The organism is Flavobacteriales bacterium (assembly GCA_016716605.1).
GTDB lineage: Bacteria > Bacteroidota > Bacteroidia > Flavobacteriales_F > PHOS-HE28 > PHOS-HE28.
In genome coordinates this window covers 2,133,850-2,191,520 of sequence record JADJWA010000001.1, presented here as the reverse complement: position 1 = coordinate 2,191,520, position 57,671 = coordinate 2,133,850, and the positions used below count along the sequence as shown (strand labels likewise).

The 57,671-nt window shown below is 62.2% G+C and carries 44 protein-coding genes and 1 pseudogene (2 of these 45 only partly in view); 24 read left to right on the top strand and 21 right to left on the bottom strand.

Going from position 1 to position 57,671, the window contains the following annotated elements:
• The 3 genes in view from IPM12_08745 to IPM12_08735 are tightly spaced (at most 47 nt apart) and all read left to right on the top strand, a layout consistent with a single transcriptional unit that may run on beyond the window.
• A protein-coding gene (locus IPM12_08745) for a tail fiber domain-containing protein (GenBank protein MBK9147891.1) crosses the window boundary here: on the top strand, positions 1–800 show its 3' portion. The gene continues 1,504 nt to the left of window position 1, outside the view; the window shows 800 of its 2,304 coding nt (coding positions 1,505–2,304); its start codon lies off the left edge, out of view; the stop codon is at positions 798–800.
• Positions 797–2,317, top strand: coding sequence for a T9SS type A sorting domain-containing protein (locus IPM12_08740; protein MBK9147890.1), 1,521 nt, complete (start codon positions 797–799; stop codon positions 2,315–2,317). Before IPM12_08745 ends, IPM12_08740 begins: the two co-directional genes overlap by 4 nt.
• Positions 2,318–2,364: 47 nt before the next feature.
• Entirely contained in the window at positions 2,365–2,856 is a 492-nt protein-coding gene (locus IPM12_08735; GenBank protein MBK9147889.1) for a heme-binding domain-containing protein, read from the top strand.
• Here IPM12_08735 and rimO read toward each other — a convergent pair.
• The 3 genes from rimO to truA all read right to left on the bottom strand — a co-directional run bounded on the left by rimO (position 2,850) and on the right by truA (position 6,836).
• Positions 2,850–4,163, bottom strand: coding sequence for a 30S ribosomal protein S12 methylthiotransferase RimO (gene rimO / locus IPM12_08730; protein MBK9147888.1), 1,314 nt, complete (start codon positions 4,161–4,163; stop codon positions 2,850–2,852). The two genes, IPM12_08735 and rimO, sit on opposite strands and share 7 nt — an antisense overlap.
• Positions 4,164–4,290: 127 nt before the next feature.
• On the bottom strand, positions 4,291–6,057 hold the full coding sequence (locus IPM12_08725) for an ABC transporter ATP-binding protein (GenBank protein MBK9147887.1): 1,767 nt from the start codon (positions 6,055–6,057) through the stop codon (positions 4,291–4,293).
• Positions 6,054–6,836: a tRNA pseudouridine(38-40) synthase TruA gene (gene truA / locus IPM12_08720; GenBank protein MBK9147886.1), complete on the bottom strand. Its 783-nt coding sequence runs from the start codon at positions 6,834–6,836 to the stop codon at positions 6,054–6,056. The genes IPM12_08725 and truA overlap by 4 nt, the downstream gene beginning before the upstream one ends.
• Positions 6,837–6,872: 36 nt before the next feature.
• Between truA and IPM12_08715 the strand changes: the two genes are divergently transcribed.
• Positions 6,873–7,376 carry a metallophosphoesterase family protein gene (locus IPM12_08715; protein MBK9147885.1) on the top strand — a complete coding sequence of 168 codons (504 nt, stop codon included), beginning with the start codon at positions 6,873–6,875 and terminating at the stop codon, positions 7,374–7,376.
• Between the two features lie 3 nt (positions 7,377–7,379).
• Here the strand turns inward: IPM12_08715 and IPM12_08710 are convergent, their stop codons facing one another.
• Genes IPM12_08710 through IPM12_08700 form a run of 3 tightly spaced genes read right to left on the bottom strand, consistent with a single transcriptional unit; the run spans position 7,380 to position 12,205 of the window.
• Positions 7,380–9,998: a PKD domain-containing protein gene (locus tag IPM12_08710; GenBank protein MBK9147884.1), complete on the bottom strand. Its 2,619-nt coding sequence runs from the start codon at positions 9,996–9,998 to the stop codon at positions 7,380–7,382.
• Positions 9,999–10,019: 21 nt separating this feature from the next.
• Entirely contained in the window at positions 10,020–11,849 is a 1,830-nt protein-coding gene (locus IPM12_08705) for a gliding motility-associated C-terminal domain-containing protein (protein MBK9147883.1), read from the bottom strand.
• A 38-nt stretch (positions 11,850–11,887) separates the two neighbouring features.
• On the bottom strand, positions 11,888–12,205 hold the full coding sequence (locus IPM12_08700; GenBank protein MBK9147882.1) for a hypothetical protein: 318 nt from the start codon (positions 12,203–12,205) through the stop codon (positions 11,888–11,890).
• On the opposite strand from IPM12_08700, the gene IPM12_08695 reads away from it, so the two are divergent.
• Entirely contained in the window at positions 12,204–14,915 is a 2,712-nt protein-coding gene (locus IPM12_08695) for a PD-(D/E)XK nuclease family protein (GenBank protein ID MBK9147881.1), read from the top strand. The genes IPM12_08700 and IPM12_08695 overlap by 2 nt on opposite strands.
• A 66-nt stretch (positions 14,916–14,981) precedes the next feature.
• Here IPM12_08695 and IPM12_08690 read toward each other — a convergent pair whose 3' ends face one another.
• On the bottom strand, positions 14,982–15,734 hold the full coding sequence (locus IPM12_08690) for a T9SS type A sorting domain-containing protein (GenBank protein ID MBK9147880.1): 753 nt from the start codon (positions 15,732–15,734) through the stop codon (positions 14,982–14,984).
• 268 nt (positions 15,735–16,002) lie between these two features.
• Positions 16,003–16,692 carry a response regulator transcription factor gene (locus IPM12_08685; protein MBK9147879.1) on the bottom strand — a complete coding sequence of 230 codons (690 nt, stop codon included), beginning with the start codon at positions 16,690–16,692 and terminating at the stop codon, positions 16,003–16,005.
• Positions 16,693–16,742: 50 nt separating this feature from the next.
• On the opposite strand from IPM12_08685, the gene IPM12_08680 reads away from it, so the two are divergent.
• The 8 genes from IPM12_08680 to IPM12_08645 are packed head-to-tail and all read left to right on the top strand — an operon-like array spanning position 16,743 to position 24,280.
• On the top strand, positions 16,743–17,162 hold the full coding sequence (locus IPM12_08680) for a hotdog fold thioesterase (GenBank protein ID MBK9147878.1): 420 nt from the start codon (positions 16,743–16,745) through the stop codon (positions 17,160–17,162).
• Positions 17,159–18,232, top strand: coding sequence for a chorismate-binding protein (locus IPM12_08675; GenBank protein MBK9147877.1), 1,074 nt, complete (start codon positions 17,159–17,161; stop codon positions 18,230–18,232). The genes IPM12_08680 and IPM12_08675 overlap by 4 nt, the downstream gene beginning before the upstream one ends.
• Positions 18,233–18,242: 10 nt before the next feature.
• Positions 18,243–19,961 (top strand): 2-succinyl-5-enolpyruvyl-6-hydroxy-3-cyclohexene-1-carboxylic-acid synthase, encoded by a 1,719-nt coding sequence (menD, locus tag IPM12_08670; protein ID MBK9147876.1) that lies wholly within the window; start codon positions 18,243–18,245, stop codon positions 19,959–19,961.
• Positions 19,962–20,882, top strand: coding sequence for a 1,4-dihydroxy-2-naphthoate polyprenyltransferase (locus tag IPM12_08665; GenBank protein MBK9147875.1), 921 nt, complete (start codon positions 19,962–19,964; stop codon positions 20,880–20,882).
• Positions 20,879–21,931 carry an o-succinylbenzoate synthase gene (locus IPM12_08660; GenBank protein ID MBK9147874.1) on the top strand — a complete coding sequence of 351 codons (1,053 nt, stop codon included), beginning with the start codon at positions 20,879–20,881 and terminating at the stop codon, positions 21,929–21,931. Before IPM12_08665 ends, IPM12_08660 begins: the two co-directional genes overlap by 4 nt.
• Positions 21,931–23,028 (top strand): AMP-binding protein, encoded by a 1,098-nt coding sequence (locus IPM12_08655; GenBank protein MBK9147873.1) that lies wholly within the window; start codon positions 21,931–21,933, stop codon positions 23,026–23,028. The genes IPM12_08660 and IPM12_08655 overlap by 1 nt, the downstream gene beginning before the upstream one ends.
• Before the next feature lie 29 nt (positions 23,029–23,057).
• Positions 23,058–23,354 (top strand): antibiotic biosynthesis monooxygenase, encoded by a 297-nt coding sequence (locus IPM12_08650; protein MBK9147872.1) that lies wholly within the window; start codon positions 23,058–23,060, stop codon positions 23,352–23,354.
• Positions 23,355–23,404: 50 nt separating this feature from the next.
• A complete protein-coding gene (locus IPM12_08645; GenBank protein ID MBK9147871.1) occupies positions 23,405–24,280 on the top strand; it encodes a tetratricopeptide repeat protein in 876 nt (291 codons plus the stop codon).
• Between the two features lie 70 nt (positions 24,281–24,350).
• Here IPM12_08645 and IPM12_08640 read toward each other — a convergent pair whose 3' ends face one another.
• Positions 24,351–24,824 carry an SRPBCC domain-containing protein gene (locus tag IPM12_08640; GenBank protein MBK9147870.1) on the bottom strand — a complete coding sequence of 158 codons (474 nt, stop codon included), beginning with the start codon at positions 24,822–24,824 and terminating at the stop codon, positions 24,351–24,353.
• 213 nt (positions 24,825–25,037) lie between these two features.
• On the opposite strand from IPM12_08640, the gene IPM12_08635 reads away from it, so the two are divergent.
• The 5 genes from IPM12_08635 to IPM12_08615 all read left to right on the top strand — a co-directional run bounded on the left by IPM12_08635 (position 25,038) and on the right by IPM12_08615 (position 29,244).
• A complete protein-coding gene (locus tag IPM12_08635; GenBank protein MBK9147869.1) occupies positions 25,038–26,087 on the top strand; it encodes a glycosyltransferase family 4 protein in 1,050 nt (349 codons plus the stop codon).
• A 306-nt stretch (positions 26,088–26,393) separates the two neighbouring features.
• Positions 26,394–26,537 (top strand): hypothetical protein, encoded by a 144-nt coding sequence (locus IPM12_08630; GenBank protein ID MBK9147868.1) that lies wholly within the window; start codon positions 26,394–26,396, stop codon positions 26,535–26,537.
• A gap of 176 nt (positions 26,538–26,713) precedes the next feature.
• On the top strand, positions 26,714–27,349 hold the full coding sequence (gene nth, locus IPM12_08625; protein MBK9147867.1) for an endonuclease III: 636 nt from the start codon (positions 26,714–26,716) through the stop codon (positions 27,347–27,349).
• Between the two features lie 12 nt (positions 27,350–27,361).
• Positions 27,362–28,237, top strand: coding sequence for a lysophospholipid acyltransferase family protein (locus tag IPM12_08620; protein MBK9147866.1), 876 nt, complete (start codon positions 27,362–27,364; stop codon positions 28,235–28,237).
• Between the two features lie 80 nt (positions 28,238–28,317).
• Entirely contained in the window at positions 28,318–29,244 is a 927-nt protein-coding gene (locus IPM12_08615) for a fatty acid desaturase (GenBank protein MBK9147865.1), read from the top strand.
• Positions 29,245–29,598: 354 nt separating this feature from the next.
• Here IPM12_08615 and IPM12_08610 read toward each other — a convergent pair whose 3' ends face one another.
• Positions 29,599–30,210: a sigma-70 family RNA polymerase sigma factor gene (locus tag IPM12_08610; protein ID MBK9147864.1), complete on the bottom strand. Its 612-nt coding sequence runs from the start codon at positions 30,208–30,210 to the stop codon at positions 29,599–29,601.
• Between the two features lie 301 nt (positions 30,211–30,511).
• Between IPM12_08610 and uvrA the strand changes: the two genes are divergently transcribed.
• A complete protein-coding gene (gene uvrA, locus IPM12_08605) occupies positions 30,512–33,301 on the top strand; it encodes an excinuclease ABC subunit UvrA (GenBank protein ID MBK9147863.1) in 2,790 nt (929 codons plus the stop codon).
• On the opposite strand, the gene IPM12_08600 is transcribed toward uvrA, so the two are convergent.
• The 5 genes from IPM12_08600 to IPM12_08580 all read right to left on the bottom strand — a co-directional run bounded on the left by IPM12_08600 (position 33,298) and on the right by IPM12_08580 (position 48,247).
• Positions 33,298–36,735, bottom strand: a complete 3,438-nt coding sequence (locus IPM12_08600; protein ID MBK9147862.1) for a gliding motility-associated C-terminal domain-containing protein — start codon at positions 36,733–36,735, stop codon at positions 33,298–33,300. The genes uvrA and IPM12_08600 overlap by 4 nt on opposite strands.
• A 37-nt stretch (positions 36,736–36,772) precedes the next feature.
• A complete protein-coding gene (locus IPM12_08595; GenBank protein ID MBK9147861.1) occupies positions 36,773–40,141 on the bottom strand; it encodes a gliding motility-associated C-terminal domain-containing protein in 3,369 nt (1,122 codons plus the stop codon).
• A 22-nt stretch (positions 40,142–40,163) separates the two neighbouring features.
• Complete coding sequence (locus IPM12_08590; protein ID MBK9147860.1) at positions 40,164–44,330, bottom strand: PKD domain-containing protein; 4,167 nt, start codon at positions 44,328–44,330, stop codon at positions 40,164–40,166.
• A gap of 254 nt (positions 44,331–44,584) precedes the next feature.
• Positions 44,585–47,230: a tail fiber domain-containing protein gene (locus tag IPM12_08585; GenBank protein MBK9147859.1), complete on the bottom strand. Its 2,646-nt coding sequence runs from the start codon at positions 47,228–47,230 to the stop codon at positions 44,585–44,587.
• 3 nt (positions 47,231–47,233) lie between these two features.
• On the bottom strand, positions 47,234–48,247 hold the full coding sequence (locus IPM12_08580; protein ID MBK9147858.1) for a hypothetical protein: 1,014 nt from the start codon (positions 48,245–48,247) through the stop codon (positions 47,234–47,236).
• A gap of 453 nt (positions 48,248–48,700) precedes the next feature.
• On the opposite strand from IPM12_08580, the gene IPM12_08575 reads away from it, so the two are divergent.
• A complete protein-coding gene (locus IPM12_08575) occupies positions 48,701–49,102 on the top strand; it encodes a hypothetical protein (protein ID MBK9147857.1) in 402 nt (133 codons plus the stop codon).
• Here the strand turns inward: IPM12_08575 and IPM12_08570 are convergent.
• The 3 genes and pseudogenes from IPM12_08570 to IPM12_08560 form a co-directional block, all read right to left on the bottom strand.
• Positions 49,099–49,476: a hypothetical protein gene (locus tag IPM12_08570; GenBank protein ID MBK9147856.1), complete on the bottom strand. Its 378-nt coding sequence runs from the start codon at positions 49,474–49,476 to the stop codon at positions 49,099–49,101. The two genes, IPM12_08575 and IPM12_08570, sit on opposite strands and share 4 nt — an antisense overlap.
• A 25-nt stretch (positions 49,477–49,501) precedes the next feature.
• On the bottom strand, positions 49,502–50,284 hold the full coding sequence (gene lpxA, locus IPM12_08565; GenBank protein MBK9147855.1) for an acyl-ACP--UDP-N-acetylglucosamine O-acyltransferase: 783 nt from the start codon (positions 50,282–50,284) through the stop codon (positions 49,502–49,504).
• Positions 50,281–51,722, bottom strand: a pseudogene (locus IPM12_08560) (bifunctional UDP-3-O-[3-hydroxymyristoyl] N-acetylglucosamine deacetylase/3-hydroxyacyl-ACP dehydratase). The gene lpxA and the pseudogene IPM12_08560 overlap by 4 nt, the downstream one beginning before the upstream one ends.
• Positions 51,723–51,896: 174 nt before the next feature.
• On the opposite strand from IPM12_08560, the gene IPM12_08555 reads away from it, so the two are divergent.
• Both IPM12_08555 and IPM12_08550 read left to right on the top strand, forming a co-directional pair.
• Positions 51,897–53,162, top strand: coding sequence for a DEAD/DEAH box helicase (locus tag IPM12_08555; protein ID MBK9147854.1), 1,266 nt, complete (start codon positions 51,897–51,899; stop codon positions 53,160–53,162).
• Positions 53,159–53,725 carry a DbpA RNA binding domain-containing protein gene (locus IPM12_08550; protein MBK9147853.1) on the top strand — a complete coding sequence of 189 codons (567 nt, stop codon included), beginning with the start codon at positions 53,159–53,161 and terminating at the stop codon, positions 53,723–53,725. Before IPM12_08555 ends, IPM12_08550 begins: the two co-directional genes overlap by 4 nt.
• 61 nt (positions 53,726–53,786) lie before the next feature.
• Here IPM12_08550 and gap read toward each other — a convergent pair whose 3' ends face one another.
• The 3 genes from gap to IPM12_08535 all read right to left on the bottom strand — a co-directional run bounded on the left by gap (position 53,787) and on the right by IPM12_08535 (position 56,524).
• Entirely contained in the window at positions 53,787–54,791 is a 1,005-nt protein-coding gene (gap, locus tag IPM12_08545) for a type I glyceraldehyde-3-phosphate dehydrogenase (GenBank protein ID MBK9147852.1), read from the bottom strand.
• A 90-nt stretch (positions 54,792–54,881) separates the two neighbouring features.
• Positions 54,882–55,772 carry a lipoyl synthase gene (gene lipA, locus IPM12_08540; protein MBK9147851.1) on the bottom strand — a complete coding sequence of 297 codons (891 nt, stop codon included), beginning with the start codon at positions 55,770–55,772 and terminating at the stop codon, positions 54,882–54,884.
• A complete protein-coding gene (locus IPM12_08535) occupies positions 55,769–56,524 on the bottom strand; it encodes a hypothetical protein (protein MBK9147850.1) in 756 nt (251 codons plus the stop codon). Before IPM12_08535 ends, lipA begins: the two co-directional genes overlap by 4 nt.
• Before the next feature lie 64 nt (positions 56,525–56,588).
• On the opposite strand from IPM12_08535, the gene IPM12_08530 reads away from it, so the two are divergent.
• Positions 56,589–56,996: an OsmC family protein gene (locus tag IPM12_08530; GenBank protein ID MBK9147849.1), complete on the top strand. Its 408-nt coding sequence runs from the start codon at positions 56,589–56,591 to the stop codon at positions 56,994–56,996.
• 337 nt (positions 56,997–57,333) lie between these two features.
• Positions 57,334–57,671 carry the beginning of a uracil-DNA glycosylase gene (ung, locus tag IPM12_08525; GenBank protein ID MBK9147848.1) on the top strand. 361 nt of this gene lie beyond the right edge of the window, so the window shows 338 of its 699 coding nt (coding positions 1–338); its start codon is at positions 57,334–57,336; the stop codon falls past the right edge of the window.

Genomic DNA, 57,671 nt, shown 5'->3' with positions numbered 1-57,671 from the left:
TGGTGGGCTCGGGCGAGGTCGGCATCGGGACCGCTGCACCGACCGAACGCCTGGAGGTGGCCGGTCGAATGCTGCTCAGCAACGGCTTCAGCGCCGATAATGCCGCCCTGCTCTACCGCAGCAACACGGACTACCTGTTCCTGGGCCCACAGAGCGGCAGCAGCGCGAACGGTGCGGCCATCGCGCTCTACGGCAGCACCAATGCAGCAGGCGGCAATACGAACGGCATGGATGTGAACGTGCCGAATGGACGGGTTCGGTTCAACCACACGAACGGCGGGTTCGAGTTCCGCACCAACAGCACCAGTGGCTACACTGCCGCCATGGAATTGAACGACGTGGGCTTCCTGATCGGCCACAATTCCACCAGCCGCTTCATCAGTCTCTCGACCGGTGTTGGCGAACGCGTGCGCATCACCAATGCGGGAAGCAACCTCACTGCAGGCGGCAGCTGGGGCGTGCTCTCGGACCGCAGGGTGAAGTCCGACATCAGCACCCTCCAATACGGCCTGAAGGAAGTGATGGCCATGCAGCCGGTGCGCTACTTCCACCACGATACGAAAGGCTTCGAGCTCGACCCGCGCGGCAAGAGCGCCGAAGGCAAGCTGGACATCGGCTTCATTGCGCAGGACCTGCATGCCGTGGTGCCTGAAGTGGTGGTGAAACCGGCCGATGACACCACGAGCCTCTGGGCGGTGACCTACGAAAGACTGGTGCCGGTGCTGGTGAAGGCGATCCAGGAGCAGCAGGCGCAGATCGAAGCCCTTCGTACAGAATTGGAAGAAATGAAGCGCAAATGATGAAGCGCTCCCTGGCCTTCGCGTGCATGGCGCTAGCGCACTCCGTGAACGCCCAGCTCTTCACCGCCGCGAACGTGCCCATCACCGTCAGTGGCGGCACCGAGGTCACTGTGGAAGGCGGATTGCAGCTCAACGCCTCCTCGACGATCACCAATCAGGGCGAGCTGCGCGTGCAAGGCGACTGGACCAACAGCAGCGGCGGAACCGGGCTTACGCCAACGAGCAATGGCAACGTGCGGCTCTATGGCGGCACGCAGAACATCGGTGGCAGCAGCGTGACGGATTTCCGCAGGCTGATCCTCACCGGCGGCAACAAGCAACTCCTTCAAGATGCCGTGGTGGGCCTGCCCGGCCAGATGGACGGTACCGTGCAGATCGGCGCGCTGCTCTCGCTCGAAGGCAGGACCTTCACGGTGTTCAACCCTGCTGCGAACGCCGTGACCCATGCGGGAGGCTGGGTTGCCAGCGAGAGCCTGGCGAGCCGCTTCCAATGGGCATTGGGGAACGATGTGAACGAGCACCGTGTGCTGTTCGGCGAACCACTGGGGCCTGCGTTTCCCTTCGCGTTCACGCCGACTGCGGCTTATCCCGATGGAACCTTGCTGAGCGTGGCCACCTACCGTAGTGCGCCGGACAACACGCCCTACCCCATCACCGCCAACCAGCAGGTCACCAATATGGCTGGAGCGATGGTGGCCGACAACAGCCCGAATACGGCCGATCGCTTCTGGTTAGTGGACCTGCCCAACGGGAGTTCCACGGGCACCCTGCTCCTAAGCTTCGCGCCAGCAGAGGATCCGCAATTCGGACCGGGCAGTTGCCGCGCGCAACGCTGGCTGCAAAGCGGCACCACCTGGCAGTACCCGCCTCTTCCTGGCCAGAGCAACCCGGCGGTGCGCGAGGTGCTCGTGCCCAATGTGCCTTTTTCAGAAACCATTGCACCGGCGAACGAGCACATCTGGGCGCTGGCCTACGACAACTCGCCGCTGCCCATCGAGCTCATCCGCTTCACGGCCGAACCCACGCCAGAGCGCCATGTGCGATGCTCCTGGACCACCGCCATCGAACTGAACAACGACTACTTCACCATCGAGCGCAGCCGCGATGGCATCAGCTTCGAGGCCATCGGCACACTGCCCGGCGCTGGCAACAGCGTAGTGCGGCGCGACTACGAATGGCCCGACCGCACGCCCTTCACCGGCCTGAGCTATTACCGCCTGCGCCAAACCGACGACGATGGCAGCAGCTCCCTTAGCCAGGTGGTGCCGGTGTGGTTCGACGCGCAAGGCCCGGTGATCGCGGTTTTCCCGAATCCCAACAACGGCACCTTCATCATTGCGCGCGGCGATGCGGAAGATGAGCTGCCCTTCGAGCTGCTCGATGCTAGCGGCCGTGCGGTGCGCCAATGGCTGATGCCGCGAGGCGTGGAGCGCGAGAGCATCACCATCGCGGAAGCGAGCGGCCTGTACATGCTGCGCTGGAATGGCGGGCAGATGCGTGTGAGCATCGGACGGTAATCCTGGTCGCTCCTATTCATCCTGACGGATCTGGCTACTTTTCCGCCATGCGTCGGTTCCTCCTGCTACTCCTCGCCCTATTCGCACTCGCCCAATTCATCCGCCCGGACACCACAGCGCCAACCACCGACCCCGCGCTCGACCTGATCACCATCACGCAGCCCAGTGCTGAAGTGGCCGCGCTGCTTCGCACAGCCTGCTACGATTGCCACAGCAATAAGACGAAGTACCCATGGTACGTGAACATCACGCCGGTGAATTGGTGGTTGCAGCAGCATGTGAACGAAGGGCGAGGCGAAGGCAACTTGTCCCAGTGGGGAGCGCTGCCAGAGGGCAAACGCGCGCACTTCGTGGATGAGGCTGCAGAACTGATCGAAGAGGGTGAGATGCCCTTGCCCTCCTACACGTGGGCGCATGACGACGCCCGCCTCGATCAGCGGCAGCGCAAGCTGTTGGCCGAATTCTTCCAATCCCTGCCTGAAGCCGCAATCGAATGGCGCAGGGGCAAGCGGAAGCCCGAAGCAGGAGAGGCTCACTGAACCACCTCGGCCCGCAGATCGTGCTCATTCGCCCCGGTGATCCGCACATCCGCGAAGTCACCCACGCGCAGGTAATTGTCCTTCGTGGGGATGAGCACCTCATTGTCCACTTCGGGTGAATCGAACTCGGTGCGGGCGATGAAGTGGCCGCCTTCGGCCTTATCCACCAGCACGCGGAAGGTCCTGCCCACCTTGGCTTGATTCAACTCAAGGCTGATTCCGCCTTGGAGCTCCATGATCTCCTGGGCACGCTGTTCCTTCACCTCCTTGGGCACATCGTCCTCGAAGGTGTGCGCGTGCGTGTCCTCCTCGTGGCTGTAGGTGAAGGCGCCGAGGCGATCGAAGCGCATGCGTTCGATCCATTGGAGGTTGTCGTCGTGATCGGCTTTTGTCTCGCCGGGGAAGCCCGCGATGAGCGTGGTGCGGATGGCGATGCCGGGCACCTTCTCCCGAATGGAATTGACGAGCGCCTCAGTCTTCTCCTGCGTGATGCCGCGCCGCATGCGGGTGAGCATGCGCGTGCTGCCATGCTGCAGCGGCATATCCAGGTAGTTGCACACGTTGCTGCGGTCGCGCATCACATCGAGCACATCCATCGGGAAGCCCGAAGGGAAGGCGTAATGCAGGCGGATCCAGTCGATGCCTTCCACGTCGCTGAGGCGGGCCACCAGCTCATCGAGGTTGCGCTTCCTGTAGAGGTCGAGCCCGTAATAGGTGAGGTCCTGCGCGATGAGGATAAGCTCCTTCACCCCTTGTTTGGCCAGATTGCCCGCGTTGGTCACGAGCTGCTCCATGGGCGTGCTCACGTGCTTGCCGCGCATGAGCGGGATGGCGCAGAAGGAGCACTTGCGGTCGCAGCCTTCGCTGATCTTGAAGTAGGCGAAGTGGGCCGGCGTGGTGAGGAGCCGCTCCCCCACCAGCTCGTGCTTGTAATCGGCCTTCAGGGTCTTCAGCAGGCGGGGCAGGTCGCGGGTGCCGAACCAGGCATCCACCTGAGGGATGCCCTCCTTCAATTCCGTTCCATAGCGCTGGCTGAGGCAACCGGTCACATACACCTTCTCCACCAATCCTTCGTCCTTGGCCTTGGCGTAGCTCAGGATGGTATCGATGCTCTCCTGCTTGGCGTTCTCGATGAAGCCGCAGGTGTTGATCACCACCACGTTGTGATCGCCGGCATCGCTCTCATGGTCCACGGCGATGCCGTTGGCCTTGAGCTGCGCCATCATCACCTCGCTGTCGAAGGTGTTCTTCGAGCAGCCTAGGGTGACCACGTTGACCTTGGTGCGCTTGAGGGTCTTCGCCTTCATGGATGGGGGCTCGTCGCGGGCGATGGCGGGGCCTTCATCGGGGTGGCGAAGCTAGGTGCACGCCGCGTGTGCATCCGGCAAAGCGCGCATGCCACGAGAACCGAACGGAAGGCACAAGCCCATTCGATCACCGGAACTGGAGTTCATAGAGCTTGCGGTATGATCCCGCCTGCGCGAGAAGCTCCTGATGGGTGCCCTGCTCGATGATGCGGCCCTTGTCGAGCACCAGGATGCGGTCAGCGTGCTGCACCGTGCTGAGGCGGTGGGCGATCACGATGCTGGTGCGTCCGCTGGTGATGCGCTCGGTGGCCTGCTGGATCAATTGCTCGCTGACGCTATCGACGCTGCTGGTGGCTTCATCGAGCACGAGCACAGCGGGCTTGTGAACGGCCGCGCGGATGAAGGCGAGCAATTGGCGCTGACCGGTGCTGAGGATGCCGCCGCGCTCGCCCACTTCGGTGTCATACCCCTTGGGCAACTTCAGGATGAAGTCGTGGGCGCCCACTTCCTGCGCGGCAGCGACCACTTCCGCGCGGGTGATCGCGGGGTCATTGAGCGTGATGTTGTTGTGGATGGTGTCGCTGAAGAGGAAGACGTCCTGCAGCACCACGCTGATGGCGCGCCGCAGTTCGCTCAGCTTGTAGTCGCGGATATCGGTGCCATCGAGATGCACGGCGCCCCTTTGGTAATCGTAGGCGCGGCTCAGCACGTTCACCATGCTGCTCTTGCCACTGCCCGTGGCGCCCACGAGCGCGATCATCTGGCCTGCCTTCGCCTCGAAGCTGATGTCGCGCAGCGCCCAATTCTCCTCCTCCGCAGTGGCCTCATCGGTGTAGGCGAACCACATCCCGTCGAAGCGGATCTCGCCGCGCAGGCCATCGGCGCTCAAGGTCCCTTCGTCGGAGAGTCCGGCATCGGTATCGAGCACCTTCATCACGCGCTCGCTGCCCACCATGCCCATCTGCAGCACATTGAAGCGGTCGGCCAGCTGGCGGATGGGCCGGAAGAGCATGTTGATGAAGAGGATGTAGGCGAACACATCGCCCAGGGTGGCGAAGCCGGCCAGCACATCCTTCACGCCCCACCATACGAGGAAGCCGAGCGAGATGGCGCTGAGGATCTCGACCACCGGGAAGAAGATGCTGTAGGCGAGCACGCTGCGGATGTGCGCCGCGCGGTGCTCCTTGTTGATGGCCTTGAACTTCTGGTACTCCTGCTGCTCCCGCCCGAAGACCTGCACCACGGCCATGCCCTGGATATGCTCCTGCACGAAGGTGTTGAGCCTTGCCACCTGCGTGCGCACGTCCTGGAAGCTCTTCTGGATGCTGTTCTTGAAGATGTTGGTGCTCCAGAGCAGCAAGGGGATGGGCACCATGCTGAGCAGCGCGAGCTTCCAGTTCACCACGAACATCACGGCCACCACCACCACGAGCTTGAGGATGTCGCCCATGATCATGAGCAGGCCCTGCGAGAAGATGTCGTCGATGGTCTCGATGTCGCTGATCACGCGCGTCACCAGCTGGCCGATAGGCGTGCGGTCGAACCAGCGCAGCTTATTCCCGATGATGCGGGTATAGAGCCGCTGCCGAAGGTCGAAGGTGACGGCCTGCCCCAGCCAGGCGGTCCAATAGGCCTGGTAGAACTGCACGATGGTCTCGATCACGAGCAGGGCCATCACCACGAGGGTCACGATCCACAACCCGCGCGCATCGCCGGTAAGGGCGTAGTCATCGATCATGTCGCCCATGAGCAGCGGGCGCACCACGCCGAGCACCGCCAGGAAGATGGTGAGCGCGAACGTGGTCCAGAACAGTGCGCGGTAAGGCTTCGTGAACGCGAATACGCGCCCGAAGAGCTTGCGGTCGAATGCTTTGCCTTGCGCGGTGGAGCTCATCCCTGAAGTGGGCCGCGAAGATGGTTCGGCAGGAAGGGATACACGACATGCTCCAGGTAAAGTCCGCAGGCCGGTGCGCTCCTTCCCGCCGCATGGCGGTCCCTGGCGGCGAGCACCTCGGCCATGTGGCCGGCTGGCTGCTGTCCCTTGCCAATGCGCATGCCCATGCCCACGATGGCGCGCACCATGTTACGCAGGAAGCGATCGGCCTTGATCCGGAACACGTACCCGTTCGGCGTTTCGGCCCACACCGCTTCGCGCACTTCGCAGATGCTGGTCTTCACATCGGTGCCCACCTTCTGGAAGCTGCTGAAGTCGTGCGTGCCGATGAGCGCCTCGCACCCTTCGTTCATCGCTGCCACATCGAGCGCGGGCCTCAACTGGTGCGAACGGTCCGTGAGGAAAGGATCCTTCTCCCGGTGGATGCGGTAGCAGTAGCCGCGCTCGGTGGCGCTGAAGCGGGCATGCGCATCATCGGGCACCACGATCACGCGCTTCACCGCGATGTCGTCGGGCAGCAAACTGTTCAAGCTGTACATGAAGCGATCATCCAGCGGCGCATCGCTGGGCCCATCGAAATGCAGGAAGAACTGCGTGGCATGCACGCCGGTGTCGGTGCGACCGCAACCGATCGCATTCACCTTGTGCCGATGCAACGCGAATTGCAGTGCGCGCTCCACCTCGGCCTGCACGCTGGGCGCATCGGGCTGCCGCTGCCAGCCGCGATAGGCCGTGCCGCAGAAGGCGATCTCGAGGAAGTAGCGCGGGAGGATCTCCATGCGGGCGGCGAAGGTACCGGGCCATTACTTCGCCCCATGACCCGCATCGGCCTCCTATCCGACACCCATGGCTGGCTGGACCCGCGCGTTCAGGAGCATTTCAAGGAGTGCGATGAGATCTGGCACGCCGGCGATATCGGCGATCTGAGCGTGACCGATGAACTTGCGCAATGGAAGCCCTTGCGCGCCGTCTGGGGCAACATCGACGACGCCAAGGCGCGCAAGGCCTTCCCCGAGCACCAACGCTTCACCCTCGGCGGCGTTCGGGTGTGGATGACGCACATCGGCGGTCGACCTCCGCGCTACGATCGCGCGGTGATCGATGAACTGCGCCGCGACCCGCCGGACCTCTTCATCTGCGGGCATTCGCACATCCTGCTCGTGCAATTCGACCCTAAGCTGAATTGCCTCTGCTTGAACCCCGGCGCCGCAGGCCGGCATGGATGGCATACCATGCGCACGGCCATGCGCTTCACCCTCGAAGACGGGAAACCGAAGGACCTGGAAGTGATCGAATTGGGGAAGCGCGGCGCAACTTAAAGGTCACCGCAGCATGCTGAAGTGCCCACGGTACTCCTTCGCGTAGGCGCCCCACTCCTTCACGCGCGCCCAGTACACGAATACGCTCGAACTGTACCCGGAGCCATCCCAGCCCTGCTCGGGATCATCGGTGCGGAACACCTCATTGCCCCAGCGGTCCCAGATGGCGAGCTCATACTCGCGCGCGCCCACTACGCTCGGTCGCCAGGCTTCGTTCTTGCCATCGCCATCGGGTGTGAAGGCGGTGGGGGCATAGAAGAAGTGGCCGCTCACGATCACAACGCGCGTCGTGCTATCCGTGCAGCCATTCTCCGTGGTCACGACCTGCGTGATGGTGTATTGCCCTGGGTCGGCGAACGAGTAAGCGAAGGCTGAGTCCGCCACTTCTTCTCCGGCAAAGGTGTAGAGCCACTCTGCAGCAAGCGAGCTGTAATCAGTGATCTCGATGCGCGGATCCATGATGCTCACTTCATCGGGCAGCGCCGTGAAGGCCGCCACAGGCTCGGGGAATACCTCTACGGCGCCGGGCTTGTTGCGTGTAACGGTGGCCACGCAGCCGGTGCTGGTGCTGGCCGTGAGCGAGACCGAATAGCGCCCGGGATCCTGATAGATGTGCATGAGGGCTTCAGCCGTGGCGGTCGTTCCATCGCCGAGGTTCCACAGCAATGTGTAAGGTGTAGCGGCGGTGACCAATGCGTTGAACGGGAACTCTGCACCTACGCAAGCCAATGAGCCATTGGTGAAATCGACCGTGGGCATCGGGAACACCGTCACCGAATCGGTGTAGCTCGCGGTGCAGCCGAATTCGGTCATCGTTAGCGTCACGGGGAAGGTGCCCACCTCCGGGAAGATGCCCTGCACGTTGAGGCTCGTTGATGTGTTCGGGAATCCGTTCAATCCAAGATCCCAAACAACCGTTGCGCCGCCCTGCGAGCCGCTTGCATTCAGCAACGCAACCTCGCCAGGGCAACGGATCGGCGGACGCAGGAAGAAGACCGGCGGCGGCACGTGGGCATCGAAGACCCGCGTGGCGGTATCGGCGCAAACGGGTCCATTCTGCGCGATCAGCGTCACGGTGTGGTAGCCCGGCACCCCGTAGATCCACGATGGCGATTCCTGGGAGCTGACATCCGCCGAAGTCCCTGGCTCACCGAAATCCCATTGATAGGTCGCAGCGTCAACGCTTTCATTGCTGAAGGTGAAGCCGAGCGTGTCGCAGAAGCTGTCCTGGTCGGCGAAAGTCGCCGTGGGCTGCGGATGCACATTCACATTCGCGCTGAAGGTGCCGCTGCACCCGAATTCGCTCACGTTGACGGTTACCAGCTGGGTGCCGATCGGCTCGAACACCACCACCGGAGCCGGGCCCTGGGCGGTCTGCGGCGAAGCACCGGGCCCGAATGTCCATTCGATCGTGGGTGCGTTGCCGATGTTGCCGCTGATCAGGAACTCGAGCTCCTGAGTCCCGCACAGGGGCGGCGGAACGCTGAAGCTGGGCTGCAGCGAGGGCGCCACCACGTAATCAGCAACCGTGGTATCCGCGCATGGCGCTCCGGGGTTGGCGATCAGGGTAACGGTGTAGGTGCCTGGACCGGGGTAGGTGTAGCTGGGTTCCTGCGCGGCGCTCACATCAAGGGTGGTGCCCGGATCGCCGAAGTCCCATTGCCAGAATTGCCCACCGATGCTCTGGTTGGTGAAGTCCTGGGTGAGCGAGCAAGCCTGCCCGGGGCCCTGCGAAGCGATCACCGCGCTCACGGCGGCATTGCAGGCCACCACCCGGAACATGAAATCGCGCCTCGTGGTGCCGAGGAGGTTGCCGTTGCGGTATTCGCTCACGCAAACGCCGATGGTGAATGTGCCTTGCAGCGTGGGATGCACGGTGAGCTGACCCGATGCGGCATCGATGGCGATGGGCGGGGCGCTGTTGATCGGATTCGCCGCGGAATAGCCCGCAGCCCAGTTCACCGGAACATAGGGCGGCGGCTCCGCCAACGGCGCCGGGTTGATCGCATCGGCGCCTTGGAAGGGCGCGCATAGCTCGTACACCAGCTGATCGCCATCGGGATCGGTGGCGCTGTGATCGAAGCTCATGTCCTGATCAAGGCACAAAGCGATGGGCGGATAGTCGTTGAAGCGCGGGGAGCTGTTCACGCTGTTCGGCGGACCTGGGATCGTGATGGTGCAGGTAAGGCCTTGCTGGCCGGTGAGGTTCTGCATGGCCGGCGTCCTGCAGCAGCGTTGATAGCTGATCACGTAGCCGCCGGGCGTGGGCGGAAGGTTGAACGTGGTCACATAAACCGTGGTGCGCACGCAGACGCTGGGCGGAGCGCTGAGGCAAGGGTCGTTGATCGTGACCGGAACCACCGTTTCGCCCGGGTTCGGGATGCTCACGCTGTTCACGAAGGCGCCGTTGGCCGTGAACACCGCCATCTGGGCGCTGGCATCGAAGCCCGTATTGTTGGTGTTGTCCGGGCCGCAATCGCGGTAAAGCCTGAGGGTCACTTGGTACTGGTTACCACCGAGGTGGTCGTAGTACATGTCGCCCCCGATGATATGGGTGCACCAAGCCACCGCCGTGAATGCCAGCCCTGCGGCAATTGCGGCGATGCGTTGGAGGGCGGCCATCGGCTGGAGTTCAGCTCCCCGTCAGCGAAGGATCGTCACATGGCCGCTGTATTCGCGGTCGTCGCTGAGGTGAAGGACGTAGTAATAGGTGCCATCGGGCACGCCATCGCCGCGCCACGTGTTCTTGTAGTTGAGCGTCTCGTACACCTTGTTGCCCCAGCGCCCATAGATGGTGAGCTCGTTGGGGTAGTACTGCACGTTGCTGATCTCGAAGAACTCATTGGTTCCATCCCCGTTCGGGCTGAACACATTGGGTATGGTGATCGGGCCGCCGAGGATCTCATACAGCATGCTCGCCTGATCGCTGCAACCATCGGCTGTGGTAATGGTGAGCACCACTTCATAGGTGCCAGGCCAGCCGCCATCCCAGTTGGCAACGGGAGCTGATGGCGCGAAAGCACTGCCCTGCATGCTCCAATTCCAATCGGTTATCACGCCGCCATTGGGCGAACTGGTATCGGTGAACACCACCGACGTCCCGATCTGCTGCGGCGGCAAGGGATCGGCGAGGAAACTGGCGTCAGGAAGCCCATAATTGACCACGTACTCCGTGTAGAAGCCGGAACACCCATTCTGAGAGACCAATAGGCTTACCTCGTGCGTGCCCGGTCCGGGGAATTGCACGGTAACAATGCTGTCGGTACTGGTCTGAGGAGCACTGCCGGCGCCGAGTTGCCACAGGATGCTCGCTCCGGCATTGAAATCCCCTTCTGCGACCAGCGTGACAGGATCATTCCCGCAGAAAGGCGGCGGGGGGATGATCACGGGAGAAGGTGCCAGATAGAGCTGGTAGTTGACCACGATGGTATCCGCACAGGTGGTGCCCGGATTCGCGATCAAGGTTACCGGGTATGTTCCCGGCTCGCTGTAGCTCCAGAACGGGTTCTGCTCCGTGCTCGTATCGAGGTCACTGTTGGGGTCGCCGAAGTCCCATTGGAATTCATTGGCCCCCACGCTATTGTTCACGAACTGCACAGCCAGGCTCTGGCAGAACTCCGTCTGCTCTTGGATCGCAGAGACCACGGTGGCATCGCAGGCCACCACCTTGAAGAGGAAATCGCGGCGTGTTTCACCGAGCAACTCGCCGTTCCTGAACTCCTGCACCCGCACGCCCACATTGAAGACGCCCTGCAGAGTGGGTGTCAGCGTGAGCAAGCCGGTCACGGGATCGATGCTGATGGCGGGATCTGAATCAATCTGGTAGCTCTCACTGTAACCAGCCCCCCAAGGCACCGGATCGTATGGCGGCGGCGCGGGCGGATTGGGTTGCGCCACACCGGCACTTGCCCCATTCAAGGGGTTGGCCAAGGAATAAACGAGCGAATCACCATCGGGATCGCTCGCGCTGTGATCGAAGGCGAGCGGCAGATCCAGGCACAAAGCCACCGGGGGCAGCTCATTGAATCGCGGCGAACTGTTCACTGGCACACTCGATCCTGGAATACGCGTGGTCACGGTGATGCCCAAGTCCTCTGGAGCGATCAGGTTCTCGATGATGCCCGTGCGGCAGCACCGTTGATAGGTGAGGATATACCCGTTCTCCGTGAGCGGCAGCACGAAAGTGCCTGTGTAAGACGTGGTTTCGATGCACACGTTGGGAGGTAGCGTCAGGCAGGGAGATTCCAGCACCACGGGCACAACGGAGGCCCCGGGGAAGGAGAGCTGCTGCACCTGGAGCAAGGAGTAATTCACCCCATCGAAGACCCCGATCGCGGCCAGCGCATCGAAATCCACCGTTGCATCGCAATTGCGATAGAGCTTCAAGGTCACATTGTAGAGCCCGCCGCCAAGGTGATCGTAGTACAACTCACCGCCAATGATATGGGTTGCGCGGGCGGAGGTGGCCGTCATCAGGGTGATGACCAAAGCCCCAAGGATTCGATTCATGCTCATTCGACCGATTCGATGTCGCCGGGGTTGCCTGCCAGCGGTTGATTCGTGGTGAAGGTAGCGGACGCCGCCCAAATGGCCGCCCATGCCTCCTCATCCAGCACGGCGTACCGGCCGTCATCGCAATCCAGCATCTGGGCGATCCGGACCTGCTCCGGATACTTTGCATCGGTGACCCTGTGCCTGACCAATCTGCGCCCGATACGCTGCACTTCAGCGAATGAGGCTGGGCCGTCGATACGGTAGTAATGGTCGCTGCCCTGCAAGCGCCGGTATGCCGGGAAGGCAATCGGGCCGGATCTATCTTCCGCCGCCATGGGTCATTTCCTGGAACAGGTGGCGGATAAGCTCCTTGAGCGCCACGCACCCGGCCTGGACCGCGTCCTGGTGGTGGTGCCGAGCCGAAGGGCCGCCCTGCACCTGCGAAAGTACCTGGCCGAACGATCCGGCAAAGCGCTCTGGAGCCCGGAAATCCTCGACCCTGGGGCCTTCATGGAGCGCGTGGCCGGGATGCGGAGAGGCAGCCAGCCTGACCTCGTGATCGAATTGCACCGATGCCATCAAGCGCAGCATGGATCCGCAGCGGAATCCCTTGCTGAATTCCTGGAGTTCGCCCCGGCGACGTTGCGCGATATCAGCGACGTGGACAACCACTTGCTCAATCTGGACGACCTCTACCGCGATCTGCGCCACTACCATGAGATCGAAGAATGGAGCTTCCGGGCAGAAAAGGAACTCAGCACCACGCAATCTGCCGCCATCAGACGCTGGCAGGAGACCGCCGATTTGCATCGGCGCTTCACCGAAGCCATGATCGCACGCGGCGTGGGCACCCCAGGAGCCATTGCCCGGCAAGCCACGCGATTGGCCTCCAACGCGGACTGGCTGCCGCCGTGGTCCGCTGTTTGGGCTGTTGGCCTCAATGCCCTGGAACCAGCGCTGGTCAAGGTACTCCAAGCACTTAAGGAGCGCAGCTTGCTGCATGTTTGCTGGGACGCCGATGGCTATTACCTCAACCAGCCCGAGAACGAAGCGGGCCGTTTCATCCGCGAGGGCATGCGTCATCTAGGGACTGGGGAGGTGGCCACCGCTGATGGCATCGGCCAACGCACACGCCGGATCGACCTGATCTCCCTGCCCGACCGCATGGCGGTATGCCGTTTCGCAGCGCAGTGGGCGCTTGACCTCAGGCCCGATGCGCGATCCGAATCCGCCATCGTGCTGGCCGACGAGCAATTGCTGCAGCCTCTGCTCAATGCCCTGCCCGACGAAATAGGGCATTTGAATGTCTCCATGGGCTTGCCCGTCCAGGACCTTCCAGTGCATGGCCTGGTGAATCACTTCATCCGCCTGCGCTCCGGGACACCGGATCGGCTGGAGGTCAAAGGCGTCTGCACCCTGCTCAGCCATCCGCTGCTCCATGGCGGCGATAGCTCCGTCAACCTCGTGCAGCATTTCATGCGGAGCAGGTCAACGCAGGTATCCGTTGCTGACGCGGTTGCTGCGTTCGCAGCAGCCGGGCTGCCACCGGAAGCGTGTCGCGCGCTCCTATGCCCGGCCAACGACCCCGACCGGCTGCTCCAATCCTTGTACGAATGGGTTCTTGCGATTCAACCCGGAAATGACCTGGTGCGTGAGCAGGTTTACCAATTGACCTTGCTCGACCGCGACCTGCGGCAAGCGCTTGCGCGCGGCGGTGGGCCTCGTCTTGATCCTCGCGACCTCGCACTGGTCCGAGACCGGCTCATGGGGCAGGCACGCATCAACTTGTTCGGTGAGCCCCTGCAAGGCTTGCAAGTGCTCGGGATGCTCGAAACGCGAGCCCTTTGCTTCAGGCAAGCGCTCATCCTCGGTGCATCGGAGGGCATTCTCATCGGTCGAGATGAGCCATCGAGCTGGATCCCATTCGATGTTCGACGGCATCATGGCCTCCCGCTCCGGGCGGATGCCGATGCCGTGGCCTCCTACCACGTCCATCGGCTCATGCAAGGTGCCGATGTCCTAACCTTGGCCCATGCACCTGCAGCCGATGGCAGCGGATCGCCAGCGCGTTTCATCGACCAATGGGAGCACGAATTGGCCCCGGTCTCAAACACCTTCGTCCGGCGCCGGAGCGTAACGGCTGCACCTCGGCCGCCCCGAGCCGCGCAGCTCGCGATCCCGAAGGATGAGGCCGTGATCGAAGGCATCCGCCGATTGCTCGCCGAGGGCATCTCGCCAACCGCGCTCGGCACCTGGCTTCGCTGCCCAATGGACTTCCATGCCAAATACGTCCTTGGCATCCGAGCGGGCATCGATGACAATGGTCAACTCGCGGATGATGTGCTCGGAACGGCCGCGCACAAAGCCATCGAAAGCATCTATCGCCCTTGGCTCAACATGCCACTTGAGGCCGCAAAGCTGGTGGAAGCTGCGGCCCGGGCAGAGGAATCAGTGACGCAAGCCTTGAAGGCGGAAGTGCCCGAGGAACTCCTCACCACTGGCAGCCACCTGCTGCGCGGGTCCATGGCCGGCAAGGCCTTGCGCCGCATGCTTGAATCAGATGCCGCACGGGAGGATCTTACGCGGACCATTCCCCTAGCAGTGGAGATACGTCTTCGGGCAGAGCTAAGGCCCGGCGCGGTGATCAAAGGCTCCGTTGACCGGCTGGAACGGCGCAATGGCGTGCTCTGCGTGCTGGACATCAAGACCGGGAGCTTCAAGGAGGAAGCGCTGAAGCTCAAGGGCCTTGACCGTGGCTCGATCCATCACGAGCGGCGACATGCCTTGCAGTTGCTGATGTATGTGGCCATGTGCTTCCATGAGGATCCAAGGCTCGATGCGATGCGCGCGGGCATCGTGCCGATGAGGAAACCCGGTTCCGGCGATGGAGCCTGGCTGAGTGTCATGGGCGAGAGCATCATCCGGCGTGCACTGCTTCCGGACATCGACGCATTGCTGCTGCAGATCATCGATGAAATGCTCGACCCGGCCGGTTTGATCGAGCACGATCCCGGCAGTGACTATTGCGAATGCTGCGTTCTATGAAAGCGAACAGGGGGCCGAAGCCCCCTGTTCCATTCGTGTGATCGAACCGCTTACCGGTACACGATCTTATGCGTCGAAGTCTCGCCGTTGCGCTTGATCTTCAAGGTAGTACACCCCGTTGCTCGCGCTGGTGAGGTCCATTTCCTTGCGGTAGGTGCCTTCAAAGTTCCGCAGCATGTCATTGAAGACCACCTGGCCAAGCGCATTCACCACTTCAATGGTGACATCAGTGGCCGTGCCCACCGAGAAGGAGAAGGTGAATTGGCCATTGTTCGGATTGGGCAGGATGCTCACGCTGCCATCCTCTTCAGCGGTGGCGAGGCCCTTGTAGATGCTACCCGTCAGGTCGCGCCCCCCAAGGGAAATGTAGTAGTTCGCGTTGTTGGCGGCTTCGCCGGTGAACGAATCGTTCACGATCTCGAATTCGCCTTTGCCGGTTACCGGGATGGTGGCGATCACCACCTCTGCGCCAGCGGCCAATGAGGTTTCCAGCTCGGTGAGCGGCAGCATGCCGAAGCCAGCGTAAACCTGATAGTTGAACGTGCCATTCTCGCGGATCGCACCGCTCTTGGCCAAGGGGATGAACTGGGCTGGTGCGCCTTCCTGCACGAGCGTGCCAAGGCCAGCGCCCGAATTGCGGTCCCAGCGAACCGTGAATACCAAGCTGGAGACGATGCCGTTGAAGTTCTCGGTGGGCCGCAAGCGGACCTCGAGTTTCTCGCCATTGCGGAACAGGCCGATATCAACAGTGCTTTGAGCCGTAAGAGGCGCCATAGCGGCGGCGGCGATCATCGCAGTGAGGGCGGAGCGTAGGTTCATGATGCGTTCAATTGGTTGTGTTGGCGTCAGCTTTCTTTGAAAGCCGCGGCAAGATAGAGGACTTATGGGCTACCCGCAAGCCCGCCATATGCGATGTGCATGAACAGATTCTGCACACCCTTGAAAACCGAACAGGGGCCCTTCGGAAAGGACCCCTGCGCGGTAAACCTGCAAGGAATGATTGGAACCAGCCCAAAGCCAGGAAGAAGACTTTGGTTGTAAGGAAGACGCCCGGTATGGCACAGGGTTGCCACCAGCGCATGAATTATCACGGAGTGAACTTGTACCCGACCCCCCTGATTGAATGGAAGTGCTTGGGAATCCGTGGGTCAGCCTCAAAATATTTCCTGAAGGCGACGATGAAATTATCCACGGTACGGGTGGTTGGGAACACATTGTAACCCCAAACCTTCCGCAAAATCTCCTCCCGCGATACCACTTCCCCGGCACGTTCAACCAGCAACCTTAGCAGGAGCACTTCACGGTGGGTCAGGGTCCGGACCGTGCCATCGGCTCCCATGGCCTCGAACGCGCTGAAATGAATCGTGCCGCCTTCGAAGCGATAGGGATCCGGAGCGCTCTGTGACCGGCTCCGGGAGCGAAGCACGAGCTTGCCCAATCGCAGCAACAGCTCAGTGAGGTCGAATGGCTTGCCAAGGTAATCGTCGCCGGCCCGCAAGCCGCGGATGCGATCATCGGTGCCAGAGCGTGCTGTGAGGAATAGCACCGGAACCTGGTTCCCGTCCAATCGGATGGTCTCCACCAAGGTGAATCCATCGATGCCCGGAAGCATCACATCCATCACCACCGCATCGAAATGCGCGCCCCTCAGCTTCTCCAACGCCTCTGGACCGTTCTGCGCCACCGAGACGGAATAGCCTTCCATCTCGAGATTCAGCTTCATTGCGCTGCGCAACGATGGCTCATCCTCAACCAGCAGCACACGCTTGCCTTCCATCCGGCAAAGATGGCCCTGAGCCGCAGCCATGAGGCGGGTACTTTTGGCGAATGACATTCACACCGCAGCTCGCAGACCAGGCCAATGGATTCGTTGAGCAAACCATGATCTCGCACTTGGGCATCCGCTTCAGCGTGAACAAGGCCGGCCAACTATGCGCCACCATGCCGGTTGACCGCCGCACCGTGCAGCCCATGGGCCTGCTGCATGGAGGTGCAACAGCCGCATTGGCGGAGACCCTCGGCAGCGTGGGCTCGGCGTTGATCGTGGGCGCCGAAGGGAAGGATACGGTGGGCCTTGAGCTGAACGTGAACCATCTGAAGGCGTCTCGATCAGGGAATGTGATGGCCGTTGGCGAGTTGCTGCATCAGGGCCGAACCACGCATGTGTGGGACATCAAAGTGCGCAACGATGCGGGTGAGCTATGCGCCGCTTGCCGGATCACGAACCTGATCATCGAACGGCGTTGAGCGCTGCCCCCCTTATCGATGGGCTCATACGGAGCGGGGTCACCTTTGCGGCTTTCCGCGAGCCTGGCCAGGAAGCCGTCGCCTATGTGCAGTCCGATGATCAGCTCAGGCCGGCGCATGCCGGGCAGCGCTGCTTCGTCGTCGCCCCATTCGACAGAGCCGAGGCGCCACCGTTGGCCATCAGGCCCGATCGCATCCTGCGGGCGGATGCTTCGCACGAGGCCCTGTCTCCGGTCCATGAGCACGGTTCAGATCCAGCACGGAATGGCTTGAGCGGGCTGAGCCGTGATGGATTCAAGGCTGCCGTGTCTCGCACCCTGCAGGAGATCCGCGCGGGCCGCTTGGAGAAGGCGGTGCTGGCGCGCACGATCGCAGCCAAGCTGAATGGCCTGCGTGCCGGAGCGCTCTTCGAAGCAGCGTGCCATATGAACACCACGGCCTTTGTGGCCATTGCTCGCACGGATCGGTTCGGCTTGTGGATGGGAGCTTCACCCGAGCGCCTGCTGATGAAGGATGGCGACAGGATAGAAGTTGATTCACTGGCCGGCACCCTGCCCATGGATGAGGCGCCACCGCGAGCCGAACGCTGGGGCGTCAAGGAACGAGAGGAACAGGAAATCGTCACTGCCGAGATCATCGCCGGATTGCGCGCGCTGGGCATTCGTGATGCCACGGCTGGCGATATCCGCGTGAGGTCCGCTGCGAGCGTTGCCCATTTGCACACGCGGATCACCGGTACCATGCCCATGTCCGATGCCCTCGCCATCGCTGAAGCATTGCACCCTACGCCCGCCGTGTGCGGCCGGCCCGAGCAGAAGGCGTTTGAGCTGATTCGGTCCGCCGAGCCACGACCGCGCGCACTTTACGGCGGCTATTGGGGGCCCATGGAAGCCGATCGCGCCAGCTTCTTCGTGAACATACGCTGCATGGAACTGTTCCCTGACCATGGCCTGCTTCACGTGGGGGCAGGCATCACCGCGGGATCGGATCCCGATCGAGAATGCGACGAAGTGGAGCGCAAGGCCCGCACTTGGATCGACCTGATCGATGCGCTCGGTCAGCACGGATAGATTTGGCCGCGTGAGCAGCACATCCGACCACTTCGCCGCCTCAGAGCTCGCACGGCTCTGCCACCTGAAAGGCATACGCCATGCGGTGATCAGCCCTGGATCGCGCAGCGCGCCGTTGGTGATCGCCTTCAGCAAGCAAGAGGGCATGCAGTGCCTGCAGGTCATCGATGAGCGGAGCGCCGCCTTCTTCGCCTTAGGCATGGCGCAGCAACTTCACGCTCCGGTTGCGCTGATCTGTACTAGCGGCAGCGCCGTGCTGAATTATGGACCGGCGATCGCAGAGGCCTTCTACCAGCGCGTGCCATTGCTGGTGATCACCGCCGACCGACCGGAGGAATGGGTGGACCAGGGCGAAGGACAGGCTATCCGCCAGCAAGGCGTGCTCGCGCTGCACATGAAGAAGAGCATGCAGCTGCCGCGACTCACAAGCGACGATCTCTCTCGTTGGCATTGCGGACGCTTGATCAACGAGGCCATTGATGCCACGTTGATTCCGGTTCCTGGACCGGTTCATGTGAACGCGCCATTCGCCGAACCGCTCTATAGCTTGATTCAGCAGCCCTCCAGCCAGCCGGTGGAAGAGGCGGGGCGCCTGTTCCACCCCAGGCTTATCGCGCAAGTCCTGACCGAATCCTTCATCCTGCCAGAGCATGCACGCTGGCTCGTTGGCCAATTGAGCTCCTGCAGGAAGGTGATGGTGCTGGCGGGCCAGGGCACCTGGAGCGAAGGATTGAAGAAGCAGCTCACGCAGCTTGCGTCCTTGCCGCAGGTGACGGTGCTCACCGAGGCCACCAGCAATCTGGACGATGCCGCATTCATCACCTGCATCGACCGCGCGATCGAAGGCCTGAACGATGCGAATGAGAATGACCTGAAGCCGGACCTGCTGATCACCTTCGGCGGGGCCGTGGTGAGCAAGCGCATCAAGGGCCTGTTGCGGAAATGGAAACCCGCGCAGCACTGGAACATCGACCTCGGCCAACGCCACTACGACACCTATCAGAGCCTCACGCATGACATCGCGGTCTCTCCCGAGGTGTTCTTCGCGCAGCTGAGCGGAAGCGTGATCGGCAACGAGAGCATCTACGGTGAGGCCTGGCGCCTGGTGAATGAACTCTTGCGCGAGAAGCATGATGCCCTTATAAAGGCAACTGCATTCTGCGACCTCACCGCATTCGAACGGATCCTTCGCGCGATCCCCGAGGGCAGCGATGTCCATCTGGCCAACAGCACGCCGGCGCGCTACGCGCAGCTCTTCGACCGCATGCAAGGACTGCGCTGGTTCAGCAATCGCGGCACCAGCGGCATCGACGGCTGCACGAGCACGGCGGTGGGCAGCGCCTTCGCCTCGCAGCGGCCCACCACGCTGATCACCGGCGACACGGCCTTCCTCTACGATAGCAACGCCTTCTGGAACGGGCACCTCGCCCCTGCCCTGCGCGTGATCGTGATCGATAACGGCGGCGGCAACATCTTCCGCTACATCGAAGGGCCGGACAAGGACCCCGAACTGCTCAAATGGTTTGAGGCGCCGCACGGACGCGATCCACTGGCGCTGGTGGAATCCTTCGGCGTGCCATGGAAGGAAGCGACCGATGAAGCGACGCTGAGCGATGGCCTCGGCTGGCTCTATGGCGATCACGGGCAGCCAGCGGTTCTGGTGGTGCGCACGGATGCGGAGCTGAGTCCGAAGGTGTTGCGCGAGTATTTCAAGAAGCTGCGCGAATAGATGGCGGACCTGAAGCACTGGCTCCATGCCCTCCGCATGCGCACGCTGCCCTTGGCGGTGAGCAGCATCATCGTGGGGAGCGCATTGGCCTTCGACCTCGATCATCGCACCGGACCGGGGCAGTTCTCCGGATTCGTGTTCGCCCTGGCCCTTCTCACGGCCATCCTCCTGCAGATCCTCAGCAACCTGGCCAACGACCTCGGCGATCACCAGCATGGCACCGATAATGGAGAACGCGTCGGCCCGCAGCGCGCAGTGCAGAGCGGCGCGATAAGTCCGACGCAGATGAAGCGCGCGATGCTCATCTGTGGCGCGCTCGCATTCGCATGCGGCATCGCGCTCATCGTCACTGCGCTCGGCTTCTCTGCCACGATGCTCGTTTTCCTCCTGCTGGGCCTGGTCGCCATCGGCGCGGCCGTGAAATACACCTTCGGCAAGGATCCATACGGCTACGCTGGGCTGGGCGATGTGAGCGTCTTCCTCTTCTTCGGCATCGTGGGCGTCTGCGGGACCTTCTACCTGCATGCGCACGGCATCGAACCTCTGATCCTGTTGCCCGCCATCGCCTTCGGCTGCTTCAGCACAGGCGTGCTCAACGTGAACAACCTGCGCGACATCAAGAACGACAAGGCCAGCGGCAAGATCACCATGGCCGTGCGGCTAGGCTTCGATAACGCAAAAGGCTACCACGGGATCCTCATCGCCACCGGCCTTCTCTGCCTCATCGCATACACGGCCATCACCTTCCGCGCCATGCCGCAATGGGGCTGGTTGATCACCCTGCCTGCACTCGGCACGCACCTGCGCAGCGTACTGCGCGCGCACGATCCCGCCTCGCTCGACCCGCAGTTGAAGAAGCTCGCGCTCACCACCTTCTTCACGGCGCTCGCCTTCGGCGCCGGACTTATCCTTGTGGCATGATCAAGGCGCGCTGGATCGAACGCACGCTGCAGCCGCGCTTTGAGCTCGGCACCTCGAAAGGCCCCATCCATGCCCGCACCGTCTGGTACCTGATCGCATGGAATGAAGAGGCGCCGGAACTGAAAGGCATCGGTGAGGCCACGCTGTTCCCCGGCCATAGCAAGGAGTTCCCTGCGGATGTGAAACTGAAGCTCACTGAGCTCTGTGAGCGCACGAGTGATTGGCAGGAGCGTCTCAACGGAGACCTGGTGGATGTCCCGAGCGTGCGGTTCGCAGTGGAGCAATGCCTGCGCGACCTGCAAGCGGGCGGCACCAAGACGCTCTTCCCCTCGGCATTCACGCTCGGCAAGCAGGGCATCCCCATCAACGGCCTGGTGTGGATGGGCAATAAGGCCACGATGAAGCAGCGCATCAAGGAGCAGATCGAGAGCGGCTTCACCACGCTGAAGATGAAGATCGGGGCAATCGGGATCGATGATGAGCTCGAGCTGTTGCGTGCCGTCCGGAAAGAGCACAGCGCGGAGGAAATCACCCTGCGCGTGGATGCGAACGGCGCATTCAGCGCTCAGCAGGCACCGGATGTGCTGAAGCGTTTAGCAGAACTGCAGGTCCACAGCATTGAGCAACCCGTGCCTCCGGGGCTCTACGAGGTGATGGAGGAATTGTGCGCCACGACACCGGTCCCGATCGCGCTCGACGAGGACCTCATCGGCCTGAACACGCACGACGCGAAGGTGGACCTGCTCGACCATGTGAAGCCGCAGCACATCGTGATCAAGCCCAGCCTCGTGGGCGGGTGGGACTCCACGAACGATTGGATCACGCTCGCGGACCAGCGCGGCATCGGCTGGTGGATCACCTCTGCGCTCGAGAGCAGCATCGGCCTGAACGCCATCGCGCAGTTCACGGCCACCTTGAATGTGAGCTCTGCGCAAGGCCTGGGCACCGGCAAGGTGTACACGAACAACATCCCCTCACCCCTGCTCGCGGAGAAAGGCCTCCTGCGCTACCGTCCAGAAGAGGCCTGGGACCTATCGATGCTCGACTGATGGCCACGCATACGTCCTATCCACCCATCGCCAAGGCTTTCGAGCGCATCACCGTCGATGGCACGAACCTGACGGGCTTCGACTATTACTGCATCGTGGACAAGCTGAGAGAGAAACGCCGGACAGTCTGGTACCGCGATGTGCTCTACACCTTGCTCCACCTCGTGCTGCGGCGCGGAGGACTCCCCGCGGCCACCAGTGGAACCACCGGCCCGCCGAAGCGCTTCACCATTCCCCGCCGCGATTTGGTGATGAGCGCGCGGCTAACCGGCGCCGCATTCGGCCTGATGCCCGGCGACCGCGTGCTCCATTGCCTGCCGTGCGAGTTCGTCGCTGGCAAGATGATGCTCGTTCGGGCCTTCGCGCTGGGCCTCGACATCCACCTCATCGATCCGCGCGGCAGCGTCCTGGGCAATCTGGAAGCGCAGGACCGCTTCAAGTTCGCAGCGATGGTGCCTCTGCAGCTGCACCGCGCCATCCAAGAGGATCGTGCCCGCGTGGAACGGCAGTTCGAGATGATCCTGCTCGGCGGCGGCCCTGTTAGCGAAGCAATGATGGAGGACATCCGGACGATCGGCGTGCAGGTCTTCCTGAGCTATGGCAGCACCGAGACCGTGACCCATGTGGCCTTGCGCCGCCTGAACGGTCCAGCTCCTGAGGACCACTTCGCCGCGCTCGGCGAATGCCACTTCGCCCGGGACCCGCGCGGCTGCCTCGTCGTGTACACGCCGCATCTCACCACCAAGCAGCACGTCACCAATGACCTGGTGGAGCTGATCGATGACACGCATTTCCGCTGGCTCGGACGCATCGACAACGTGATTCTCAGCGGTGGCAAGAAGATCTTCCCCGAGCAGCTCGAAGCGAAGACCGCTGGCGTGATCCCCTATCCGCATTACTTCTCGCACGTCCCCGATCCCGTGCTCGGCCAGGCCTTGATGCTTGTGCTGGAAACCGAATTGCCGCAGAACGAAGTGCTGCCCGAGGTGATGGAGAAGCTGATGGCCGTTCTCCATCCGCACGAATGGCCGCGGCGCGTGCAGGCCCTGCGGCGCATCGCGAGGACGGAGAGCGGGAAGGTCATCCGCGCGCAGTAGTCGATAGGACCTGCGAAATCGAAAGCAGTATGATCATCCGCATCGTGAAAATGACCTTCGCACCATCGAATACCGAGCGATTCCTTGAGCTGTTCGAATCGTGGAAGCCGCGCATCCGTTCCTTCCCTGGCTGCCGGCATTTGGAGCTGCTGCGCGACACCGCTGCACCAAACGTGTTCTTCACCTATAGCCACTGGGACAGTCCGGATGACCTGGAGCGCTACCGCAGCAGTGATGTCTTCAGCGAAGTCTGGCCCGCCGTGAAGCCGCTCTTCTCCGCGCCCACCGAGGCCTGGACCGTTGACCGCGTTGAGCACCTTCCTTGAGGGCCTCGCTTTTGCACGATCTTCGCCCGGCCCAGAACCAAACGCACTGCATGATCCGCATCGGCACCCTGCCCCTGCTCTTCCTATCGGTCACACCGCTCCTTGCGCAACGCACCGCCGAGGAACATCTCACTGCCGCTCGCGCCGCCTATGCGATCGATTCACTTGACATCGCCCTGGCACATGCGGATAGCGCGCTGAAGCAGGATGCCGAACTCGCTGGCGGGCTCAAATTCCGGGGGGACATCAAGCAGCGCATGCGCAATTTCCACGGCGCCCTGATGGACTACGCGAAAGCCGAGAAGCAGGACCCCGATGATGCGCGGCTGTTCGTGAGCAGGTCCGCCGTTCACATCACGCAAGGCAACCTGAAAGAAGCCGTGCGTGATTGCGATCGCGCCATCGACCTCGACCCTAAGGATGCGGACGCCTGGTACAACCGCGCGTGCGCCGATTACATGGGCCGCAACAACGACGGTGCGATGAAGAGCTTGGAGCGTGCAGTGAAGCTCAAGGCCGAGCATGCCGAAGCGCTCTTCCTGCGCGGCGTGGTGCGCGGCGAGCAATTCAAGGAAGAAGCAGGCATCGCCGACCTCGATGAAGCCATGCGGCTGAATCCGGACATACCCGGCGGCTGGATGAGCCTGGGCGTGCTTCAATTCGAGAACGAGCAGTATGACAAGGCAATCGCCACTTTCACCCGCGTGATCGATTCCGATGACCCCGAGAAGCGCACCGCCTACTTCTACCGTGCCGATTGCCACTACGCCAAACGCGACAAGAACGCCGCGTGCCCCGATTTCAGGCGCTGCGCTGAGATGGGCGACAAGGATGCGCAATTCGTGGTGCGAAACTATTGCATGACGGATGCGGAGGAGATCCCGAAGAAGCCGCGCAAGCAGCGCAAGTCTGTGATCGAGTTCTGACCTCTCGGTAATCCGCAAGAAGAAACGCCGGAAGCGATGGCTCCCGGCGCTTCTTCTTCAAACTGTCTGCTCAGGCTGCCTTGGCCTCCCAAACCTCCTCCGACACCCGCTTCAGGCCCACCAAGTGCTCCACCCAATTGCGTCCGGCCTCGCGGGCACGACGGGCGGCATCGGGCAATCCCGCGAAATCACCCTGCCAGAGCTCTACGCGGGTACCGTCGCCATCGGGGATCAGATGAAGGTCAACCGTGGTGTGGCTGGCCGGCTCGTCGGGCAATTTGCTCGAAGGGCTATAGGTGGTGTAGCGCAGGCGCTCGCCGGGCTGCGCCGCCATGATGGTGCCCTTGGCCACCAGGGTCTGGTCTCCGCTCTCTTCGCGGACGAACCACTGCAGCGGTTTTCCGGGGTGCAGCTCGCAGCACGGCATTGCGCCCATGTACAAGCGGGCCAATTTCGGATCGGTCAGTGCCTTCCATACCGCCGCCGGAGGAGCATCGACCAGCAGGGTGCGCAGCACGTTGGTTTCGGGGTCTTGGATGTTCATGATGTTCGCGGCTCGGCAGGTACCGTGCCAGTTGGAGAACGCCGACAGGTCCGGTTGGTTTCATGCACCGCTTGTTAACGATGCACAACACGGGCTGACAGGTTGGCTCGTGCCGTGATTCAACGGAGGAACGGCCCCTCTTGATCAGGCAACGGGAGGCGCACGCCCATCTTTACCGCCCCCGCCAGCACTGATCCCCACCGGCGGCCTAGCGTGCCCGGCATCCTCATAGACACTTACAAGATCAAGGACCCCAACTCAGGGCTGGGGCAGTTCTCGATGCAATTCGCCAGATCCATTCTGGCATGCGAGCCCGATGGGCCTTTCACCTTCCTGGTTCCGAAAGGGCTTGACCAGGGTTTGGATTGGTTGAGGCCACGCCTTACCGATGGCCCTCTGCTGCGCCTGTTCCCGTACCTGGGCCCGTGCTACCAACTCTGGCATTCGCTCTACCAGCTTTCACCGCATCGGCCGGGAAGCGGAGCCAAGCGCATCCTGACCGTGCACGACCTCAATTTCCTGATCGAGAAGCCGCCCGCCAAGGCAGTCCGATACCTACGTGCACTTCAACGCGACGTTGACCGATCGGATGCCGTGACCACGATCTCTGAATACACGCGCGGCGAATTGACGCGGCATGTGGACCTGAAGGGCAAAGCGGTGACCGTGATCCACAACGGAATTCACATGCCGTTGGATCCACGTGCTTCGAGGCCAGCCCCCATCGGTGAACGTCCGTACTTCCTGTCCATCGGCGTGATCAAGGAGAAGAAGAACATCCACGCGCTGCTTCCGCTCATGGCGCATTTCCCCGATCATCAGCTGGTGGTCGCGGGCAACGATCGCACAGCCTTCGGCCAAGAGCTCCGAGCGCGCATCGCACGATTGCCTTGGCGGGACAGGATCCATGTGCTCGGCCCTGTGGAAGACAAGGTCCGCAGCGCGTTGTACGTGCATTGCGATGGGTTGCTCTTCCCCTCCACGGCGGAAGGATTCGGCATGCCACTGGTGGAAGCGATGATCGCCCGCAAGCCCTTCTTCGCGAGCCGCAGCACGTGCTTGCCCGAGATCGGCGGAGATTGCGGCTACTACTTCGATCGGCTCGAAACGGGCCATATGGCTGAAGTGATCCGGCACGGTTTGAAGGATTGGCACAAGGACCGCATCGCAGCCGAGCAGCGTTCAACAGTACGTGCGGCGCAATTCACCTGGGACCGCTGCATCGCAAAGTACACTGAGCTGTACCGCAGCATGCTTGGATGAGCTAAGCTGCGATTGATCCGGAGGAGGCCCATCGCCTGTGCCCCTGCCAATGACAGAGGCCACACTCCATCACCGGTGGAATCGCGCCGGTGCGCTTGAATGGGGAAGTCTACGATTCGCGAGCGGAACTTGGAGCGACCTCATGAGCCGAGACAGTCACGGTTGATCACGTGCGATGGATTCGCCAAGGCAAATTGCAGAGCACCGGCAACGGCCTTCATCCTGGCACCCATGGCAAACGCATCGGTCTGCCGTTGAGCAGGCGCCTTCCACAAGGTCAGGCCTTGAGCCGCATGATCCGCCTGGATGCACATCTCCGAACGCCAGCGCATCATCGACTTCAGCACACGCAAGCATTACCCTGGCGAACATGTGGTGGATCTGATGGTGAACGGGACGGCCCATGCGAGCGCGTCCTTCGGCCTGAGACGCAGCAGCGATGATGCGTGACTCACCGAATTCGGAGGAGAGCGCATGTTGGCTGGGTGAGATCCGCAGTTGCGGGCAAACAGTGCCGATGCGACGCACCTTCGCGCCGAGGGCACCCGCTTACAGCAACTGGACCGGCATCCCGAGCCATGCCTTTCAGCCGCCGGGCGCCGGCGCCGAATAAATCACCTGGTACCATGACCCGACCGGAAAAAGCCGCCTTCGTTTCGCGCAAGCTCGCAGAGCTCTACCCGCGCACCTCCATCCCGCTCGATCACGAGGATCCTTACACGCTGCTCGTCGCGGTGGTGCTGAGTGCCCAATGCACCGACAAAAAGGTGAACGAGATCACGCCGCTGCTCTTCGCCAAGGCCCGCACACCGTACCAGATGGTGAGGCTCAGCGTGCAGCAGATCCAGGACATAATCCGGCCCTGCGGATTGGCACCGGCGAAGGCCAAGGGCATTCATGGGCTCAGCCAGATCCTCCTGGAAAAGCACGATGGCCATGTGCCAAACACGCTCGACGCACTCGAAGCGCTTCCCTCGGTGGGTCACAAGACGGCGAGCGTGGTGATGGTGCAGGCCTTCGGCGTGCCAGCCTTCCCGGTGGATACGCACATACACCGCCTCGCCTGGCGCTGGACCCTGAGCACGGGCAGGAGCGTGGCGCAGACCGAGGCCGACCTGAAGAAGCTCTTCCCCAAGGAGGATTGGGCCCACCTGCACCTGCGGATCATCTACTTCGGTCGCGAGCATTGCCCGGCCAAGGGGCACGATCCAAGGAAATGCCCAATCTGCAGCAAGATCGGCAGGAAGGAGCTCTTCACATGATCTTCGCAGCCGATGCGCGCTATCGGCTACTACATCGCCCTGCCATTCCTGCACGGCATTGCGAGGTTGCCCTTCCCAGTGCTCTATCTGCTGAGCGACGCGTTGTGCTTGCTCCTCTTCCGGGTCCTGGGCTACCGCAAGGAAGTGGTGCTCAATAATCTGCGGAACAGCTTCCCCGAGAAGAGCGACGCAGAGATCAGGGCCATCGCGAAAAGCTTCTACCGCTGGTTCTGCGATCTCACCGTGGAAACGCTGAAGACCTTGACGATATCGCCCGATGCGGTAAGGGCTAGAGTGACCTTTCCCGGCGCGGGTGTGTTCCGATCATTCGCGGAGGGGAAGCAGAGCGTGATCATCGTCATGGGCCATTACGGCAATTGGGAACTGGCCGGTGCGCGCTTCGCGGTTGAGCCTGGGCTTCATCAGCTCTACGTCATCTACCATCCGCTGCAGAATCCGCACTTCGAGCGGCTCATCGTGCGCATGCGCACCCGGCTGGGCAACCGGCTCTATGCCATGCAAGAGACCTTCAAGGGCATGGTGCGCGACCGGCAGCTGCTCACAGCCACCGCCTTCATCGCGGACCAGACACCCTCGCCGGAGAAAGCCTACTGGACCAAATTCCTCAACCAGGACACCCCCGTGTTCACCGGTACAGGCGTGATCGCCAAGAAGTTGGGGTATCCGGTCATATACCTCAGCATCCAGCAGCACAGGCGCGGGTACTACGAGATGCACGCCGAAGTGCTGGTTCCTGATCCGAGATCGATGTCGGAGAATGACATCAATCAGCTCCATACCGATCGTTTGCAACGGGACATCCGTCAGAAGCCCGACCTTTGGCTCTGGACACACCGCAGATGGAAGCACCGGCGCCCCCCCGCGTAACCGTTAAGCACACCGGCGAGCGCAAGGATCTGATCCTTGCCACGCGGCCGTTTGCGCTGGAGCAACGCACCAGGAGCTGGATGCACCTCTTCGTCTCGGTGGTCGTCACCGCCGGCTGCTACATCGGCACCGTCTATTTCGACCCGCTCTGGAGCAAGGCCGCATTCGGGGTGCTCACGGGTCTTGCGCTGGTGCGCCTCTTCATCCTGTACCACGACCACCAGCACAAGAGCATCCTCAATCGCAGCAAGCCGGCTGATGCCTTCTTCTGGTTCTTCGGCATGTGGATGCTCAGTCCGCCCAGCATCTGGAAGCGCAGCCATGACCACCATCACAAGCACAACTGCAAGCTCTACACAAGCAGCATCGGCTCCTTCCCCGTGGTGACCGTTGAGAAGTACAAGTCCCTGACGCGCAGCGAGCGCTTCGCTTACAACTTCATCCGCAGTCCGTTCGCCATCGGGTTCGGTTACGTGTTCGTCTTCATCATCGGGATGTGCCTCAACAGCTTCATCAGCAATCGCGGAAGGCACTGGGATAGCCTCATCACTTTGGTCTTCCACAGTGCGCTCGGCTTCGCCACCTGGTGGTTCCTCGGCTGGGAGAACCTGGTCTTTGCCTTCTTCCTCCCTTACCTGGTCACCTTCGCGCTAGGGAGCTACCTCTTTTACGCGCAGCACAATTTTCCCGGGACCGTCTTCGCCGACAAGAATGGTTGGAGCTATGTGAAAGCCGCGCTTGATAGCAGCAGCTACATGAAGATGAACCCGGTCCTGCAGTGGTTCACCGGCAATATCGGCTTTCACCACGTCCATCACCTCAACGCCCATATCCCCTTCTACCGGCTGCCGGAGGCCCACCGGGCCATACCAGAGCTGCGCGAAAAAGCCAAGCGTACCAGCCTTTGGCCTTGGGATATCGTTGCGTGCTTCCGCCTGAAGGCCTGGGACCCTGCTTTGCAGCGCATGGTCTCCCGCCGGGAACTGAGGCATCAGCTGCGCCGCTGAATGGAAGAAGCCCCGAATGGGGCCTCTTCAATCCTGGCGTTCCGGTTCAGTTCAGAACCAGATGCACTTCACCGAGCGGCGGTGCCTCTACGGCCTGAACAGCCTTGGAATAGCCCAAGATCAACTGGATCGTGGATTCCTTGGGGCCTAGGGCTGCGGGGGGCATCGGTCGGTTGCGAGGGTACTTACGGCGAAGGGTAGTGTTGGCCATCGGCTCGGATTAGGTGGTTTCGATGCTGTCTGAACGGAAGCTTGCCCCGCCGTATTGCACGGGCCCGTGAAAAAGAGCGGCGGGCACCCTTCGGAGCCCGCCGCTTATATGGAATCCGGTCTCTCCAGGCCCGCCGGGCGGTCCTAGGCCCGTTCCAATGCGATTTCGTGCTGCCGGATCATCTTGCGCATGTTGATCAGGGCATAGCGCATGCGGCCCAAAGCGGTGTTGATGCTCACTCCGGTGTGGTCTGCGATCTCCTTGAAGCTCATGTTCAGGTAGGTGCGCATGATCACCACCTGGCGCTGCTCATCGGGCAGGTGCTCAATCAGCTTGCGCACATCGGCATCAATCTGCCCGTTCACCAGGCTCTGCTCGGCATTCATGCCCGGCTGCTGCATGGCGGCGAACACATCGTGGTCGTCCTTGCTGCGCACCAGCGGCATCTTCTTGTTCCTACGGAATTGATCGATGACCAGGTTGTGCGCGATCCTCAGCACCCACGGAAGGAACTTGCCCTCTTCCTGGTACCGGCCGCCCTTCAGGGTATTCACCACCTTGATGAAGACCTCCTGGAACAGATCCTCGGTGAGCTCGCGGTCGCGAACGAGAAGATAGATGTGGCTCCAGACCTTCCGCTTGTGGCGGTGCAGGAGTGTCTCGAAGGCCGATTCCTGGCCGTTGAGGTAACGTCGGACGAGCTCTTGGTCGTCGATGGAAACCGCCGCCTTGGCGAACGTGCGCTTGGATAGCATGGCCTTACCCGTTTTGGTCCGTGATGGATCGAGAACGTCAGGGTAGAGGTCTGGCTATCGGCTGTGGCGGTTTGGTTGATGTGGCCCGGACAGGGCTTGGGATGAACGCAGGATAGACGCCTAACGGGGGAGAAACGTTGCCTACTTGTGGTTATTGCCTGAACCCGGAAAATTGCGTTTCTGCGGTTCCAAATATAGGCCCACTCCCACGCACCGCTGGACCGGGGGCTAAATTCGTCGCCCCTTTCCCCAGCCCTTCCGCCCCTTGCCTGCAAAGACCGCCGCTCCGGCCCCAGAAATCCTGCGCAAGCTCCGCCACGGTTCCATCCGCGTTGAAGGAGCCCGGGTGCACAACCTGAAGAACATCAGCGTGGAGATCCCGCGCGGCAAGCTGGTGGTGATCACCGGCCTCAGCGGCAGTGGCAAGAGCAGTCTGGCCTTCGATACGCTCTATGCCGAAGGGCAGCGCCGCTATGTGGAGAGCCTCAGCAGCTATGCTCGGCAGTTCATGGGGCGCTTGGAGAAGCCCGATGTGGACCGCATCATCGGCATCAGCCCGGCCATCGCCATTGAGCAGAAGGTGCAGAGCAGCAACCCGCGCAGCACCGTGGGCACCAGCACCGAGGTGTACGATCATTTGAAGCTGCTCTTCGCCCGCGCCGGCAAGACCATCTCGCCCGCCAGCGGACAAGAGGTGAAGCGCAACACCATCGAGGATGTCGTGGCCGGCGTGAACAGCTACCCCTATGGCAGCACGGTGCTGATGCTCGCACCGTTGGCCATGCCAAAGGGCCGCGGCATCAAGGAGCACCTCGACATCTTGCAGCAGCAAGGCTATGCGCGCGTGCACGATGGGACCGCCGTGCACCGCATCGAGGATCTCCTCTCCGACAAGAAAACGCTGAAGGGCACCTATTTCCTCGTGGTTGATCGCCTCAGCGCCGTGCCCGGCGATCAGGAGAACGAGAGCCGCGCGGCCGACAGCGCCGAGACCGCCTTCTTCGAGGGACACGGCGAGCTCATCCTCTTGGGAGAGGATGGCCGGCAAATGGGCTTCAGCGACAAGTTCGAATTGGATGGCATCTCATTCGAGGAGCCCAGCCCGAACCTCTTCAGCTTCAACGATCCCGTAGGCGCATGCCCCAAGTGCGAGGGCTATGGCAGCATCATCGGCATCGATGCAGAACTGGTGATCCCGGACAAGCGCCTGAGCCTCTACGACGATTGCGTGGCTCCCTGGCGCGGTGAGGTGCTCAGCGAATGGAAGCGCGACTTCATCCGCGACAGCGCGAAGCACGACTTCCCCATCCACCGCCCCTACCGCGAACTCTCAGCCGAGCATCGGAAGCTCTTGTGGAACGGTGCCAAGGGCCTGCATGGCATCGATGCCTTCTTCAAGTACGTGGAGGAGAAAAGCTACAAGATCCAGTACCGCGTGCTGGCCAGCCGCTACCGAGGCAAGACCACTTGCACCGAATGCGAAGGCACCCGCCTAAGGAACGAAGCGCGCTATGTGAAAGTAGGCGGCAAGGACATCACCGAGCTCACGAGCATACCCATTGCAGAATGCCTGCGCTTCTTCGAGGATCTGGAGCTGAATGATGCCCAGCACCGCATCGCCGCACGACTGCTCAAGGAGATCACCAACCGCTTGCGCTACCTCGTAGATGTTGGCGTAGGCTACCTCACGCTCAATCGACGAAGCAACACGCTCAGCGGCGGAGAGACCCAGCGCATCGATCTGGCCACTTCGCTCGGCAGCAGCCTGGTGGGCAGCATGTACATACTCGACGAGCCCAGCATCGGCCTGCACCCGCGCGATACGGAGCGCCTCATCGGCGTGCTGAAGAAACTGCGCGATCTCGGAAACACGGTGATCGTGGTGGAGCACGACGAGGAAGTCATGCGCGCAGCGGATCACCTCATCGACATGGGGCCTCTGGCAGGCAGCCATGGCGGCGAAGTGGTCTTCAGCGGGCCCTTCGAAGCGCTAGCGACGAGCGACGGCCTCACCGCGCGCTACCTCACCGGGCGCGAGCGCATATCGCCGCCAGAGAAGCGTCGCCCGGTGCGCGACAGACTCCTGCTCCGTGGAGCGCGCGAGCACAACCTGAAGGACATCGACGTGGCCTTCCCCCTGCACATGCTCACCGTGGTGACCGGCGTGAGCGGAAGCGGCAAGACCACGCTCGTGAAGCGCATCCTCTACCCCGCCATGAAGCGCCACCTCGAAGGCTTCAGTGAACGGCCGGGCGAGCACACCGCGCTCGAAGGCGACCTCGCGCGCATCGAGGCCGTCGAACTGGTCGACCAGAACCCCATCGGACGCAGCAGCCGCAGCAATCCGGTGACGTATGTAAAGGCTTGGGACGAGGTGCGCCAGCTCTTCAGCGAGCAGGACGTGGCCAAGGTGCGCGGCTACAAGCCCAGTCATTTCAGCTTCAATGTCGATGGCGGGCGCTGTGAGATCTGCCAGGGTGAAGGCGAGGTCCGGATCGAGATGCAGTTCATGGCCGATATCAGCCTCACCTGCGAGGCCTGCAAGGGCCGGCGCTTCCGGGACGAAGTGCTCGACGTGAAGTTCCAGGGCGTCGATGTGTCCGACCTGCTCGCCATGACGGTGGATGACGCGATCGCTTTCTTCTCGCCGCAACAGAGCCTCGGAGCGTGCGCGCGCATCGTGCAGAAGCTGCTTCCGCTCCAGCAGACCGGCATGGGCTACGTGAAACTCGGCCAGAGCAGCAGCACGCTATCGGGCGGCGAGGCGCAGCGCATCAAGCTGGCCAGCTTCCTCACCAAAGGCCAGGACGAGCGGCCCACGCTCTTCATCTTTGACGAGCCGACCACCGGGCTTCACTTCCACGACATCGCGAAGCTGCTTGCGGCGTTCGGCATGCTCATCGCCAACGGCCATAGCGTGATCTGCATCGAGCACAACACCGAAGTGATCATGTGCGCGGACCAGGTGATCGACCTCGGCCCCGAAGGCGGCGATGGCGGAGGAAGATCGCTCTTCGCTGGCACCCCCGAGGAATTGGCACGGGAGGATTCGCACACGGGTCGCGCGATGGCGAAGGCGTGGCAGCGTTAGCGCAGCAGCGTCACGTGCGTGGTGATCGTGACCGGATCGGTGCCCTTGCAGAATTCCTTGTAGGTGACGATCACGAAGTAGGTGCCATCGGGTACAGTCTCGCCATCGTTCTTCAGCTTGCCATTCCAACCGTAGTTCCCTGATGTGGTCTCGAACACGCGCTGTCCCCAGCGGTTGTAGATGTCCATCTGGAAATCAGCGGCAGGGTCCACGCCCTCAACCAGGTACACATCGTTGATCTTGTCCCCGTTCGGAGTGAACACGTTCGGCACGATGGCCTCACTGTCGCCGATCAGGAAGAAGGCCACATTCACGGTGTCTGTCACTGGACAACCGGCCGGATCGATTGCTGTGAACCAATAGGAGCCATCATCCTCTACGGTGATGGTGGGCGTGCTCAGGCCATTGCTCCAGGTGATGCTGAGCGGCGTGAACGGGGGCGAAAGCGTGGCATCCTGTCCGGGGCAGATCTGGCGATCGGCAACCGGCTCGTAGGTGATGGGCTGTGCAACGATGATCGTGTCCGAACCCGTGCAGAAGCCGTCGGTCACCACCACGATGTACGCGCCGGGCTCACTTACGCTGATAGTCGCGGTCTGCGCGCCCGTGCTCCAAGCGTACGTATCGAAACCGGCTCCTGCATCGAGCACAACGCTGGCTCCATCGCACAATCCCACAGGCGACTCCAGATCGAGCGAGAGGCCGGGGATGCCCACATCGATGGTCTGCGACGCGAAGGCCGTATCAGCGCACACGGGATCCACGATGCCCAGGGTGATCGTGTATTGGCCCGGAGCTGCATAGACATGAGAAGGGTTGGTAAGGGAGGATCCGCTGCCATCGCCGAAACTCCACAGGAAGATGCTGCTGCCCAAGCTGGTGTTGAATAGATCCACCTCTACCGCATCGCAGTTGCCCGATGGCACAGCCTCAAACCCGGGCTGCAGGTCAATCGGAGCCACCACAGTGATCTGAACGGTTGCCGTATCCACAGCTACGCACAATCCGATTGCCGTTCCCACCAGCGTGATCGTGTACACGCCCGGTTCGGCGTACTGATGGGCCAGCGTCACTTCTGTGCTGGTGGGCGAGCCATCGCCGAGGTCCCACAGCCATGCATCGGCGGTGCCCACCGCGTTGAGCACAACTGGATCATCGAGGCAGAGCACCAGATTGCTGATGCTCGCATCGATGTTCACCTGCACGTTCTGCTCGAAGTCGATCTTGAAGACGCCCAGGTTGCAGTTCATGCCGTTGTCGGTGCTGCTCCATGCTCCGGGCGTCGTCGGAAATGTCGTGGTGCCGAATCCGCAGCCCGCGCAGACGGCCTGGTAAACGATCCCGTCCTTGTCGAATCGGCTGGTGCCGCCATCGACATGCTCGGTGGCGGTGCCCCCGAAGAAGGTGGCGTAGGCCAGCGACGATGCATCGGCATTGAGCACCATCAGGTAGAAATCGCTGCCATCGGTGCCGGGCTGATAGGCATCGGCCGTCACGGGCAAGCCGATCGTGCTGCTCGTTGTAACACCGCCTCCGGCCGGATTCACGGTGCCGCCCCAGCCGCTGAAGTAGATCTGGCCGCAATCGCTCACCAGGAATGCCGATGGACTGATGTTCTCCGTTCCGTTGGTACCGATGCGGGTGCTCCACAACGATGCTGAAAGCGCGCTGTTGAGCTTATGGATGAACTGCGACCCTGCGGGGTTCGCATAAACGCCGCCACTCACCGGATAAGCTCCGGTGGTTTGTCCCACGACGTACACATTGTTCTGTGGATCGAGCTGCACGAAGTACGCTTGATCGAAGCCCGTTGTTCCGAAGTAGGTTGTCCCGAGCAGCGTGCCGGTATTGCTGTACCTCGCCAGCCAACCATCGCCACCGCCAGCATTGGCCGCTTGGAATGGCGTGCCCGCGGCAGGCAGATCAGTGCTCAGTGTGCCGCCCGTCACGTACACATCGCCGGTGGTGGAGACCTGCACGCCATAGGCTGCATCATTGCCCGAACCGCCATGGTAAGTGGCCCAGAGCATGGTGGTCAGCGCGGGGTCCATGCGGAAGATGTAGCCGTCGAGGCTTCCGCCGAATGCCGCTTGCGATGCGCCGGGCGTGGTGAAGAGACCGTTGCTGGCCGTGCAGGTTGCGATGATCGGATTCTCATCGGCATCCACGATGATCTCGCCGCGGAAGGGATCACCGTAGTTGCGCAGCAGCGGGGTGAACTGGTTGAGGCCATCGTTAGCGCTGCCGCCCACGTAGGTCGATCCGAGCAGCGCATCGGCGTCCGAATTCAGATGCACCACTGCGATATCACTTCCGAGGTTGTAGGTGAAGCCGTACGAGCCACCGAAAGGCGGGAGTGTGCCGCCGCCGATGCTGTTGTCATAGCAGCCAGCCGTCACAGGGAAATTGCTCGATCCCGTGGTGCCGAGGATGAAGAGCTCGCTGGCGCTATTCACCACCATGCTGTGCGGCAGGTCGTTGTCGCTGCCGCCGATGTAGGTGCTCCAGATCAGGCTCGTGCCATCTGGCGCGAACTTGCTCACGCCCATGTCAATGGTGCCGCCGCCGAAGGTGCTTTGCAGCACGCCCAAGGTGAGCGGATAGCCCACACCGAACACGCTGCCCGCACCGTAGAGGTGACCATCGTCATCGTAAGTCGCCGTGCAGCCGAAGTTGTCCGCGAAGCTGCCCACGTAGCTGCTGAAGGTCACCACCGGATCGATCACCAGCGTCGCCGAACGGTCATAGCCATCGGGAAAGAGGAACGCCACGCGATCGCCGCGCTGCACGAACTCGCAACGAACAGGGGTCCTTGTTCCATTGTGCTCGGTCCATGCCACAGGGCGCTGCTCGATCAAGGTGCCTGCCGTGGTGATCACGTAGCTCATGCCATCGCGCACTTCCAGCTTGTCCTGACCTTCGTATCGCATGACGATGGCTGATGGATCGGCGCCTGCCGTAACCACCCAATCGTACTTCAGCCCATCATGGCCATGCACATGCAGGTCGATGCCGGGGTAAACGGCGTTCAACTCCGCTCCGCCGAAGACCCCTACCCCGCCGGCCCAATTCGCTCGGTCGTTGCCCAGGAAGTAGTTGACGTAATGCGGCTGACGATCCTCTGCGCGGTGCGCAGCCGCACGCCCCCCCTCGAAGTGGACGCGGAATGCATGCTCACGATACGGTTCGTACGGCGTGTCCTTCGGCATGGCATGCTGGGGGCCGCCGCTGCGCAGCACGTACGTGAAGGCCGATGGCTCCACGAACACGGCACCACCAGGAGTCATGGCGCGGAAGAGCACCTGCTGCGGCCATTGGCCCTTGTTCTCATGGAACTCAAGGCCCTTGCGGCCGCTATGGTCATGGGCATGATCGTGCGCGGCCAGGCCCACGGGCGCTGCCAACGCGATGCTCAGGAAGTAGGTGCTTCGCATGCTCCGAAAGTAACGTTCGGTGCGGAAGCGCGGTCGATCAGCGCAGCAGCGTCACGTGACCTGCCTTGCTCACCTCCGGCTCTTTCGCACATTGGTCCTTGAAACTGATGATGTAGAAGTAGGTGCCATCGGGCACAGGGAGATCGCTCTCGTTATCCACGTTGCCCTTCCAGCCTCGGGCGGGATCAGTGGTCTCGTACATCTTCTGGCCCCAGCGGTTATAGACTTCCATGCTGAACTGCTGAACGTCCAGGCCCGCCACCACGAACTCATCGTTTTGCTTGTCGCCGTTCGGCGAGAAGACGTTCGGGATTATGGCCTCCCCGTCCGATGTGGCCAAGTGAATGACTTCAACGGTATCGGCGAAGACGCATCCGTAGGCATCGGTTGCGACGAAGGCGTAAATCCCTGCTTCGCTCACGCTGATGGTGGGCTCCTGCTCGCCATTGCTCCAAATGATGCTCTGCGCCTCGAACGCCGGTGAGAGGCTCACGTCACGGCCCGGACAGGTCTGCACATCGGCCATGCCCGGCGGCGTGGCCACCAGCATCACCTGAATCTGGTCCGCTGCATCGCAGAAGCCGAGCGCTACAGCGATGTCATAGAGCCCCGGCTCGCTCACCGTGATTATTTGCGCTGTCTCGCCGGTGCTCCATTGATAGCCATCGTAACCAGCGCCAGCATTGAGCAGCACGCTTGCCTCCGGACAGAGATATACCGGCGATGGAAGATCGATCTCCAGCGTAGCGGGCGGTACTTCTATGCTCATGGAGAAGCTGTCGCTGAGCTGGCAGAACTGGTCGATCACGGTAATGGTGTAGCTGTAGGTGCCCGGACCAGGCACGGCCACGTACGGATTGGGCACGTTGCTCGGCGTTCCGCCCAAGTCCCAGAGCACCACGTTGCTGCCTGTGCTCTGGTTGGTGAGCTGCACCGCGTACTCCGTGCATGAGCTGATAGGGTCGGCGGTGAACAGGGCCTCCAGTTGCGCAGGGTCGCTGATGGTCACGGTGATGAACGCCGTATCCGCCACGTTGCAAGTCGTGCTGTCCACGCCGATGAGCATCACCGAATAGGTGCCCGCAGTGGTGTAGGTGTATTGCTGGGTGTTGCCGCCGACCACGGTGTTGCCGTTGCCGAAATCCCAGATCACCTGCGGCGCGTTCCCATTGCCGGTGAAGGTGATCGTGGCCGGTGCGCAGCCCGTGGTGGCCGTGGCGCTCATGTTCACGTTCACGCCGCTCTGCTCGAAATCGATCTTGAAGACGCCCAGGTCCCAGCCGACATTGTTGGTGGGCGCGTAGGCTCCCGGCGTGGTGGGCATGCTCTGGCCACCGCTGCATACGCCTTGGTAGATCACCCCGCGCTTGTCGAAACGACTGGTGCCGCCATCCACATGGCTGCCACCATAGTAGGTGCCGTAGAGCATGCTCGTGAGGTCGGCTTCGTAGCATGCCAGGTAGAAGCGGCTGCCGCCTGGCCCATAGAGCGCATCGGCTGAGGTCTCGAAGGTGCCGCTGGGGTTGTAGCCGCTGATGTAGATGCGGTCGCACACATCCACCAGGAAGGCCACGGGCGCCATGTTGGTGCCGCCGATCGTGGTAGTGTAGATCGTGGAGGCAAGATCCGGATCGAGGCTGGCCAGGAAGATCTGCGATCCCGGTTGCCCGTAGGTGCCCGACGGCGAAATCGGGATGCTGCCGCCGCTCTGACCGTAGATGTGCACGTCTCCATCGTTGTCCAGATCGATGAAGTAGGCTGCATCAGCCTGCGCGGTGCCGAAGAAGGTGCCAGCGGTCATAGCCGAGCCATCCGTGGCCAGGCGCACAACGAAGCCATCCTTCGAGCCCCCTTGGTAAGCCGGCTGATAGCCACCGGCCGACATGGGGAAATCGGCGCTGGCCGTGGTGCCGCAGAAGTACACGCTGGAGCCTTCGACGCGCAGGCCCAGCCCGGCATCGTTCGAAGCACCGCCGATGAAGGTGCTGGCCAGCAGCGATGAGCAATCAGGGGTCAGAGCCGTGAGCACGGCGTCCTGCATGCCTCCTAAGCTGGGCTGCAACGCGGCGGCCGTCACCGGATACTCCGTGCTGCGCGTTGATGACGCGATGTAGATGTTGCCCGCCGCGTCCGTGACGATCTCCCCGCGGTAGGTGTCGCCGTAATTGTTGGTCATGTTCTGGCGGCCATCGTCATCGGAACCGCCCAGGTAGGTGCTGCCGATCAATGCGGTGCCATCGCTGTTCAAGTGGGTGATCACGATATCGCTTGCGCCGTTGTTCGTGGCGTCGTACGCCGTGGCGGAGACCGGATAGTTGCCGCTGAGGCTGCTGCCCAGCACGCAAAGCCCCCCCGCGCTGTTCACGATCATGCTGTGAGGCTTGTCATCGCCGGTCCCGCCGATGAAGGTGGCGAACAGCAACTGGGTCGCATCGGGATTGAACTTGTTCACCACGATGTCGGTGCCCGCGCCGCCGGCTGGCGAGGTCTGGAAGGCGCCCACCGTTGCCGGGAAGGTATTGCCGAAGTTCTGCGCGCCGCCGTACATGTTGCCGTCGTTGTCGAAGGTGCTGCAATGGCCGTAGTTACTTGCGCCCGTCTGCCCGCTGAAGGTGGCGCCCACGAGCACCGGGTCGATCACGATGGGCCTGCCTTTCTCGAGCCCTTGCGGAAAACTGAATGTCACCGTCGAGCCATCAAGCGCGAAGACGCACGGCAACGGACTATCGTCATCAGCGTACCAGGCAACGGGCTTCAGCTCATGCAGCTCGCCCACGATGGTGGAGAGCACGAGCTCGCCCTTGTCATTGATCGCTATCCCATCAAGCCCATCGTAGCGGAAGGCGATCATTGCGGGATCGGCTCCGGCCTCCACCAGCAGGTCGTACTTCGCCTGGCCGCCCTCACTGTGCCAGCGCATATCGATGCCGGGCCACAGCTGCTCGTATTGAACTGCTTCATAGACCGGCACGCGCGTGGCCCACTTCGATGGGTCGTTCCCGAGGTAATAGTTGTGGTACTCCTTCCGCGCCGCTTCGCCGTGGGCCAGTGCGGAGAGATCAGCGCCCACGAAGCGCATGCGCCATGCATGGCCCCGCAAACTGAAGCCCGCCTGCCGCTCCGGCTCCCACTGGATGTACTCATGCACCAGTTCCGAAGCGTCTGATTGGTAGCGCGACCAAGTGACCCCATCAGCGCCGAGGAACATCGCGCTGCCCGGGAAGGAGGCCTTGAAGCGCACCGGCGCCTCCCATTGGCCCTGGTTGGGCACGTATTGCACCTTGCCCGGCGCAGCAGGGCCATGGTTGTGGCTGTGCGCTGCCGCTGCCCCAAAAAGGAATGACATGGAAAGCGCCAGTGCGGCGCGGCCAAATGCCCTCCGACGGGCGATTCCGAATTGCTTCATCTTGACTGGTTGTTGCGGTTTCCTAGCGCACCACGGTCACATGGCCCACGGTTTCCTTCTCCTCGTTGTGGCAGACGCCGGTGTATTTCAGGACATACACGTACACGCCGTCCTGCACCACGCTGCCGTTGTACTTGCCGTCCCAGTAAGGCGCCATGCCCTCATTCGCCCAGAGCTGCTCACCCCAGCGGTTGAAGATGGACATCTTCACGGTCTTCTCCCCGAAGCCCGCGATCCGGAACACGTCGTTGATGTCGTCTCCATCGGGCGTGAAGGCATTGGGTGCGAACACTTGCGGGATTGAATCGAGCATCACCACTTTCATGCTATCGGTGTGCGGACAGCCATGCAGGTCGATCATGTCGTATCCGTAGATGCCAGGGGCCCAGGCCAGGATGTCGCGCGTATAGGCACCCGTGCTCCATTGGAACGCAAGGCCATCAATCGGGACCCTGAGCTCCGCTACGCTGCCTGGGCAAACCTGCACTGAATCGAACAAGGCATGGCGCGGCGCGGCGGGGATCACCACATCCACGGTGCCTTCGCACAGGCCATCGGACACGGTCACGGAATAGGCGCCGGCCATATCCACTTCAATGGTGGGCGTAGTCTCTCCGGTGCTCCATACGAAGCTCGCGTTGCTCAGGTCGGTGCCGGGCAGGATCACGTTCAGCACCGCCACATCATCGGGGCAGATGATGGTATCGCCTACGAACCAGATCGGAAGCACGTTGTTCAGGATCACCTGCATGCTCGTGGCATCGTCCTGCCCGCAGCCGAGGTCCGTAATGGTGAGGGTTACGGTGTACACGCCGGGTGATGTGTAAACATGCGTCACGTTCGTGTCCGTGAGGATGGTGCCATCACCCATGTCCCACATGAACGCGAGCAGGTCTCCCGTGCTCTGGTTGTCGGTGCTCAGGGTGAGCGTGGTGCAATCGCCTACTTGCTCGGCGGTGAAGGCCGCGAGCACCGGTTCCAATGGATCGATCTGCACATCAAGCGATGCCGTCTGGCTGGGCGAGCAGCCCAAGGTGTCCGACACGGTGAGCGTAACGGTGTAGGTGCCCGGCCCACTGAACGTGTGCGTGATATCGAAGGTGCTGTAGGAGGAGCCATCGCTCAACTGCCAGAGGAAGGCGGCGTTCGTGCCTGTGCTCGCATTAGCCGTGGTCAGGATCAGGTTGTCGCAGTCGAATACCTGATCAGCCGTGAATGCAGCTGTGATCGGCTCGCTCGGCGTCACCGTCACATCCATGGTCACGGTATCGGCCACGTTGCAGCTGCTCGCATCGTTCACGATCAGGGTGATGGTGTAGGTGCCAACGCCTTGGAAGAGGTGGTTCACATCCGTGGTGCTGTAAGTGGTGCCATCGCCCATGTCCCATTGGTAGGTCATGTCGATCCCCGTGCTGAGGTTCGTGCAGGTCACGCCGAGTTCTTCGCAACCGGGCGATTCCACCGTGCTGAACGCAGCGGCCACCTGCGCTGGCGGTCCTATGTCCACGAGCACCTGCACGGTATCCGCGCCACTGCAACCGGTGGGGTCCTCCGCGATCAGCTGCACCAGGTAGCTGCCCGGCCCGGGGAACTGGTGCACCACATTGGTATCCACGTACTGCGTGCCATCGCCCATGTCCCAGTACCAGGTGAGCGGATCGCCGGTGCTCTGGTTGGTGGTGCTGATCTCCATCTGCGTGCAGTCGATGGTCTGCGTCCACGTGAAGTCGGCATCGATGGGCTGCTGCGCCCCGATGGTGATGGGCAGATAGGTGGTATCTGCCAGGTTGCACGAGAGCGAATCCATGGCGATGAGCGTGACGACGTATGCGCCGGGGGTCGTGTAGGCGTGGCTGGGCTCGAAGCCTTCGACCACGGGGCTGCCATCACCGAAGTCCCAGAACCATGTATCGCCAGTGCTGGCATTGCTGAAGTCGATCACGATGGGTGCGCAGCCTTGGTTCAAAGTGCTGGCACCGGCGGCATTCACCCCGCTCACATTGAAGTCGATCTTGAACACGCCGACGTCCCAGCCCGAGGGCTGCACGTTGCTGTAGGCGCCCGGCGTGGTCGGGAAGCCGCCGCTGGTGCACACGGCTTGGTACACCTTGCCGTTGGCATCGAATCGGCTGGTGCCGCCATCCACGTGGCCAGCACCTGTGTAATAGGTGCCGTAGATGATGTTGGTCATGTCCGGCTCGAAGGTGGCCAGGTAGAAGCCGCCGCTGGCGTAAAGCGGCGTTCCGGCGATGGGCCAACCAGCGCCCACGCTGTACCCGCTGATGTAGATGTTGCGGCACACGTCAACGAGGAAGGCAACTGGGACCATGCCCGCGCCGAAGCCACCAGCTGGACCGAGCTGGGTGCGGAAAATCTGGTTCTGCAGATCGGCATCGAACTCCGCGACGAATATGCCTGAGCCTGCTTGCCCGTATGTGCCAGCCGGCGCAATGCCCAAGGTGCTGCCGGGTGCCTGCCCGAAGATGTAGGCGTTGTCGTCAAGATCCACTTGCAGGAAGAAGGCGACGTCGTCCGTGGTTCCGCCGAAGTAGGTGCAGGCGAGCACGCTGGTGGCATTGTCGCTCAGCTTGGCGATGTACGCTTCGCGGCCACCCGCGCTGGCAGGCTGATAGGCCCCGGCCGTGGTGGGCAAAGTAGTGCCCGATGACCCGCCGCAGATCACCGGCTGGCCCGCGCTATCGAGCTTGATGCCGAAGCACATATCAGCCTGCGCCGTGCCGAAGTAGGTGCCGAAGATCAAGGTGCTCAGGTCCGGCGACAAGCAGAAGGCCACGCCATCCTGCGCGCCGCCATGGGTGGTTTGCACGGCGCCGCCGCTCACCGGAAAGCCCGGCGCATCGGAGCAACTCGCCACGTAAATGCGGCCCGCTGCATCGCAGATCACCTCACCGCGATAGCTGTCACCGTAGTTGGTGGTGAAGCTGTTGCGGCCATCGTTGCCGCTGGTGCCCATGTAGGTGCTGCCGATCAGCGCAGTGCCCGTGGGGTTCAGCTTGCTGATCACGATATCCGAGTTGCCGCCATTGAAGGTCTGATCGTAGCCTGTGGGCGTTACGGGGTAGTTGGGTGAAGGCGAGGACCCGTAGACCGTGAGCTCGCCGGCGTTGGTCACCACCAAGCTGTGCGGATAATCGCCGCTGCTGCCGCCGAGGTACGTGCCGAAGAGCAAGGTGGTGCCCGTTGGATTCAGCTTGCTCACCGCGATATCGATGCCACCGTTGTTGGTGCCATCGAAGGCGCCAGGCAACGTGGGATAGCCCTGGCCGAAACAGATGGCGCCCGTGTAGATGTTCCCTTGGATGTCGTACGTGGCGGTATGGCCGTAATTCTGCGTTGTGCCGATGTTGCCGGTGCCGCTCAGCGTGCTGGCGATCAGCGTGGGGTCGATCACGATCGGCCGGTTGGCCTTCACGCCCTTGCCGAAGGCGAAGCCAACGGTGCTCCCGCTCAGCGTGAAACGGCAATCGACCTTCTCCTTCGCGCCGTCCGCGTACCAAGCCACAGGGGCTAGTTCATGCAGCTCACCCACCGATGTGATCAGTTCCAATTCGCCATCAGCATTGATCCGGATGCCATCGAGGCCCTCGTAACGGAACTTCACTTGGCTGGCTGCCGCCATGTTGGCCACAACCGCATCGTACTTGAAGCCGCCTTGGGCTTCGTGCAAGCGCAGGTCAACTCCCGGCCAGAGCTCATGGTAGCGCACTTCCATGAAGTGCCGCACATCACTGGCCCATTTGCTCGCATCGTTGCCGATGAAGTAATTGAAGTAATCCGCGGAGCGCCCTTCGCGAGAGACCTCAGCATTCGGGTTCGCACCCTCGAACCAGGCATACCAGGCATGGCCATTCATGCGGACGTTCTCCATGGCATCGGGGCCTTCGTGCTGCGCATCGTGCACACGATCGGGCACGGCCTCGTCGAGCTTCGAGAACACCAAGCGATCGCGCTCCGCGAAAAGCGCCACCAGGCCGAAGTCGGCACGGTAGAGGATCGGGGCCGCCCATTGGCCCTTGTTCTCCACGTACTCGCCATGCATCACGGGCTCTTGCGCGCTAGGGCCGTGATCATGGCCATCGTGGTTGCTCTTCTGGGCAGAGGCAACGGACAACAGGAGCGCGGCGGTTGCCAACAAGGCAGTGCGGCGCGGGGTGGCAGAACGGATCATGGAAGGGGGTCTGAAGGGCAGTACAATGACAAGGGCAATGGGCCATTGGTTGCCTTGGCGCATAAAGCTAGTGGCCGATGGTGGAACAACCATCCCAAGGACCTGACGGACCGGGCATTAGGGGTGACGGGGCGGGCGCGCACCCGATCAGACTATCCAAAAAAGGAGCGGGCGCTGAACGATTGCACCCGCTCCCCTTCCGACCTTTTGAATGCCGCTATCAGAACCTGCCGATTACAGGCGTCCTTCAACCGCTACCGCCCCACCTTCACCGCGCGCTTCACCACCGGCTCGCCATCGAGCAAGAGGGTGATGTAATACACGCCGGGCGCCAGGTTCTCGGTGGTCCAGTCATACTGGAATTCACCCGCCTCGCGCTGTCCCTCGCTCAGCACCAGCAGGCTGCGGCCATCGGCGCTGTTGGCCAGCAACTGCATGCGGCCCGCGCGCTCCAAGGTGCAGAACAATGTGGTGCCATCCGTGAAGGGGTTTGGCGCGATGCGGAGCACCGTGCCTTCGGCAGGCAGGGTGCGCTCTTGGGCGGGGGTGAGTTTCTCGTCATCCACAGCGGAGCCGGAGCGTTGGTCGCTATCGGTGGGTGAGGCGCAGCAGGCGGCGAGTTGTTGCTGCATGGCAGCTATCGTAGCGTTCTGCGCGGCGATCTGGGCTTGCTGTTCTTGCATGCCAGCTACCAGGATCGGAATCAGCCCCACATAGTTCAAGGTCTTCACGGTCTGGTCAGGGGCAATCACGTTCCCGAGCGAATCGATGCGACCGATGAAGGTGGTTTGCCCAACAAGTTCTGGCAGCACTTCCTCCACCTCCTGCGCAATGAACCCGAACTGATTGCCAGCGGGTAAGTTCATCTCTGCATAGGTATCGGTGTCGAAATGATAGGTCGTCGGACGCAATTCGCTGATGATCTCCAGACCTTGCGTTAAATCCTCGACATCGGTCTTCAAGGCCTCGTCTGATGTCCATGCCATGGCTGTGCATGAAGCATCGCCTGTGATGTGAACGTGGCCGTCGAAATAGCCGGCCCAGGTATCCGCATCAACTTCCTCTGTATGACCATACACCGCGAAGAAGCGCTCGCCTTCAACATCCTGCTTCTGGATCTGGCCGGCGACGCCGACATACTTCGCATTCGGCAGGGTCCAAGTCGCTGGCGCGAGCGAACTGAATCCATGCACACCCACCTGCAATTCGCCATCGCCTTGAGCATGGCCTTCAACTCCCCTGCGAATGGTGCCGACACGACCGAACGCCGCCACCCCGCTGGTCCATTGGGCGTCATCATCCGCCACGAACCATCCGGCATAACCCGTATAGCGTGCGCCACTTGTGAATGCCGATACGCCACGGGTGCGGTAGCTGCTCTGGCTAAGGTCCGCTCGGAGGCCATAGTTCCAATTGTTGTTCGTGAGACCGCTCCCGATCGCATTGATGTACACTCCACGATTGTCAGCGCCGGTATCCGTACCTTGACTGACCGCGATGTTCACGCCAGTTGTTGCCGAGGTTGCACCTGCAACATTCAATTGCGCCCCGACCGATGAACTGCCAGTAGAGGATTGCTGCACATCCATCGCGGCATTGAAGACCGCTGTGCTCAACGCGAGCTTGGCTGGAGCGGCATTCACCGCCAGGTCAACGCCAATGCCTACCGCGTCGTCATCGTCCGGGCAGTCATCGCTCGCATTCACGGCGGTGTACACGTTGTGTGATACAGCGCCGCCTGATGTCCCGTCGTTCTCGATCGTCCAGTCGCAGTCGGCACCGGTGAAACTTGATGGGTCCACCCACTTCACCACGCCGCGCTCATTGCCTGACGCAGCGTCATCAACCACCATCACCTTGTAGATGCCATCGGCTTGATTCGCCGCATCGGGAAGCGTCCGGATGCGCACGCGGCCATCGAGGATATCGAGCCTTTCTTGAGGGATGTCCGCGCCAGCCGCCCAGTCGCCCAAGCCGACGAAGCCCTCCAGTGGTGCGTTGGCAGCAGAGCGGAACGGGCGCAATCGCATCAATTCCAATCCGCGCACGCTGCTCGCTGAGCCTGTGATGCCACCAGCAGGATCGGTCCCGAAACGGAAGCTGCAGTTGTCCCAGGCATGGCTGCCCACCGGCAGGTCCGCGCTGCCCCAACCGATCAAGGCATTGGAATTACCCACCACCTCGGCACCTGTCCCGTTCGCGCCCATGTCGAACATCTGCCCGAAGTAGGCCAGATCGCCGTTGCCCGACATCACGGTGCCGTTCCGCATGTGCGGGCGCCAGCCCTGCGGTGCGTCAGGGGTCGATGGATGAACCAAGTGCACCCTGGACCATGGCGCGCCGATCGTGGACATCAGGTTCGTGCCGCCTGCCGGGTTCACGATCTGGCCAATCCCGACATAACCGGCTCGTACGTTCAGGTTCGTGTAGCCATTCACCGTGGTGGTCACATCATCGATGAGCCGAATGCCGTTGTTGCTGAAGTTCCGCAGCCAAAGGGCTGCATTCTGCTCCATCTGCCGGATGTGGAAGCCATTGTTCAGCGCGCCAACCGTTCCTGCCAAGGCGTAGAGCCTCCCGATCTCGCGCGGTGTGCCGTTGGCATCAGAGACGCGGTGAAGACGCCAGCGGGTCTCGTTCTCGATGCTCCCAGCAGCTGTGAATGTACCGTAGGTGTCGAACTGGTTGGTGGTCTGGCTGGTGAGGTCCCAGCCGTTCACCGTGAGGTTGGCCGATGGCGCGGCTATGCCAAAACCGATATTCACGCCATCACTCGGGTTCGTCAAGTATTGCTGTCCGCCTCCTCCAGTGTTGAACTGGCCTTTTGCAGCGGTCGCGCCCAAGAGTGAAATGAGTGCTGCGCTTTGTAGTCGAATGCTCAATGTTTTCATGTCTTTCATGTGTTAAGGTGTTCGAAACAGCTTCACAGGTACGATATCCCCGGACATCGTCTGAACCTTCAATTGGTAGATTCCATCCGTGACACTCGGTAACACCGCCAACCATGGATCGGAGCCGGGCGTCAATCGTTCATCCCAGATGGCGCGGCCCAACACATCAAGCAGGCTGAGCCAAAGCGGCTCGCCTGATTGCATGGTGCAAACAAGCGTCAGAACTTGAGTCGAGAAGCTCAGGGTTGCTCGAATCGACTCACCGGATAAGGGCTCGCTCAGGCCTGATTGGAATCCGCATCCGTTCTCAACATACGAGACGCACACATCGTCATAGAAAACATAAGCGCAGTCGAGATTGCCTCCCGGATTGATCTGTGTCACAGCCGTGTTGGCATCATCAAAGAAGTTGCCCAAGGTCACATACTGGTATGCCGAATCCGGCACGTAGGTCCCTGTTACCTCATACCAGACTGTCGTATCCGTTGGAACGAAATCCATGTGAATGGCTGCTGCATTGGGTACGACCGGAGGCCAATCTTGCAGGTACGGATTCATGGAGAATCGCATTCCCGCCCCTGAAGCACTCCATCTTGCATTCTCAAGTGAACCGTTCGCCGCAACGGACACTTTAAATGACAGATACACCGGAACCCCTATCTGCAGCGGCTCGGCCAGCATTGCTCCGGAATGCTCCCTAATGTTGACGATATCCTCTACGGGTTCGCACCAGAGGTAACCACCAGCATAGCCTTGGCCTGTTGCAGCAATCTGCCAGCCCGCGACGTTACCCGGTACCCCAGCCATGCCGCCGCCAGGAAGCCCATTCACCAGACAAGCGTTGAAATAGTCGGGGGATCTGTGAAACCGGCTCCAGCCGGTCGCACGGCTCATCTGGTTCCAGAAATCCGGGCATTGAGTGTACTCCTCGAAGCTCCCATTCGGCACCAGGTTCTGGGCTTGTGAGCGCGTAATGCTCAAGGCGAGAACAACCAGCGTAAGCAGAGAAATGCGGGCGTGCTTCATGACCATGTGGTTTGAAGCGAAGAAGGTACGGCGCTGCCCGCAACCGCAACCCAGAGGTGCAGGTCTTGCGGTACTTTGGTCGGTTGAAAATCTAAGCCAGTCGGCCAGTCGGCCAGTCGGCCAGTCGGCCAGTCGGCCAGTCGGCCTCGCCGCCTCGCCGCCTCGCGGAGGCCGCGCACAACACCGCAGTTGACCCGCATACAAGCGATTGCCCTGGGGTATTTAGTGTCACCATGCGGCTCATAGCTCGGTAGGTGCACACAAGCTATACTCCAAGATCCCGGAAACCGAACTTCGAGTTATGCACCAATTGCGAACCGGATATGAACCTTGGGGCTCGATGCCGATGATGAACGCAGTCCCTCAGCCGCTCATCCACGCTCATCGCCGCAGATGCAACAAAGCGTCCCTGATTGATCGGGGCAGCTAGGTTCGCTCCACAATCAACCTACCATGACCCGCCACCTCCCCACCCTTTCCGTGCTGCACTACGTGTATGGCATCCTCACCTGCGTGGGCGGCATCGCCGTGCTCGCGTTGGTGGGCATGGGCCTTTTCCTCAGCAGCGACCTCGCGGCCGGCGAGCACAACGATCCTGCGCCCGCCATCGTGGGGGGTGTCTTCCAAGGCCTCGGCTGGGTGCTCTTCGCACTGATTGAGGTGTGGGGCGTGCTCATCATCCTCAGCGGCCGTTGGATCGCGCAGCGCCGCAACCGCACTGGCTCGCTGGTGGTGGCCGGTCTCTGCTGCCTCAATTTCCCCATCGGCATGGCGCTGGGCATCTTCACCCTCGTAGTGCTGCTCAACGATGAGGTGCAGGCGCATTACGCCGGCGCACAGCCAATGCCGGCCTAGCGAAGTTCCAGCAGCGTGGCCGTGCTGTCGCGGTCGAAATCGCGTAGCGCGCTGATGCGGAGCTGCAGCTCCTTGCCTTTGAAAGGAGCTCGAACTGCATAGATCAAACTATCGGCGCCACGGTGCGATGCGCTGAAATCGATCCGAGCGCTGTCCATGCGATGGCGGATCTCCGCCAATGTGATGCTGCGCGCATCGAGTTGCGCCTGGGCGCTGGGCGCTGCCTTCAGCAAGGTGCTGGCGAGGCGCTGCTTCAGCTTCGCCTCGGGCATCCAGGCGCCGCTGGTTAGGCGCTCGCCATAGAACCAATATGCTGCCGCACCGCCGATGATGAGGCCGAAGAGGTAGAGCGTGAGGCGGCGCTGGAGATCCATGCGGAACCGGGAACCGATCGCGGGGCTATTCCGCCAGCCCGCGCATGATGCCCTTGGGGCTGTTGTTGATGAAGTCGAGGATCACACCGCGCTCGTGGCTGCGCGGCATGCCCTGCATCACGTTCACCACGGCGCGCTCCACGTTGCTGTTGCGCACGAAGATCTCGCGGTAGATGTCCTCGATGCGGGTGATCTGCTCATCGGTGAAGCCGCGGCGGCGAAGACCCACCACGTTCACGCCCACGTAGCTGAGCGGCTCGCGCGCGGCCTTCACGAAGGGCGGCACGTTCTTGCGCACCAGCGAGGCGCCGGCGATGAAGCTGTGCGCGCCGATGTGGATGAATTGCTGCACGGCCACATTGCCCTCGAGGATGGCCCAATCGTCGATCGTCACATGGCCCGCGAGGTTCACGCTGTTGGCGATCACCACATGGTCGCCCACGATGCAGTCGTGCGCCAGGTGCACGTAGGCCATCAGCAGGCAATTGCTGCCCACGGCGGTCTTCAGCCGGTCGGCCGTGCCCCGGTTGATGGTGACGCATTCGCGGATGGTGGTGCCATCGCCCACTTCGGCCGTGGTGACCTCTCCGGCGAATTTCAGGTCCTGCGGGATGGCGCCGATCACGGCGCCGGGGAAGATCCTGCAGTTCTTCCCGATGCGCGCGCCGTCCATGAGCACGGCGTTGGGGCCGATCCAGGTGCCATCGCCGATCGCCACATCGGCATAGACCGTGGCGAATGGCTCAATGGTGACATCCTTCCCGATCCTGGCGCCGGGATGCACGGAGGCGAGTGGCGAGATGCTCATGCGTTCGCGGTGGCTTTGGGAGCGGCAGCGGCCGGCGCCTTATCGCGGGCCACCTGCGCCATCATCTCGGCTTCAACCACCACTTGGCCATTCACGTAGCCCAAGCCTTTCATATGAACGATGCCGCGGCGGATGGGCGTAAGCAGCTCCAGATGGAACACAAGCGTGTCGCCGGGGATCACCTTCTTCCGATAGCGGACGTTATCAATCTTGAGGAAGTAGGTGGTGTAGTTCTCCGGATCGGGCACTTGGCTCAGGGCGAAGATCCCGCCCACCTGCGCCATCGCCTCGATCTGGAGCACGCCTGGCATGACGGGATTCCCCGGGAAGTGACCGGTGAAGAAGGGCTCGTTGAAGGTGACGTTCTTGAAGCCGGTGATCGTGTCCTGCGACATGGCCACGATGCGGTCGATCAAGAGGAAGGGATAGCGGTGCGGGAGCAGCCGCTCGATGTCGTTGATGTCGAAGACCGTCTTTGAGAGATCGAATCGCACGCCGGCGGTCTTCTCTTCTTCGCGGATCAGCTCCTTGATGCGCTTCGCGAAGCTGGTGTTGCCGAAATGGCCGGGCCGTGCCGCGAGGATGTGGCCCTTGATGGGCCGGCCCACCAGCGCCAGGTCGCCCACGATGTCGAGCAGCTTGTGTCGCGCGGGCTCGTTGTAGAATTTGAGGTCGGTGGTGTTGAGCACCCCGTTGCGGCGGATCTCCACTTCGCGGTACTCCTTGCCCAGGAGCTTCGCCAGTTCCATGAGCTGCTCCTTCGTGGTTCCCTCACGGTCCTCCATCACAATGGCGTTATCCAGATCGCCGCCCTTGATCAGGCCAGCCTTAGCGAGCTGCTCCAGTTCACGTAGGAACACGAAGGTGCGGCACGGAGCGATCTCGGTCTTGAATTCCTCCGCGCGGTACATGCTGGCGTGCTGGGTGCCGAGCACAGGGCTGTTGTAATCAACCATCACGGTGATGCGGAACTCTCCTCCCGGCGTGGGCACACCGAGCATCTCCGTGCCGCGCTCCTTGGTCTCGAACCAGATCGGCTCCTTGAGCTCGTACCAATTGCGCGGCGCATCCTGCTCCTCGAGGCCCACGGCCTCAATGGCGTCCACGAAGGCCTTGGCGCTGCCATCCATGATGGGTACTTCAGGGCCGGAGAGCTGCAGGAGGCAATTGTCCACGTTCAAGGCATACAGGCGCTGAGCACATGCTCGGTGGTGTTCACCACGGCATCGCCCCTACCCAAGGTGGTGCCGCGCGCCGTGCTGGTCACGAGCTCCGCATCGGCCTCGATGATGGGCTCACCTTCCAGATCGGTGCGCTGGAACTTGTAGCCATGACCGATGGGAGCCGGCCTTAGGGTCAGGATGACCGGTGCGCCGGTATGAAGGCCCACGCCCTTGATCGTGGCGTTTGCCTTCAGGGTATGCTGCTTGTCGCTCATTGAACACGCCCCTCATACGGAGCCGGGCGAAGGTACTTGGCCGATGCAAGCGCCTGTGAAGCCCCTCAAGGGCCTGCATTCCAGCGTGATGCCGCCAAGCCTGCACCCCCTACCTTCGCTGCCCTCCCGCCGAACCGCGCCAGTTGCGCCAGGGCGCGCGCAAGACCACCGCACATGCCGTCATTCGATTCGCTCGGGCTCCGCGAGGAGCTCCTCCGCTCCCTTCATCAACTCGGCTGGGAACAGCCCACACCCGTTCAGGAGAAGGCCATCCCGCACCTGCTCGGCAGCGAGAACGATGTGGTGGTGCTGGCCCAGACCGGAACCGGCAAGACCGGCGCCTTCGGCCTGCCCCTGCTCATGGACATCGATCCGGGCGAGCGCTGCGTTCAGGCCCTCGTTCTGGCCCCCACGCGCGAGCTCTGCGTGCAGATCACCGGCGACCTGGAGCGTTTCGCGCAATTCCTTCCGGGGGTGAAACCCGTGGCCGTGTACGGCGGGGCCAGCATCCGCGATCAGATGCGCGCGATCAGCCGCGGGGCCAACATCGTAGTGGCCACGCCGGGCCGCCTGCTCGACCTCCTCGGGCGGCAAGCCGTTGACCTGGGCGGGGTGCAGACCGTGGTGCTCGACGAGGCCGATGAGATGCTCAACATGGGCTTCCAAGAGGACCTCACCGAGATCCTGCAGACCACGCCCGCCGACAAGCGCACCTGGCTCTTCAGCGCCACCATGGGCAGCGAGGTGCGGCACATCGCCAAGCGCTACATGCGCGAAACGCAGGAACTGCAGATCGGCGAGCGCAACACCACCGCATCGGCCATCCGCCACCAGTACTGCGTGGTGCATGCACGCGACCGTTTCGCCGCGCTCAAGCGCTTCATCGACGCCGAGCCCGATCTCTTCGCCATCGTGTTCTGCCGCACCAAGCACGAGACGCAGGAACTCGCCACGGCCCTGATCAAGGACGGCTTCAGCGCCGATGCCATCCACGGCGACCTGAGCCAGGCGCAACGCGACCATGTGATGGGCCGCTACCGCGCGCGCACCTTGCAGCTGCTCATCGCCACGGACGTGGCGGCCCGCGGCATCGACGTGAACGAGGTGACGCACGTGATCCACTTCGACCTGCCCGGCGAAGCCGAGAGCTACACCCACCGCAGCGGCCGCACCGCACGGGCGGGCAAGACCGGCATCTCGCTCAGCATCATCGGCCTGCGCGACGTGAGCAAGGTGCGCCAGCTCGAACGCTCGCTCAAGACCCACTTCACCTATGTGCGCGTGCCCGGCGGCGGCGATATCGGCACCGCCCAAGTGGTGGCCTACATGCACAAGCTCAAGAACGTGGAGGTGGATACCGATGCCCTCGCCTCCATCCTGCCCACGGCCCATGCGAGCTATCCGCATTCAGCAAAGAGGAGCTCATCGAGCGCTTCATGAGCGTGGCCTTCAATCGCCTCATCACGCAGTTCCGCGACCTCGGCGACCTGAACGTGGACATGAGCCGCAAGGACCACACGGCACGCGCCGAGCGCCCCTCCTCGCGCGAGCGCTTCAGCACCGGCAGGCAGATGTTCATCAACCTGGGCAGCGCCGACGGCTTCGACAAGGGCAAGATGCTCGGCTATGTGTGCGGCGTGAGCGGCGTGCAGGGCGATGTGATCGGGCGCATGCTCATCAAGGATGTGTACTCCTTCGTCGATGTGGAGCCTGACCACTTCGAGCAGGTCTTCAATGCCTTCAAGGGCGCCAATTACAAAGGGCGCAAAGTGCGCGTGGATGAGGCACAAGGGCCCGGCGCAGGCCCATCGCGCCCGCAAGGCGATCGGCAGCACCAAGGCGGGCACCGTGGCGGGCCCCACCACGGGCCTCGAAACGATCGCGGCGGCAATCGCCCGCATGAGAGCAGCTACCGCGGGCCGTCGGAGCGGAATGATGGGGGCTTCGCGAAGAAGGGCTACTACGAGCCGAAGCCGCACCGCAAAGGCCCGCGCAAGGGCTGAGCGCTCGCGGCATCGATGATGCCCCCCATCGTGGTCGCCCGCCCGAGGGACAGCAGTTCACTTAAGCGCTGGCGCCGAGCGCGCTGAGCCGCCGGATCAGATCCACCAGACGGCTGCTGTACCCGTACTCGTTGTCGTACCAGCCCATCACCTTCACCATGTTGCCCACCACGCTGGTGAGCTGCGCGTCGAAGATGCAGCTGTGCGGGTCGCCCACGATATCCACGCTCACGATGGGGTCCTCGGTGTAGCGAAGGATGCCCTTGAGCCTCCCTTCGGCGAGCGACTTGAAATGCGCATTGATCTCCTCGGCGCTCTTCAGGTCCTTCACGCGGCAGGTGATGTCGGTGATGGAGCCGTCGGGCACGGGCACACGGATGCCTCCGCCGCCCAAGCGGCCATCGAGCTCCGGGAAGATGCGCGTGATGGCCTTGGCCGCTCCAGTGGTGGTGGGCACCATGCTCACCGTAGCGGCACGCGCCCGGCGAAGGTCCTTGTGCGGTGCATCGTGCAGGCGCTGATCGCCCGTGAAGCTGTGCACGGTGGTGATGAAGCCGTCCTCGATTCCGCAGAGCTCGTTGATGCCCATGATCATCGGCGCTGCGCAATTGGTGGTGCAGCTGGCGTTGGAGATGATCGGCTCATCGCCTTTCAGGACCTGCTCATTCACTCCGAGCACCACACTGGGGATATCGGCATCCTTGGCCGGGGCGGAGAGGATCACGCGCCTGGCGCCGGCCTTCAGGTGCTGCTCGGCACCAGCTCTCGAAAGGAAGAGGCCCGTGCACTCCAGCACGATGTCGATGCCCAGGTCCTTCCAGGGGAGCCGCGAAGGGTCCTTCTCCGCGAAGGCCTTGATCCTCTTGCCGCCCAATAGGAGGTTCTCCGGGTCGTGGGACACCTCGCCGTTGAACACGCCATGCACGCTGTCGTACTTGAAGAGGTGCGCGAGCGTGCGCGTGTCCGTGAGGTCGTTCACGGCCACAAGCTCCACGTCGCCGCGTTGCAGCAGCAGGCGCGCGGACACGCGCCCGATGCGACCGAATCCGTTGATCGCTACTTTCATTTCGTTATTACCGGTTGAGGGTTGCGGGTTGAACGTGGTTGAGGGTTGAGGCAGCATTCAACCTTCAACATCCAACCCTCAACCCGCAATTCACAGCACATGCTTCTCTGCATGATAGCTGCTGCGCACCAGCGGCGCGCTCTCCACGAACCGGAATCCGCGCGCGAGGCCTTCGACGCGGTAGCGCTCGAAGCGCTCCGGGGTGATGAACTCCGCCACCGGCAGATGCTTCGCGGTGGGTTGCAGGTACTGGCCCATGGTCATCACATCGCATTCCACGGCTCGCAGGTCGTCCATGGTCTCCAGGATCTCCGCATCGGTCTCGCCCAAGCCGAGCATGATACCGCTCTTGGTGCGCAGCCCGGCTCGCTTGGCCCGCATGAGCACTTCGAGGCTGCGGTCGTACTTGGCCTGCACGCGCACCTGCTTGGTGAGGCGGCGCACGGTCTCCATGTTGTGGCTGAGCACATCGGGCCTGGCCTCTAGCACCGCCTCGAGGTTCTCCCACTTCCCTTGGAAATCGCCGATGAGGGTCTCCAGCTTGGTCTCCGGCGAGCGGCGGCGCACGGCACGGATGGTCCTCGCCCAAGTGTCCGCTCCGCCATCGGCGAGGTCGTCGCGGTCAACGCAGGTGATCACGCAATGCTTCACGCCCATGAGCTCCACGCTCCGGGCCACGCGAGCGGGCTCGAAGGGATCCACCGGCTCGGGCCTGCCCGTGGCCACCGCGCAGAAGCCGCAGCTTCGCGTGCAGACATTGCCAAGGATCATGAAAGTGGCGGTGCCGGCGCCCCAGCACTCACCCATGTTGGGGCAATTGCCGCTCTGGCAGATGGTGTGCAGCTTGTGCTCACCCACGATGCCCGCCACCTGCCGGTAGTTCTCACCCGTGGGCAGCTTCACCCGGAGCCAATCGGGCTTGCGCGTGCGCTTGCCTTCAGCACCGGGGCCTTCCTTCACTTCCGCCACGTTACCGCTCATTGCAGCAAGCGCTTGCCGAATTGCACGGCGATGTAGAATTGGAAGAAGAACTGCTTGTTGCTCACGCCTTCCAGTTCCGCCATGATGGGCACCTCAACCGGATACGCATCCAGGGCAACGCCGGTCTCGATCGCCTTGATCCCCGTGGTGCGGCCCGAGTACTCGAAGTTAAGCGCCATGCGCCCGAAGCCGCCGAAGTACGGCCTGATCTCGCCGATCCCGTTCAGCCAGGAAGCCCGCCCGTAGATATTCTGCACGTTGTGCGCATCCGGGTCGTAGCGCTCGATCACGTAAGTGTCGTACGGTATCGCATCGGGCTTGCCGATCTCGAGGTACACCGGCTTGAGCAGACCAATGGAAGGACCGATGCCCCATACCCAGTTGATCTCCACCCCGCTGCGGCGGATCTTGTCCGTGAGCTGCAGCTTGCGTCCGTAGGTGGGCCGCAGGATCGTGAGCGCATTGAGCTTGCCGTAGAAGTAGCCGCGCGAATCCTCGTAGTACGGGTTGAAGCTCTTCACTTCTTTCGGGTGCTTCATGCCCACCACCTCGATGCTGAGCAGGCGGCGGTCCGTAGCGGTGCGGTACTTGGCGTGGTGGAAGTGCAATCCCCAGCCATCGCCGTGCAGAAGGGCACCGCCGTACATCTCCCGGCGGAACGGCACACGTGCATCCTCATAGATAGTCTGCTGGGCCAGGGCCGATGGCGAGGCCGCTACGAGCACAAGGAAGAAGGCGAACAGCCTTGGCATGGCCCAAAGCTAAGGCACCGCACCTGCCTCCACCGCCGATACCTTGGCTGCCATGACCGACCCCATGACCACAGCGCGCATCACCCACCTCGGCGAACTGCGCACGGAGGTGCTGCATGTGCGCAGCCAGCAGCGCTTCATCACCGATGCCCCTGTTGACAATCAGGGCCGGGGCGAGGCGATTTCACCCACCGACATGCTGGCCGCCTCGTTAGCCGCTTGCATGATCACCACCATGGATATCAAGGCCAAGGCGAAGGGCATCGCGCTGAGCAACCTGAGCGCTTCCGTGGTGAAGCACATGGCTGCTGATCCTCGGCGGGTGAGTAGCGTGGAGGTCATGCTGGAGCTTGATGGCGAGGGGCTTTCGGAAGAGGACCGCTCCTTGATGGAGCGCACTGCCCATGAATGCCCGGTGGCCCTCAGCCTGCATCCGGGCATCAAGCAGGCGGTTCAATTCAAGTATCGATGAGTGCCGGCTTCCGGTCTGAAAGGGCCCTGCTGAAAACAGGGAAGCCCGGACCAGTGGTCCGGGCTCGTGATCCAAGAGTGCGAACGCCCCGCTCAGCAGGGCTGCTCTGCGGCGGGCTGGGCCACCTTGCCGTATGCCGGGCACCCGTGGGTGCTGCCGCAGGAGGTGAGCAGCGCGCCGCTCATCGCGATGGCCATCAGTACCAGAAGCGCCTTTTTCATCGTTGCGAGTTTTGTGTCCTTCGGTTGGACCTTTGAACGCGGGGTCGCGCCCAAAATTAGCCCCTCAAACGGTCCGGTTGATACAATGTTTCAACAAGCACCCCTGCGATCTGTTCATGGACAACCTGCCAACGCCTAACGCACCGGCTGCGCCGCATATTGGAGCAAGCTGGCAATTGGCCTTGGCCGACCAGTTCGCCGCGCCCTACTTCAGCGACCTGAAAGCGTTCCTGTTGGCCGAGCGTCGGCAATGCACTGTTTACCCGAAGGGCCGCGACATCTTCCGGGCCTTCGACCTCACCCCCTTCGAGCAGGTGCGCGCGGTGATCCTAGGCCAGGACCCTTATCACGGCCCCGGGCAGGCGCATGGCTTGTGCTTTTCCGTGCCGGAAGACGTTCCCTTCCCGCCCTCACTGGCCAACATCTTCGCGGAGATCAAGCGCGACCTCGGATT

Coding starts and splice junctions, on each gene's coding strand:
- IPM12_08735 (MBK9147889.1), top strand. CDS start 2,365: ATGCGTCGGTTCCTCCTGCTACTCCTCGCCCTATTCGCACTCGCCCAA.
- IPM12_08580 (MBK9147858.1), bottom strand. CDS start 48,247: ATGAAGCACGCCCGCATTTCTCTGCTTACGCTGGTTGTTCTCGCCTTG.
- lpxA (MBK9147855.1), bottom strand. CDS start 50,284: ATGAGCATCTCGCCACTCGCCTCCGTGCATCCCGGCGCCAGGATCGGG.
- truA (MBK9147886.1), bottom strand. CDS start 6,836: ATGGAGATCCTCCCGCGCTACTTCCTCGAGATCGCCTTCTGCGGCACG.
- IPM12_08665 (MBK9147875.1), top strand. CDS start 19,962: ATGGCGGACCTGAAGCACTGGCTCCATGCCCTCCGCATGCGCACGCTG.
- IPM12_08585 (MBK9147859.1), bottom strand. CDS start 47,230: ATGAAAGACATGAAAACATTGAGCATTCGACTACAAAGCGCAGCACTC.
- IPM12_08710 (MBK9147884.1), bottom strand. CDS start 9,998: ATGGCCGCCCTCCAACGCATCGCCGCAATTGCCGCAGGGCTGGCATTC.
- IPM12_08530 (MBK9147849.1), top strand. CDS start 56,589: ATGACCACAGCGCGCATCACCCACCTCGGCGAACTGCGCACGGAGGTG.
- IPM12_08615 (MBK9147865.1), top strand. CDS start 28,318: ATGCACCTCTTCGTCTCGGTGGTCGTCACCGCCGGCTGCTACATCGGC.
- IPM12_08660 (MBK9147874.1), top strand. CDS start 20,879: ATGATCAAGGCGCGCTGGATCGAACGCACGCTGCAGCCGCGCTTTGAG.
- IPM12_08650 (MBK9147872.1), top strand. CDS start 23,058: ATGATCATCCGCATCGTGAAAATGACCTTCGCACCATCGAATACCGAG.
- IPM12_08685 (MBK9147879.1), bottom strand. CDS start 16,692: ATGGAAGGCAAGCGTGTGCTGCTGGTTGAGGATGAGCCATCGTTGCGC.
- IPM12_08645 (MBK9147871.1), top strand. CDS start 23,405: ATGATCCGCATCGGCACCCTGCCCCTGCTCTTCCTATCGGTCACACCG.
- IPM12_08640 (MBK9147870.1), bottom strand. CDS start 24,824: ATGAACATCCAAGACCCCGAAACCAACGTGCTGCGCACCCTGCTGGTC.
- IPM12_08555 (MBK9147854.1), top strand. CDS start 51,897: ATGCCGTCATTCGATTCGCTCGGGCTCCGCGAGGAGCTCCTCCGCTCC.
- IPM12_08740 (MBK9147890.1), top strand. CDS start 797: ATGATGAAGCGCTCCCTGGCCTTCGCGTGCATGGCGCTAGCGCACTCC.
- IPM12_08570 (MBK9147856.1), bottom strand. CDS start 49,476: ATGGATCTCCAGCGCCGCCTCACGCTCTACCTCTTCGGCCTCATCATC.
- IPM12_08725 (MBK9147887.1), bottom strand. CDS start 6,057: ATGAGCTCCACCGCGCAAGGCAAAGCATTCGACCGCAAGCTCTTCGGG.
- IPM12_08600 (MBK9147862.1), bottom strand. CDS start 36,735: ATGCGAAGCACCTACTTCCTGAGCATCGCGTTGGCAGCGCCCGTGGGC.
- IPM12_08690 (MBK9147880.1), bottom strand. CDS start 15,734: ATGAACCTACGCTCCGCCCTCACTGCGATGATCGCCGCCGCCGCTATG.
- IPM12_08535 (MBK9147850.1), bottom strand. CDS start 56,524: ATGCCAAGGCTGTTCGCCTTCTTCCTTGTGCTCGTAGCGGCCTCGCCA.
- IPM12_08700 (MBK9147882.1), bottom strand. CDS start 12,205: ATGGCGGCGGAAGATAGATCCGGCCCGATTGCCTTCCCGGCATACCGG.
- IPM12_08655 (MBK9147873.1), top strand. CDS start 21,931: ATGGCCACGCATACGTCCTATCCACCCATCGCCAAGGCTTTCGAGCGC.
- IPM12_08595 (MBK9147861.1), bottom strand. CDS start 40,141: ATGAAGCAATTCGGAATCGCCCGTCGGAGGGCATTTGGCCGCGCCGCA.
- gap (MBK9147852.1), bottom strand. CDS start 54,791: ATGAAAGTAGCGATCAACGGATTCGGTCGCATCGGGCGCGTGTCCGCG.
- IPM12_08590 (MBK9147860.1), bottom strand. CDS start 44,330: ATGATCCGTTCTGCCACCCCGCGCCGCACTGCCTTGTTGGCAACCGCC.
- IPM12_08695 (MBK9147881.1), top strand. CDS start 12,204: ATGGGTCATTTCCTGGAACAGGTGGCGGATAAGCTCCTTGAGCGCCAC.
- IPM12_08550 (MBK9147853.1), top strand. CDS start 53,159: ATGAGCGTGGCCTTCAATCGCCTCATCACGCAGTTCCGCGACCTCGGC.
- rimO (MBK9147888.1), bottom strand. CDS start 4,163: ATGAAGGCGAAGACCCTCAAGCGCACCAAGGTCAACGTGGTCACCCTA.
- IPM12_08575 (MBK9147857.1), top strand. CDS start 48,701: ATGACCCGCCACCTCCCCACCCTTTCCGTGCTGCACTACGTGTATGGC.
- IPM12_08610 (MBK9147864.1), bottom strand. CDS start 30,210: ATGCTATCCAAGCGCACGTTCGCCAAGGCGGCGGTTTCCATCGACGAC.
- IPM12_08620 (MBK9147866.1), top strand. CDS start 27,362: ATGCGCGCTATCGGCTACTACATCGCCCTGCCATTCCTGCACGGCATT.
- IPM12_08705 (MBK9147883.1), bottom strand. CDS start 11,849: ATGACGGCCACCTCCGCCCGCGCAACCCATATCATTGGCGGTGAGTTG.
- IPM12_08630 (MBK9147868.1), top strand. CDS start 26,394: ATGCACATCTCCGAACGCCAGCGCATCATCGACTTCAGCACACGCAAG.
- IPM12_08715 (MBK9147885.1), top strand. CDS start 6,873: ATGACCCGCATCGGCCTCCTATCCGACACCCATGGCTGGCTGGACCCG.
- IPM12_08680 (MBK9147878.1), top strand. CDS start 16,743: ATGACATTCACACCGCAGCTCGCAGACCAGGCCAATGGATTCGTTGAG.
- lipA (MBK9147851.1), bottom strand. CDS start 55,772: ATGAGCGGTAACGTGGCGGAAGTGAAGGAAGGCCCCGGTGCTGAAGGC.
- nth (MBK9147867.1), top strand. CDS start 26,714: ATGACCCGACCGGAAAAAGCCGCCTTCGTTTCGCGCAAGCTCGCAGAG.